The organism is Haloarcula halophila (assembly GCF_029278565.1).
Classification (GTDB): domain Archaea; phylum Halobacteriota; class Halobacteria; order Halobacteriales; family Haloarculaceae; genus Haloarcula; species Haloarcula halophila.
The window spans coordinates 2513304-2567916 of the sequence record NZ_CP119559.1 but is presented as its reverse complement, the minus strand read 5'-3'; the positions used below and the strand labels follow the sequence as shown (position 1 = coordinate 2567916).

Genomic DNA, 54613 nt, shown 5'->3' with positions numbered 1-54613 from the left:
GTCCATCACGAAAGGAAGGCAATGACTGACCCGGACGAACCGGTCGATCCGAGCGATATCGGAACGAGCGACGCCCCGTCGATCGAAGACAAGCCCTACAAGATCATCTTCGAGGCCAACAAGTGCTTCGGCGCGGGCAAGTGCGCCGAGGTCTCCGGGACGTGGTCGCTGGACCTCGACACCGGCATCGCCAAACCCGAGACGTACTACATCGACGAGGCAGACCTCGATCACAACGTCGCCGCCGCGGAAGCCTGTCCCGCCAAGAAAGACCGCGGGGTCATCCACGTCGTCGACCGCCGCACGAACGAGGAGATCGCCCCCGACCCCAACGGAGACGGGACGCTCTCCGTCGACTGGTAATCGAAACCCGTTTTCCCGAGGGACGTAGAGAGGTGAGTGCGCGAGGGTAGCCGAGCTTGGCCAAAGGCGGTGGGCTTAAGACCCGCTCCCGTAGGGGTCCATGGGTTCGAATCCCATCCCTCGCATTTTGCGGCGAACATGTCGTGAGCCGTAAATTCGACTGTTGGGATTCGAACTACGGCAGACGCAGCGCGAACGGAGTGAGCGAGCGTCTGGCATCGAGTGAGAATCCCATCCCTCGGTCTCGTTGAGACCTTCGGTAAGTGACAGTTTTCAGCGGTCGTGCTGAACAGAGGGCGCGTATACAGCAGCGTTGGCCGAGTTGACCGGCACCCCGGTAGACGTATTCAAACGAAAGAGGCGAACCCGCTACCCGGATTGCGAGTCGATACCAGTCAGTCGGCCCATCCGTCCGCTACTCAGCGAACCCTCTCTATCGACGACGACAGCGTACCCAGGTCGGGGAGTCGAATCAGTGATCACGAAACGCGACTGCGCTGCTGCCGTCAAACGACCAATCACCGTCTAAAACCGTCCTCGCGGCGTGATACTCCTCACGAACGGCCTCAGCCGCAACGGGATGAAGTTTCTCCCAGCTACGTTCTATCTTGGTGTTGACCCACCCAGCCCCGTCTTCCACGGACATTTCCCGGTTGACGTAGGCCGCTCGTAGCAACGAGGGGACCGCCTGAATGTGTGCCATCCCATCCCCACTTGCGACGCAGTGTGCCGCTGGTGACTCCGGGGACGGGCCACTACTGGCACGATGCGCTCTGATACACCGTTTCACTGTCGCGAGTCGTGGCTCCGTGATTCGGTTTTCGAGTGTCTCCTCTGCAATCCGGGCACCGTGTTCGTGGTGTTCGTCGATATATTCCGGATCGATCAGCGAGGCATAATCGTGCAAAAGAGCAGCGATAGTAACCGTCTTGTGGTCGGCGTCAAGCTCGGCGGCGAGTTGCTGTGCGTTATCCACTACCCGTAGAATGTGGTGTTTCCAGATCCCAGGCCCGAATACGTTTGTCTCACTATGTGCGGCAGTCTTCACACGCGCTCGCAACTCTTTGATGAGATCGTCGGTCGGCATGAGCGGTAACTCGTTCCGTCGGAGAAAAATATCTACGCTGACCGGACCGGAAGTGAAACTGTTAGCACTGTCCTGTTCCCCGTCTACCGGGGATGATTGCCCTACACGCAGGGTACTACCGAGAACTCGGAATGAGATCCCAAAACGGTGGGGCATCTGAGCGCGAAAACAGCTGGCAGAATTGAGCCGTTGTGATGCCTAGACGCTCTGTATCTCGCACGCCGGTTTCAGCAGGTGTTGAGGGTTCCAACAGGCCGATCACTTCCATTTTCCGACTCGAACGGACGTGAGAGGCGTGAAAATCGAATCGATGGCGGTTCGAATCACGGCAGACGCAGCGCGAACGGAGTGAGCGAGCGTCCGGCATCGAGTGAGAATTCCATCCACTCCGAGATACGACGCGTTTTTCCGGCGTAACGGCCTAGAGATGGCCAATGACCGATGTACCCAGCGACGTAGCTGATACCTTCGACCGCCGGGACGCGTTCGTCGCCGGCCAAGAGGGGTACGCCGTCGACTCGACGCGGTTCGACGGGTACGTGACCGCCAGCGAGGGAGAGAGATGGGAGACGGAGTACGAGGTGACCGTCCGAGCGCCGACGCTCCAGGCCGCGACCGCCGACGAGGTGGGCGAGGCCGTCGCCGACGGCTGGTTCGAGACCCTGCAGCGCCGGCTCGAAGACGCGCCCAAGGCAACGCGTGTCTCGGTAGAACTGGACGAGTACACCGTCGAACGCGACGGCGAGGAGGTCGTCGTCACCTTCCGGTTCAGTCTGGGCAGCGAGTCCCAGGCGGCCGACGTGGCCAAGACCTTCGTCGAGTACGTCGAGGGGACCTACGTCGAGGGGATCGTCCCCGGCTACGACTACGTCGGCGTCGTCGCCGATCTGATGGATTCGGCGAGTACCGGCGGGAGCGAGGGGACCCGCGGCGGGACGCCGCTGTAGCGGAGCGGTGGCCGTTCACGGCCTCCGTGCCGCGAAGTCGGGGACGGGCAGGGCTGTGGGCAGAGCATACCGCGAGCGAAGCGAGCGGTTTCCCCCGGACGCGAACGCAGTGAGCGTCCGGCAGTTTTTCCCCACGTTTTTGCAAGGGGGGTCGCCTCGGCGACCCCCTTAGTAAAAAAGTGGGTTACTAGTCCATCGCGATATACGTTTGCGTACTCGCGACGCCGTCGATGCCCTGGATGTGGGTCGCCGCAACGTCCTTGACGGCCGCGGGGCTGTCGACCTCGACTTTCGCGATGAGGTCGACGTCTCCAGCGACGATGTGGGCCTCCAACACCCCCTCGACGGCCTCGATCTCGTCTCGGAGTCGGTCGGCGTCTCCCGTGTTCGCTTTGATCATGACGTAGGCAGTAACCATCTGTCAGGCACCTCCAAGCGCGGTCGCGCGGTCGGCCTCCCCGACGACGAGGCTCCGGACGTCACCGAGGACGTCGAAGTCGGCCAGGACGACCAGGCTGTCGTCGAGGTCGAGCGTCTGGTCCGGGTCCGGGACGGTCAGCGGACCGTCGCCTTTCGCATGCGCGAGCAGCCGTGAGTTGGCAGGCAACTCCAGTTCCGAGAGGGAGTACCCCCGCATGGGGGAGGAGTCGGTGATCGACAGTTCCACCAACTGGAGGTTGTGAGCGATGTCGGCGACGGCCCGGATGTTCCCGCCCAAGAGGGCGTTCTTGGCGGCGATTGCGCCCAGCCGTTCGGGGTAGATCACTTCGTCGACGTCCTGGGCGTAGCGCTGGTAGATCTCCTCGCGGTAGTCCTCGTCGATCCGCATGACGGTCCGACAGCCGTGTTCCTTTGCCACCATGCAAGCGACGAAGTTGTCGTTGAGGTCACCGGTCAGCGCCGCCAGCGCGTCCGCCGCATCGAGGTCGGCTTCTTCGAGTGTGTCCTCGAGCGCGCCGTCGCCAGCGATCACCTCGAACCCGGCGTTGCGGGCCCGCTCGACCGCACTCTCGTCGTGCTCGATGAGGACGACCGCGTGGTCGCTCTCACGCAAGACGCGTGCGGTGCGCAGTCCGACGCGACCTGCACCCACGATAACGAATCGCATATGGTGTCGTATGGCACGGGGGTGGATAAAGCTAGCCCGTCGCGGTGGGCTTCGAGACTGGATGACGACGGCGGCCCGAGCCGCACCCGTTCAGTCGGTCCCGGGAAACCGGCGTCACGGCAAACGTTTTTATCATGTGTATCGTTAGCAAACGATATGGTCGACGCGTTCATCATGCTCAAGACAGACACCGGAAAGTCCAGCGACCTCCTCGCGGAGGTACAGTCGTTGGCAGGCATCTCCGAGGCCCACATCGTCGCGGGCCAGTACGATATCGTCGCGGAAGCCAGCGGCGAGGTGTACGACGTGATGCAATCGGTCGCGACGCGAGTCCGGGACATCGAGGGCGTACTGGACACGCGGACCTACGTCTGTCTGGAGTAGCGCCGGCGGTGTTCCGATACGACAAAGAGTGTCGGTCACCTACGGACGGTATGGTCGCCGTGGTCGACGTCATCGGGCTGCTCGTCATCGTCCTGGCAAACAGCGTGGTGACCGCACTGATGACTCGCTTTTTCCGGGTTCGGCTAAACACCAAGTGGGGAGGGCTCGTCTACGCGGTGTTGCTCTGCCCTGTCGTCATGTTCGTGATCGTGCTCGTTCTGAGCGGTATCTTCAGTCTCGGCGGAAACCTCGGGAGTCGGTCACTGGCACTGTTGGTGACGATCGCGATCCCGTTAGCGATCGGGATGACCTTCGACTACGTCTGGATGCCCGCACCCGACGAGGTCGAACTCCCACAGTCGATGGGTTAGAGCCGTTCCGGTAGCGCGTCACGAACGGCGGTATAGACAGCCTCGGGCGACTGTGTCGCGTCGACACGGACGAACCGGCCGGGGTCGTCCTCGACGAGGCGTTCGTAGTTGGCACGGACAGTCGCGAGATAGTCTGCTGTCTCGAACTTGTTCGTCGCGCCGCTGCGCCGGGCCGCAGTCTCCGGGTCGAGATCGAGATACACCGTCAGATCGGGTGGACGGGTCCACGGTTCGTGGACCTCCCGGACGTACTCCAGCGGGTCCGTGAGATGAGGAGAGTCTGCGAGTGTCGCACCCTGGTAGGCGTAGCGGGAGTCACTGTACCGGTCGGAGACGACGAGCCGGTCGTCCTGCAGTGCCGGCCGGACAGTGTCAGCCAAGTGGGCAGCGTGGTCGGCGGTATAGAGGAACAGTTCCGCCAGTGAGTCGGCGTCGGGGTCGTCGATCGAACGCTGGACGGCGTCACCGTACCAACTCTCGGTCGGTTCCCGGGTGAAGACGGCGTCGTCGGGGACGCCGTCGTCGGCCCGGAGCCGTTCCCAGACGGTCGTCTTGCCGCTCCCGTCCAGTCCCTCCAACGTGACGAGCATACCGTGATGGTACAGTCGGGGGTATGTAAGCACGCCGACCGGGACCGATCCAAACCAGTTGCGCGCCACACTTATACGGTATCCGAGGGTTGTCATGTGCATGGACGTACTCGTAGCCGGCGGGACCGGATTTATCGGGCAGTACCTGTGTCGGGAACTCGACAGTCGAGGGCACGACGTCACCGCACTGGCGCGGAACCCACACGGGGGGTCGCTGCCCGACGGTGTGACCCGCAAGGAAGGCGACGTGACAGACTACGATAGCATCGAAGGCGCCTTCGAAGGACAGGACGCCGTCGTCTTCCTCGTCGCGCTGTCGCCGCTGTTCAAGCCCAACGGCGGCGACGAGATGCACGAGCGAGTTCACCTGGGCGGCACGGAGAACTGTCTCCGGGCGGCCGAGGAACACGGCGTCGATCGGTTCCTCCAGATGAGTGCGCTCGGCGCGGACCCGAACGGTGACACCCACTACATCCGTGCGAAGGGGAAAGCGGAGGGTGCCGTCGAGGACTCCGACCTGGAGTGGACGATCGTTCGGCCCTCGATCGTCTTCGGCGACGGCGGCGAGTTCGTCAGTTTCACCAAGCAACTCAAGGGGATGTTCGCCCCCGGCGTTCCGCTGTATCCGCTTCCCGGCGGCGGCGACACCATGCGGTTCCAGCCGATCCTGGTCGACGAGTTCGTCCCGGTTCTCGCCGACATTCTGGAAGAAGAGGGCCACGCCGGCCAGACCTACGAGGTCGGTGGCCCCGAGACGCTCACGCTCCGGGAGGTGACGAACACGGTCTACGACGCCGAAGGCAAGTCGATCACGATCGTCCCGCTCCCGATGCCGATGGCCAAGATCGGGCTCACCGTCCTGGGGAACCTTGGTTTCAAGATGGGACAGGATCAGTACGAGTCGCTGGATTTCGACAACGTCCCCGCGGAGAACGATCTCGAAGCGTTGGGTCGTGACCCGAGTGACCTGACGACGCTCGGTGAGTATCTCCGGGGCGCATAAGATCCACGTCCCGACCGCTCACGCTCCGAGAGAGGGATTGCAGCCATTGAAAACCACGGCACACCCGATCGCACTGCAGTCGTGCGATCGGTATGCAAATCGGTTCAATTGGTTACGATAGTAACGTGTGTCGGTCACGAGACGGGGTCCGAAGATTCGAGAGGGAATCACACACAGCCGCCAGAGAACCCCGTAGACTGTCCATATACCCATTTCCACCCGGATCGTGTCTTTCGGCAAGGGTTTCGGAATTGAGGTTTGGGGAAAAAGCTTATACCCGCGATACCGCATACCATTTTTAAGCGGAGTACCAGATAATGAAACTCGCCATGATCGGCTTCGGGCAGGCCGGCGGCAAGATCGTCGACAAATTCCTCGAGTACGACCACAAGACGGGGTCGAACATCGTCCGGTCGGCGGTCGCGGTCAACACGGCGAAAGCCGACCTGCTCGGACTCGAGCGCATTCCCCAAGACAACAGGGTCCTCATCGGCCAGGCACGCGTCAAGGGCCACGGAGTCGGGGCCGACAACGAACTCGGCGCGGAGATCGCCGAGGAGGACATCGACGAGATTCAGGGCGCGATCGACAACATCCCGGTCCACGAGGTCGACGCCTTCCTCATCGTCGCCGGGCTGGGCGGCGGGACCGGCTCGGGCGGCTCGCCGGTCCTGGCGAAACACCTCAAGCGGATCTACACCGAACCGGTGTACGGACTCGGTGTCCTGCCGGGCAGTGACGAGGGCGGGATCTACACCCTCAACGCGGCCCGCTCGTTCCAGACGTTCGTCCGTGAGGTCGACAACCTGCTGGTGTTCGACAACGACGCCTGGCGCCAGACGGGCGAGTCCGTCGAGGGCGGGTACGACCACATCAACGACGAGATCGTCCGACGGTTCGGCGTCCTCTTCGGTGCCGGCGAGGTCGAAGCGGGCGACAACGTCGCCGAGAGCGTCGTCGACTCATCGGAGATCATCAACACACTCGACGGCGGGGGCGTCTCGACGGTCGGCTACGCCGCCGAGGACGTCGACCTTTCCGGCGGTGGTGGTCTCCTCTCGCGATTCAAAGGCGACGACGACGGGATGGACGACGGACTGGATACGGCCAACACGACGAACCGCATCACCTCGCTGGTCCGGAAGGCCGCCTTGGGCCGGCTGACGCTTCCCTGTGAGATCGACGGGGCCGAGCGGGCGCTGTTGGTGATCGCCGGCCCGCCCGAACATCTCAACCGGAAGGGGATCGAGCGCGGGCGCAAGTGGCTCGAGGAGCAGACCGGCTCCATGGAGGTCCGGGGCGGTGACTACCCGACCGAGACGCCCAAAGTCGCGGCGTCGATCCTGCTGTCGGGCGTCCACAACGTCCCCCGGATCAAGGAACTCCAGCAGGTCGCGATCGAGGCACAGGACAATATCGACGAGATTCGGCAGCAAAGCGAAGACAACTTGACTGACTTGGTGGAAGACGATGAGGATGAACTCGACCCGTTGTTCTAGGGGTATCGCCGCGGTGCTTGGAATCGTCTGTCTGCTCGCCATCGCGGGGCCGGTGAGTGCCTTCACCGTCTCGGCGGAGGGCGTCCCCGACGAGACCGCAGTCGGCCAGGAGATCTCGGTCACGTACACGATCGACGATCCGTTCACCGACGCGCCCGACGAGTGGACGCTCGCGGGTGAGACCGGACTCCGGAACGTCAGTTGGACGGTGACGGTCCTGCGTGCCGGTAACCCCGTCGAGGACGGCGAGACGACCGCCGGCGGGCAGAAATTCACGCGGGACCTCGCCATCGACAACAACGGCGATCAGGTCCGCGTCGAACTGGTCGGGACGGTCCCGGAGATCGAGGAGTACACCTACCAACCCGAAGAGCAGTACCTGGTCGCGTCGCTCAGCCAGACGACCGGCGACAACACCCAGGAGTTCCAGAACGACACGGCCCACCACTACACCGAGGACAGCAGGGCGGCCCGTGAGGCCATCGCCAGCGCCCAGGGGGCCGTCGAGAGCGCGCCGGGCGACAACAGCGACGCCCGGGACGACATCGACCGCGCGATCTCGGCCTACGAGGGCGAGAACTTCGAGAACGCGATCTCGCTGGCCGAGGAGGCACAGTCCCAAGCCGAACAGGCCCAGCAGAGCCAACAGACGACCCAGATGCTCCTGCTGGCCGGCGGTGCGATCGTCGTCCTCCTCCTGCTCGGGGGCGGCCTCTACTGGTGGACCCAACAGGGCGACGACTACAGCAAACTGTAGATGCGCGTCGTCGTCCCCGTCTCGGGGTCGGACCCGAAGACGCGTCTCGCGGCTGTTCTCGACACCGACGAGCGACTGTTGTTCGCCGAAGCGATGCTCGGTGACGTGGTCGAGACGCTCGCTGCGGCCGGCTACACACCCGACGTGGTCGCGACGGGACCGATCGACTGTCCGGTCCCGGTGACCGTCGACGACCGCGGGCTCGATCCGCTCGTCAACGGTCTGCTCGACGACACTGGCGGCGATCTGGCCGTCGTGATGGCGGACCTCCCGTTGCTCACCACCGAGGCCGTCCAGCGACTGTTCGCGCCCGACACCGACGTGGTGCTGGCGCCGGGACGCGGTGGCGGGACCAACGCCGTCGTCGTCCGCCACCCCGAGTTCCGAGTCGACTACCACGGCGCCTCGATCCGCGACCACCGCCGGATCGCCCGCGAGATCGGCGCCGACCTGGCCGAGATAGACTCCCGACGGCTGGCGACCGACATCGACGAACCCGGCGACCTCGCGGAGGTCCTGCTCCACGGCGACGGACGGGCGGCCGACTGGCTCGCCGACGCGGGCTTCGAGGTCGTTGCCGAGGACGGTCGCGTCGGCGTCACCCGGAACTGAACCCTTTTGCCCCCGCAGCGCCCAGCCCCGGACGTGATTCCCGGCGCCGACGCCTACGACGTCGACATCGCGTTCGATCCCGCCGAGGTCGAGCGCCTGCTGTCGGTAACCCCCGACGACGTCGACGCCGCCGCGGAGTTCTCCTACTGCCGGAACGTCTTCGTGCCGCTGACGACGGCCTGCCGGTACACCTGTACGTACTGTACCTACTACGACCCGCCGGGGCAGGCCGAACTGATGAGTCCCGAGGAGATCCGCGAGACCTGCCGGCGGGGCGCCGACGCCGGCTGTACGGAGGCGCTGTTTACGTTCGGCGACGACCCCGACGACCGGTATACGGCTGTTCACGAGCAACTCGCCGAGTGGGGCCACGAGACGATCCACGACTACCTCCGGGAGGCCTGCGAGATCGCCCTGGAGGCGGGGCTGCTCCCGCACGCCAACCCGGGAGATCAGACCCGCGAGCAGATGGCCACCGTCGCGGACTTGAACGCCTCGATGGGCGTGATGCTGGAGACCACCGCCGACGTCCAGGCCCACGGCGGGCCGCGAGCGAAGAGCCCCGGCCAGCGCCTGGCGACGATCCGGACCGCCGGGGAACTGGGCGTGCCCTTCACGACCGGTATCCTCGTCGGCATCGGCGAGGAGTGGCGCGACCGGGCCGAGAGCCTGCTGGCTATCCGTGAACTGGACCGGCGGTACGGCCACGTCCAGGAAGTGATCGTCCAGCCGGTCGCCGAGAACGAGCGCTGGCAGGACGGCTCCCCCGATCTGTCGACGATGCGCCGCGTGACCGCGATGGCCCGGGCGGCGCTGCCCGAGTCGGTCTCGGTGCAGGTGCCCCCGAACCTCGCACCGGCGCGGGAACTGGTCGACTGCGGGATCGACGACCTGGGCGGGGTGTCACCGGTGACGGTCGACCACATCAACCCCGGCTACGAGTGGCCGGCTCTGACTGAACTCGACGCCGTCGCCGACCACGCCGGCGTCCCGCTGGTCGAGCGGCTGCCGGTGTACGACCGGTACGCGACCGACGAGTGGCTCTCGGAACGAATCCGGGCAGCACTGGACCGCGACGACGCCCACGGCCGGCGGTTCCGCTCGGTGTTACACCGGGGCGAGAACCCGGCCGGCCGGGTGTGAGCGGGCCTCAAGGTTCGTCCCGACTCGCTCACTCCAACAGCGGCGTCCCGTCGGCCTTCGGCCCGAGTTCCGGGCCGACGGCGTCGGCGTCGGGGTCGACGACCCGGCGGTGTTCGTAGTCCGTCGAGCGTTCGACCGGCGTGCGACCGATCGCCGAGATCATGTCGGCGTACTCCCTGATCGAGCGGAACTCCCCGTAGTCCCCGCCGGCGCGTTTCGTGATCTCTTCCGAGAGGATCGTCCCCATGAAGTCGTCGGCCCCGCAGGTCAGCATCTTCAGCCCCTGGCTGTCGCCGTACTTGACCCACGACGATTGGATGTGGTCGACGTTGTCCAGAAACAGCCGCGAGACGGCGATCATCAGTTCGTCCTCGTCGCGGCTGGCACCGCCGTCGACCAGCCCCCGCTCGTAGAGGGGCGTCTCCTCGTGGACAAACGAGAGCGGGACGAACTCCGTGATCGCGCCGGTGCGATCCTGTAACTCGCGGACCCGCTGGAGGTGGAGTACCCGGTGTTTCGCGTTCTCGACGTGACCGTACATGATCGTCGCCGTCGTGTCCAGGCCGACGGCCGCGGCCGCCTCCATCGCTTCCAGCCACTCGGCGGAGTCGATCTTGGCCGGACAGATGACCTCCCGGACTTCGTCGACGAGGATCTCTGCGGCGGTCCCGGGGACGCTGTCCAGCCCGGCACGCGAGAGGCGGCGGAACACCTCCTCGTAGGCCCAGTCGGTCCCCCGGCGGGCGTGGTAGGCCTCCTCCGGGGTCATCGAGTGGACGTGGACGCCGCCGACGTCCATCGCCCGGATCTGCTCGCAGTAGGTCCCCGGATCGACGTCGTAGTCGGCCGGCGGGCGGTAGTTCAGCTCCTCGCGGTCGCTCGCTTCCAGCAGTTCGCGGTGCTCCTCGTCCAGTGCCAGCGCCGGGTGAAGGCCAGAGACCGAACAGACCTCGTAGATCCCGCGCTCGACGGCATCCGCGACGATCTCGCGGGATTCGGCCGGTGTCTTCGTGAACCCGCCGTGATCCTCCTGGTAGCTGCTCCGGAACTGCTCGGAGCGGTCTTTGAAGTTACAGAACAGACAGCCGGTGTTGCAGGCGGTCGTGACGTTGTTGTTGAGGTTGGCGACGAAGGTCACCTCGTCGCCGACGACCTCGGCCCGCCGGCGGTCGGCGGCCTCCAGTACCTGCTCCTTGCGACGGCGGTCGATGCCGTCCCGATCGGTCCCGGTCGTGATGAGTTCGACGCCGTCGGCGACGGTCAAGCGCTCGCCGTCCCGCGCCTTCGCCAGTGCGTTCTCGAAGGACTGGTCGGTTGTCGGCTGGTGGGTGAACTCCAGGTCACCCGTCGGGACGGCGTCAGACATCTGTCTCGGACTAGGTGGGGGCAGGCAAAAGCATGGCGGGACCGGGTGTTCTGGCCAGTACCCTACGCCGGCAGCATACCCGTGACGATCCCCAGGGACTCGGAGACGACCCAGCCGACGAAGACGAGATAGGCACCCAGCAGCGCGTACGACTCCAGGTCGCTCAAGGCGAGATCGGTCCGCAACGCGGTAAAGAGCAGTATCGTCGCTCCGGTCAGGGCGCCGAACATCGGGACGGCCATGGCGAAATCGACCGTCCAGGTGCCGGCGATGAGCACGCCGAGCGGGATCGCCACGAGCAGGTCGAACGTGTTCGATCCCAGCACGTTCGCCAGCGACGCGACTCCGCGGTCGTCCTTTGCCGCCCGGACACTGACCAGGGTATCCGGCAGCGAGGTGGCCCCAGCCAGGATCGTCACACCCAGCAGGAACTCCTGGACCCCGGCGGCTCGGCCGATGACGCCGACCGAGTGGACCAGGCTCTCGACGGCGACGAGGATGACGCCCAGCCCCGCGAGCAGGAAGAGCCACTGTCTGCCGACGGCGATGTCGCCGCCGTCGTCGTCGGCCTGGTGGTCCGCGGTGTCTTGGTACTGGATGAAGATGTAGAGTCCGTACAGTCCGAGCGGCATCAGTGCCAGCGGTCGGGTCACGTCACCCATCAAGGTCGCCTCACCGGGGTAGTAGATCACCGCCATGGCGAAGGTGATGAGCAACACCGACACCGCGAGCATGTAGAACTGTGCCTCCTTGTAGACGAGCGTCCGGTTGGACTCGATGTCGTCCTCGGTAGCGATCCCGGCGACGGCTGGGATCACCAGGATGTTGAAGATCGCCGAGCCGACGATCGCACCGACGCCGAGGGGCATCGACCCCCCCAGGGCCGCGACGACGACGGTCGCCAGTTCCGGGAAACTGGAGCCGACGGCGACGACGATCGCCCCCTGGACGACCTGTGGGAGCCCGTAGTACGTCGAAAGTTGTTCGCTCGACGACTCCAGCCAGTCGCTGCCTTTCCAGATCGCGATCGTGGCAGCGACGATGATACCACCCTCGACGAGCAGGTTCGCGGCCATCACCTGCGGTATCCCGCGCCGTGACCAAAGTGGTTCCCCTCGGGCGGTCGGCTCCAAACGTGCTAGCAGCCATCCGTACTCTCTCAGGTGTTTAAGGATCAGGCGTAAAGGTCGGTAGCGGCTGGAGTTGCATCTGTAAGAGATATCCAATGCACGAACGCACCGATCATCCCTCTGATCTGCTATCGGACGCCATCGACGACATCTCGGCAACCGAATCGGCACTCGTCTCGTTCATTCAGGACCGCGTTCAGTCGGCGGGGGCCGACGGCGTCGTCGTCGCGATGAGCGGGGGTCTCGACTCGACGGTAGCGGCGACGCTTGCCGTCGAAGCACTCGGTCCCGAACGAGTCCTCGGCCTCGGACTCCCGTGTCACAAAACCGACGCCACCGCGGCACTGGAAGCCAGTACCGTCGCCGACGCGCTCGGAATGCCGTTCGAGCGCGTCCAGCTTCGACCCTTGCTCCTCCAGTTCGACCAGACGGTCGCACCCGCCCTCGACCCTGCCGACTCCAAGCGATCGACGCCGACGGCCGGCCGTGCCCGCGAGAACGCGATCGCACGACTGCGGATGCTGTGTGCGTATTACGCCGCGACCCGGACGAACCGCCTCGTCCTCGGGACGGTCAACCGCTCGGAACTGTTGCTCGGCTACGTCACCAAACACGGCGACGGTGCCGCCGACCTGTTCCCGCTTGGCGACCTCTACAAGACCGAGGTCCGTGCGCTGGCGGAGCACCTCGGGGTGCCGGACCACATCGTCGGAAAAGAACCCACCGCCGGTTTCCGTCCGGGACAGACGGACGCCGACGATCTCGGCGCGAGCTACGACGTGATCGACTCACTGCTGTACCGGATCATCGAACAGGGCGTGTCTGTCGAGGCGGCCGCCGACGCGGTCGGCGTGGACAGTTCGACCGCGCGCCAGTTCGTCGAGATGTGTTCGCAAACGGCTCACAAACGGGCCAGACCACCGGTTCCGGGCGTCGAGGGGCGGGTCCGGCGGCCGACAGTCCCGGACAGCGGCGAGTGAGAAACGTCTTTGTGTCGGCCCCGAAACCCCCCGCTAATGACGAGCGTCAAGGATTTCCGTATCGACGAACCTGCCACGGCCGAGGAACTGGGCCGCGGGGCCTTCGTGTTCACCGACGACTACTCGGTGTTCGACTGGGGGAAGATGCCCGACCGGATTCCGGAGAAAGGGGCCTCGCTGTGTACGATGGGGGCGTTCAACTTCCAACTGCTAGAGGAGAACCACATCCCGACACACTACGAGGGCGTCCGTCTTCCCGATCACGACGAGACCGTCGACCTCGGCGAGGCGCTCTCGACCGGCACCGCACCCGAGGAGATGGTCATCTCGTTGACGCAGGTGCCCGAGCTCCCCTTCGTCGACGGGGCCTACGACTACGACGCCTACCACGCCGACGCCGGCGAGAACTACCTGATTCCCCTGGAGATCGTCTTCCGGAACCGCGTGCCGGTCGGCTCCTCGCTACGGTCCCGGACCGACCCAGCCGACCACGGCCTCGACGCCGCGGAGTGGCCAGCGGAACCGGTCGACCTGGAGACGCCGGTCGTCGAGTTCTCGACGAAATACGAGGAACAGGACCGGTACCTCGACCGCGAGGAGGCCGACCGGATCGCCGGCGTCGCCGACGTCGACCGGCTGGAGGAACTCGCTCGGGCGGTCAACCACATCGTCACCGGACAGGCCGATGACGCCGGCCTGGTCCACGAGGACGGCAAGATCGAGTGTCTCTACCACGGCGGCCAGATCCGCATCGCCGACGTGGTGGGGACCTTCGACGAGAACCGCTTTTCGGCCGACGGCCAGCAGGTCTCGAAGGAGGTCATCCGCCAGTACCACAAGCGGACCCAGCCCGAGTGGGTCGAGGCGGTGAGCGAGGCCAAACAGCGAGCCACCGAGGAAGGGGTCGCCGACTGGAAATCGCTCTGTGAACGGTCGCCCGAACCGCTCGACCGGTCGGTGATCGACGCGATGGGCGACCTCTACTGTGCCGGGACGAACGCCTACGTGGACGGGAACGTCTTCGACGCGCCATCGCTGGAGGCCGCGATCGACGCCGTCCGGGACCTCTGAGTCGGAAGTCCCCCGTCTCGTCACCGTCGTCTTCGGACCGGGGCGCGACGAGAAGGTGAAGACAGAGCGACTGAGACGATCGGTTTCGGTAGTTCTCGGAAAACCCCGGAACGTCTAGTCGTCGGCCTCGGTTTCGGGTCCGTCCTCCTCGGCGACGAACTCCCCCAATCCGTCGATCGGACGGTCGGGATTGAGTTCGTTGAGGTCCGTCGGAGCGCCCAGTTGGGCATCGACCTCGTCGTCGCGGAGTTTCGTCCGACCGCGGTGGACGGTGACCTCGTCGTTGAGGTGCAGCCGGATCGCCTCCAGCAACGCGTCGGCTTCGAGCGGCTGGCCCATCTGCTGGAGGTCCTCCTCGGTGGCCTCGTCGGGCACGTTGAACGCCCGCTGGGTGATGATCGGTCCCTGGTCGAGGTCCGTCGTCACGTAGTGTGCGGTGACCCCGGCGATGCGAACGCCTTCCTCGATGGCCTGCATGTACGCCGACCCGCCGGGGAAGGCGGGCAGCAGGCTCGGGTGGACGTTGATGATCCGGCTCTCGTAGCGGAAGACGACGTCCGGCGAGAGGATGCGCATGTAGCGGGCCAGCACGATGAGGTCGGCGTCGTAGCTCGCAAGCAGGTCCAGCAACTGGTCCTCGTCGGGCGTCCCCTTCTCGTCGCCGATGTCGTGGAAGGGAACGTCGTACTTCTCGGCCAGGGGTTGGAGGTCGCTGTGGTTCCCGATGACGACCTCGATGTCGGCACCGAGGTCCCCGTTGGCCCAGGCCTCGAAGAGGGCTTCGAGACAGTGTGACTCCTTGGTCACGAGGACGGCGATGGACTGGGTCTCGCGGTCGGCGGGGAACCGGACCTGGAGGTCGACGCCGAGTTTCTCGCCCAGTTCCGTCAGGTCCTCGCGGAGTGTCTCCTCGGTCGTCACCATCCCACTGGTGTCGACGTGCATCGTCATCCGGAAGACTCCGTCCCGGACGGCCTGGTCGAGGTCTTCGATGTTGATGCTGCGTTCGAACAGCAGGCTGGTCACCTCGGCGATGAGACCGGTATCGTCGTCGCCGACGACCGTGATCTCGGTGAGACCGCGGGTCACGGCCACCACCGTCGGGTACGTACGCTCATTGCTCCGCCGTTGGACCGGGATAGTGCAAAAGCCTTCGTTTTCCGTCGATCAGGGCGTCACATCTATGAGGGTAGAGAGTGAGTGTGACGGTGTGACTGTGGATTCGCCGGCTGTCGTCGTTGCCGACCCCGACGCGAGCGAACGGTCGGCAACAGTCGACGCACTGGAAGCCGCCGGACTGGCTGTCGGTTCGGTCGGTTCGATAGCCGATATCGAGACGACCGTCACTGCCGACACGGACTGTGTCGTGACTGCGACGACGTTCCCGGACGGCGACGCGTTCGACGCCGTCGACGCGGTGCGGACCTCGAATCCCGACTGCGTCTGTGTGCTGTTTACCGCCGACTCCCCCTCGGACCTTCCGCGAGAGCGGCCGGACCAGATCGTCGAGTACGTCCCACAGACTGTCCCGAACGCCCGCGAGCGGTTGGTCGATGTCGTCGGAAACGCCGTTCGGTCGTCCAGCCAAGCGGCGTATCCAATTCCGGCCGACGAGACCGAACGGCTCGCCGCCGTCGGCGAGTACGACATCGACGAACTCGGTGCGGAAGCGACGTTCCATCGGCTGACGACGCTGATCGCGAACCACTTCGACATCAACGTCGCCTTCATCGGCCTGGTCGACGCCCACGAGGAACGGTTCATCGCCTGTGTCGGCGCCAACTGGCCGACCCTGGCCCGCGAAGACACGATCTGTACCCACACGATCCTGACAGACGAGGTGCTGGTCGTCGAGGACGTCCACGAGGACCCGCGGTTCTCGGCCGTCGACCGACTCGACGAACTGGACATCAGGTCCTACGCCGGCGCACGGATCACCGACGAGGCGGGGAACGCGTTGGGAGCGGTCTGTTGTATCGACGACGAGCCACGCTCGTACAGCCGTGCCGAGCGCGAGGACCTCCGTCGGTTCGCCGACGAAGTGCAGGAGCAACTGCGGTTGCGGAAACGACTATCTGACGGGGTGGAATGAGATGGAACAACTCGACAGACAGTACGGCTTCGGCGACCTCCCGATAGCGCCGGTGGAGCCCGGGACGAGCCTCCTGGTCGCCGGACCGATACTGGGCGGGACACGGCGGTTCGCGCTGGAGCTGCTGACCGCGGACAGGGGCGACGGGATCGTGCTCATCGCCGCCGACGTGAGTGCACGGGAGCTGCTTGCCGGCATCGACCGGACGGGTGAGGATCTCTCGAACGGCCGGGTCCGCGTCGTCGACTGTGCGGGGGACAGCAGCGACGACCTCGGCGAGTTCGTCTCCTCCGTCGGAACGCCCGCCGACCTCACCGGGATCGGGATCGAGTACGCCGGACAGTACGAGCAGGTGTACGCCCGGGGGTTCGACGCCGTCCGGACGGGGATCTACACCCTAACGCCGCTGCTGGTCTACAGCGACGACGTCCGGCCGGTCTACCGGTTTATCAACACCGTGACGAGTCGAATCCGGACCGCCGACGGGCTCGGTGTCTGTGTCATCGACCCCAGAGCACACGACGACCGCGTTCTGGGTAGCATCGCACAGGCGTTCGACGGCCGGATCGACCTCCGGGAGTCCGGGACCGGCCAGGAGATCCGGGTCAGCGGCCTCCCCGACCAGCCGACGGAATGGACGGCCGTAGACTGAGAACACAAGCGTTTTCTCCGCCGACCGCACCGTTGCCACTAATGACCGCCTACACTGCCACCGTCACGGTCCGGCTCAAGCGGGGCGTCCTCGATCCCGAAGCCGAAACGACACAGCAGGCCCTCGAACGGCTCGGGTTCGAGCTGTCGGACCTGCGTTCGGCCGACGTCTTCGAACTCGACCTCGACGCCGACAGCGCCGCGGACGCCGGCGACCGCGCCGAGGAGATGGCCGAACGGCTCCTGGCGAACCCGACCATCCACGACTACGAGGTCGACGTGACCGAGACAGCATGATCGCAGTCATCCAATTCGGCGGTTCGAACTGCGACCGCGACTCCGTCCAGGCGCTGGAATCGCTGGGGTTCGACGCCGAACTCGTCTGGCACGAGGACGGCCTCCCTTCGGACGTCGACGGTATCATGCTGCCCGGCGGGTTCTCCTACGGCGACTACCTCCGGGCCGGCGCGATGGCCGCTCGCTCGCCGGTCATGGCGGACATCCGCGCGGCGGCCGCCGACGGAACGCCGGTGCTCGGCGTCTGTAACGGTGCCCAGATCGGCTGTGAGTCCGCCCTCACTCCCGGTGCGTTCACGACGAACGAGAGCGCCCGCTTCCAGTGTGAACACGTCTACCTCCGGGTCGAGAACGCCGAGACACCCTGGACGAGCCACTACGAGGCGGGCGACGTCGTCGAACTCCCCATCGCCCACGGCGAGGGGCGCTACGAGATCGACGACGAGCGCCTGGACGAGTTGGAGGCCGAGGACCGCGTCCTGTTCAAATACTGCGACGAGGACGGTGCCGTCACGCCCGAAGCCAACCCCAACGGCTCGAAACACAACGTCGCCGGCATCGTCGGCGAGGACGACCACATCGCGGTGATGATGCCCCACCCCGAGCGGGCCTCGCTGGAAGACCTGGGTCGGACCGACGGCGAGGGCGTCCTCGAAGGGTTCGCTCAGTAGCGGCGGACAGTCTACCGAAGTGGACCGATCGGCGTCCACGACACGGACAGCCGGCGTCTCGTAGCGATCGAAGTTCCGGTTCGACCGACGAGTCCGTCGTCGGTCCAGAACCGTCGGTACGTGGCTTCTCTCACAGGAGTATTGTAGCGATGTACCGGGACGACCGCACGCTCTCGTGCAGTCGATCCGAAACAGACCGAACAATCACTACCAGTGGACGTGTCCAAAGGGAAAGGGTGGGGTCGCTGGAGCGTGTGACAGGTTCCGGCGGCCCCTATCGACTAGTAAGCAGGCCACGATAATAAGAGCCACCCTACCGGAGTGAAAGTGAAAGTGCCAGCGGGGAGTGTCCTGGTTCGCTGTCGGAGGCCAGTGGTGCCACCGCGAGCGTTTTGCGGTGGGGGAGAGACGGTCCAGTATGGAACCCTCACCGAAGCGAAGGCGGGCGGTCGCCTGGAGCGGGGTCGGGGCCGCAGTCGGTGCCGTCTGCTGGACGGCGATGCCCTGGCTCCAGTTCGCGGCGTTCGGGACACGCCCGTACGTGGGGACCGTCTACGATATCGGGTCCCTGCTGGGACTCGGACTCCTCCTGGGTGGTGTCGCGGGCCTCTCCACGGTCTTCGATCGCCCCGAGCGGACAGGTCGAGTCGCGCTCGGCGCGACGGGGCTGGGCCTGTGCTGTCTGGGAGTGCTCGCGGCCGAGTCGGTAGCCGCCTACGTCGCTGCCGGGTTCACTCCGGTCCCCGCCACTGGCGAAGACCCCGCCGGGCTCGTCCGTACGTGGCTGGCGATCACCGGCTACGCGCTGGCACTGAGTGGGACCGGGCTGATCGGTGTCGTCCTCCATCGGCGTCCCGACCCGCCGGCCGTCACGGTAGCGGTGTGTCTCCTGGCCCCGGTCGTGCCGGTCCTGGTCGTTCTGGCCGGAGCGATACTCCCGCTACCTGTACGGATGGCCGTCGTTCGAACGTCCGCGCTGTTTCTCCCGTTCGGCGTCGCCTGGGTGGCGCTCGGACGGGTCGTCCGGCTAGCGACGACGGGACGGACGTAGCCACCGCGACCGCAAAAGCCCGTTACCGCGCCAACGGCAGCGAGTAACTGCGCTCCCGTTCCAGGACGGCCTCCCAGGTCGCCTCGCACTCACACTCGACCTGCTCGAAGACGCTGGGGTCCTGTCGCAGGTCGAAGTCCTTGATCGCGCGCTGGACCCGGTCGTCACACTCCCCGCAGTTGTGCGGGCCGCGGTCGCTGCCGTGGCCCACGGGATCGGAGACGACGATGACGTCCTCACCGTCAGACTCGCTTTGCTCGTCTGACGAGCCTCCGGTCGCTTCGCTCCCGGAGATGTCTGCGGTCTCTTTCAGCACCTCGGCGACCGACCAGAGCCACGGCGGGCGGTAGCCGCCGTCGTGGTACAGCTCCTCGACCATCGTGTACCGCTGGACGTTACAGGGGTTCATCGAGACGGTGTGACAGCCCTCGACACCGGCACACCGGCGGACCGAGGCGATCATGTCGTCGAGTGCCTCCCGCTCGGAGAGGAACGGCGGCTTCATGAGGAGGTAGGCTTTGACGCCGGCACCGGCCTCCTGTGCGGCCCGACAGGCCTCCTCGAAGTCCGCGAAGTCGAAGTACTTGTTCACGCAGTCGTGGCGTACGCGGTCGGTCGCGGTCTCCAGGCCGACCGCCACGTCGGTCTCTAGGCCCACGTCGACGAAGTCGCTCACCCGCTCGTCCTCGACGAAGTCCGGCAGCGACTCGACGACGATCCGCTCGCGGTCGCTGAACGTCTCGGCGATGGCCTGGCGGGTCTCGGCGGGCACCTCCCGCTCGTCGAGGAAGCTCCCCGACGTGTAGATCTTGATCAGGCCGCTCTCGTCGTCGGCCTCCTCGGCCTCGTGGTCGAGACAGTGGTCGATCTGTGCCATGAGGTCCTCGTGGGCGACGCTCCCGCCCTCGACGCTCTCGGCGACGTAGCCACACATCGTACAGCCGCCGGCGCGGGCCCACCGGCAGCCGCCGGTGTTCAAGATGATCGTCAGGCTCTGGTAGACGCCGTCGGGCGTGTTGTCCTCGTCGATCCACACCCGGGTCGGCTCGCGGGGGTCGTAGGTGGAGTCGTTGCGCGACCGAACCTCCCGCATCACGGCGTTGTGGGCGTCCATGCCCTTGCCCTGCTCGTAGACTTCGGGACTGGGCTTGCTCATTGGACCGGGATAGCCGACGGGCGCGTATATCGGCTTCGTTACTCCGGTGGGCCAAAGGCCAGCAGTTCGTCGCCGATGGCAGCGTAGGCGGTCTCGCCCACGCCGGCGACGTCGAAGACGGTATCCGCGGGTCGGTACACGCCCCTCAGTTCGCCTGTCGTCTCGTCGACGGCGAGCAGACTCGTGAAGTCGGCTTCCTCGGGCGTGATCGCCTCGGCGACCACCAGCCCGTCGGTCGCACCGGCCGGCCACCCGTTGTTCGACGGCGTCTCGTAGCGAAAGCGGCGCGTCCCGCGAGTCAGGTCGAACGCGTCGACCGAGTCCATCCCGATGCCGGCCCTGGCGTACAGCGTCTCCCCGTCGGGGGCCACCAGTGGCCACTGACCGTGGCCGGACGCCTCCCAGCGGACCGTTCCGTCGGTGGCGAGCGCGCCCGTCGACTCGCCCAGGGCGTACAGCACCCCGTCGTGGACCAGAAACGAGTCGGCGGTGCGAAAGCGCGTCCAGCGCTCGGTCCCGTCGGGGTCGAACGCCCGCATCGTCGACCAGTCGCCGTCGGCGACCGCCGCGACGACGGATCCGTCGAGCGCGAGCAGCGCGCGTGGTTGGGCCGTCCCGACGCGCCACTGTTCTGTTCCGTCGAGGGAAGTTCCGACGATACGGTCGCGCTCCCCGACCGCGACGCCCCCGGCGTACGTGGTCGCCGCGGAGACCGCAGTGTAGGACCGCTCCCAGCGGACCTGTCCGGTCGCGGCGTCGAGACCGTAGACGACGGTGGTCAGCGGTTCGTCGGGGGTGTCGTGCGTGCTGTCCGGGACGAAAAACTCCAGTCCGCCGGCGACGACAGTTCCGTCCCGGACGCCGGCGACCGCCAGTTCCCGCTCGCGGCGGAACGACCACAGTTCCTCGCCGGTCGTCGGGTCCACCGCGTGCAGTGCCGACCACTCGTAGTCGTCGACCGCGCCAGTGACGACGTACAGCGTCCCGTCGGCAGGGGTGACGCTCCACTTGTCCCGGGCGTTGGACTGGTCGAGGTGGCTACTCGTAACCGCGTCGCCTTCGAAGGGAGTCCGCCACTCGAACCCTCCGTCGTCGGGATCGACCGCCGCGATCGCGGAGCTGTCCCCGTGACTCAGCGTCGCGTAGAGGGATTCGCCGTCGCGGGTCAGCGCGACGAGGTGATCAGCTCCGGTCTCGATCGACCAGTCGGGTTCCCAGTCGCGATCACTCTCGTCGGTCACCGGCGTCGCTGTCTCCCTGTCGGTGTCAGTTCCTGGCTCGGTCCGGGAGCGTGTCGCCGTGGCCGACGGGACCGTCGTCTGCCGGTTGCCGTCTGTATCGTTGCCCTCGGGACATCCGGCCAGCGCGACCAGCGCCGATCCGGCTGCGGTGACGAACTGTCGTCTCGTCGGCATACACGCAGTCGAGAGGCCGACACAAAGGGCGTTCCGGAGGCTCAAGAGACGTTTGAGCGACCGAGAGACCACACGACTGCCGCCGCCGTCGCCCCGATACCGTTGACGAGTGCGTCCGCGACGCTCGGTTGTCGCGTCGGAACCAGCGACTGGAGGAGTTCGACTCCCACGCCGAACGCCACGGCGACGCCGACGACGGCGACGAGCGGGCCGACAGCCCTGACACGCCGTTCCCACGCGAGTGCGACGGTCAGGCCACCGTAGCCGGCGAGATGGCCGAGCGTGGTCAGTCCCAGGCCGAACGGAAGCCCAGTGGTACCGGCCCCACCGGAAAGTGGCACGAGCGAGCCGAGGAGGACGAGCAGCGCCACCGTAACGGGCACGAGTCGCCGGGGTCGGTTCACGAGTGGGCGTCGTCAGGCACCAGCATAAACCGTGCGGTCGGGGCAGCCAGTGGGAACGGACCGACAAAGCTTCAAGACGGCGTGACGCCTGTCGACAACCAGAGTGAGCTCCACGCACGAGATCCCAATGACGGTCATCAGCGGTCCGCTCGGTGCCGGCAAGACGACACTGGTCAACAACCTCCTGAACGACCCCGGCGAGCGGCAGGTCGCCGTCGTCGTCAACGACATGGGGGAGGTAAACGTCGACGCGGAACTGCTGGCCGAGGAGACCGACGAGGGGGTGGTCGACCTCTCGAACGGGTGTATCTGCTGCCGGCTCCAGGACGACCTCGTGACGGAGGTGACGCGGCTCGCCGAGTCGCGGACCTTCGACTACCTGGTCGTCGAGGCGTCCGGGATCAGCGAACCGATCCCCATCGCACGGACACTGACCGTCGGGACCGACGCGGGGAGCCTGCCCGACCGGTTCCGGCTCGATACGACCGTCTCGGTGGTCGACGCGTTCGGCTTCTGGAAGGCGTTCGACCCCGGCGAGTCGCTGCCCGAGGCCGCACCCGACCCACAGCGACCGCTGACAGAGGTGATGGTCGACCAGATCGAGTTCTGTGACGTGCTCCTGTTGAACAAGTGCGATATGGTCCCGGACGAGGAACTCGACGCCGTCGAGGCGGCAGTCCGCGAACTCCAGCCGCGAGCACGGCTCCACCGGACGACCTACTCCGAGGTCGACCCCGGTGCGGTGCTCGGGACCGGACTGTTCGACTTCGACGCCGCCCGGCGGAGCCAGGGGTGGAAGCGGGCGCTCGCCGGAACCGACGACGGCAGCGAGTCGGGCCACGACCACGGCGACCAACCCGCCGCGGCCGCACACGGCGTCGGGTCGTTCGTCTACCGGCGGGAGCGGCCCTTCGATCCCGAACTGTTCGACGAGTGGCTCGACGCCTGGGACGGCGACATCGTCCGCCTCAAGGGGTTCGTGTGGGTAACGAGCCGGCCCGAGACGGTTCTGGGAGTCAGCCAGGCCGGACCCGCGGTCAGGGCCGGCCCCATCGGGGAGTGGGGTGAGGACGACCCCGCGACGCGGCTCGTCGTCATCGGCCGGGACCTCGACGAAGACGCGGTGACAGCGGATTTAGACGCCTGTCTGGGCGGGGAGAGTGCCCCGCCGTCGGCCGAGGACGACCCGTTTCCCCGGGAGTAGACGGTTACGCTCCGTACCCGACTTCCTCGCGCAGTTCGTCCCACTCCTCGTGGAACCCGTAGGTCGACGCCGACTCCGCGACGACGGCTTCCTGGTAGACCTCGTCGTACTGGAGCAGGGCCGACCAGGCCTCGCGGTCCGCGAAACTACAGTACTGGCACATACGCGTGTGCTAGCGGGTTACAAATAAAGAGCTGTCGGGAAACCGGAGGTTCGAGTCCGCTACGGCTCCAGCAGCACCTTCGTGAACGCGCCGTCCTCGGCCTCGCGGTCGTCGAATCGCTCGTACATCTCCGGGGCCTGGTCGAGGTTGACGCGGTGGGAGACGACCCAACTCGGGTCGGCTCGCCCCTCGATGATCATGTCCCGGAGCTGTCGGTTGTAGGACTTGACGTTACACTGGCCGGTCCCCAGTGCCTGCCCCTTCTCGAACAGCAGTCCGAAGTCGATGCCGAGGCGACCCTGCGCGGCCATCTCGTCCGGTGCGTTGGGGTCCTCCGGGACGTAGAGCCCGGGGATGCCGAGTTCGCCCGTCGGCCGGACCACCCTGATGAGACTGTTGATGACGACCGCCGGGTTCTCCTTGGCAGGATCGTAGGCGTAGTCGTCGCCCTTGCTGGTCTGCTCGGGGTCCAGGGCCTGATAGCCGACCGCGTCGACGCCCTTGTCGACCTCGCCGCCGTGCTCCTCGATGATCTGGTCGACCGGATCGCCCTCGTCGAAGTTGATGGCGTGGGCGTCGCAGTGCTCCTCCGCGAGTTCCAGTCGGGAGGGAACCCGGTCTACGACGTAGATCTCGCTTGCGCCTTTCAGTTTCGCGCTGTAGGCCGCCATCAGCCCGACGGGACCCGCCCCGAAGACCGCGACGGAGTCGCCGGCTTTGAGGTTCGCCAGTTCTGTGCCGTGCCACCCTGTCGGGAAGATGTCCGCGAGCAGCGAGAACGACTCCTCGTGCTCGTCACCGTCCGGCAGTTTCAGCGCGTTGAAGTCCGCGTAGGGGATGCGGAGCTTCTCGGCTTGGCCACCCGTGTACGGCCCCATGGCGACGTAGCCGTAGGCACCGCCGGCGAAGCCGGGGTTGACGTTGGTACAGAACCCGGTATACCCGTTCTCACAGTTCTCGCAGAACCCGCAGGCGACGTTGAACGGCGCAACGACCCGGTCGCCGATCTCCAGGTCGCTGACGGCGTCGCCGACCGCCGAGACGATCCCCATGTTCTCGTGGCCGAACACGATACCCGGCTCGGCGGCTGTCCGCCCCTCGTACATGTGCAGGTCCGACCCACAGATGCATGTTGTCGTGATATCAATTACCACGTCGTTGGGGTGCTCTATCTCCGGTTCGTCGACCTCCTCGACGGCAACCTCCTTCTCGCCTTTGTATACGACTGCTCTCATTGACATATGTTATACCACGCCAAGAACCGGTGGGCGTAGGGAGCATAAATCCATTGTAACTCACAACCGAGTAAACGGACGGTTCGTTTCGGATTTGCGCCGAGGCCGTCGCCTCTCCGAACCACCCTCCGCTCACACCACCGGGAGAGTTCAGGCTAGCCGATAGGGCTCATTCCAGGGTGTCGACAGCCCGGTCGGCGTATCGGTGTCGGGTGAACCCACCGTCAGCGGCGGACGAAGCGTCCGTTCCCGTGTGTCGGCCGCTACTGCTCCTCGACGTGGCGCATCTGGACGGCGATACCCCGCGTCGAGGATCGCATCTCGGGGCCGCTCATCTCGGCGCGGCCGACCCCGAAGGCTGCCTCGCCCCGGACGACCACGTCGTCGCCGACGCGGATGTCGTCGCCGGCGTCGACGATCCCCGGGGCCAGCACGGAGCCGTGCGGGACGAACGGTTCGATCTCGACGGTCTTGGTCGGCACGTCGCTGTCGACCCAGCGGCGCGCGCCGGCCGTCGTCAGCGACAGCGTGCCGTACTGCTGGGCCAGCGCCGCCAGTTGCTCGCCGTCGGCGTCGTCGGCCCGGAGTTGTGGATACCGCCCCTGCGTCGAGAGGTCCTCGAACAGTTCGTCGCCGGCACCGGCCCCGAACTGGTAGTCGGCGACCGCACGGATCGTGTTGTGCTCGCGTTCGCGTTTTGGGTACTTGCCCCACCCCTCCAACTCGGCCGCGAGGTTGCCCAGCGAGTCCGCGGTCGTCGGGTGGTCCGTGACGGTGTAGGAAAACTCCAGGTCCAGAGCGTCCTCGACGCGCTCACAGATCTCCCGGTATCCCTCACCGGGGACGTGTGCGACGATCTCCGGGTAGTCGGTGTCTTCGAGGTAGTTCCGGAGGACCCGGCTGACGAACTCGATCTCGTTGGCGCTCCAGCGCCCCGTCACCACCGAGTCGTAGTGCTGGGCGGGGTAGGTCAGTTCCAGTTCCTGGGGAACGACCCCGATCGGCGAGGTCATCGAGACGACGTGGGCGCGCCACTGGATCGCGTCGTGGTACTGTTTGTGGCTCTGGGAGTCGCTGTAGGGTTTGCGCGCCGAACAGGGGACCAGGACGAGCGGTCGGTCGTCGAACCGGGGCCGGTACCGCTCGGTGACCCGCTGGGCGAACCGCTGGATCTCGACGCGACGGATGGCGTCCTCGGTGGCCGCGGCGAGTTCGGCCCGACGGACGAGCGGGGTGCGCTCCTCCATGTAGCCGTACTCCTGATCGAGCCGACGGACCGTCGCCGTCAGCCAGTTGTCCTGTCGGGCTTGGCCCTCGACGTAGTCCCGGAGTCGGCCGTCACGGACCCGTCGGCGGACCCGCCGGAGTTCGGCGGCCAGCGCGTTGACGTTGTGGGCGACACAGTCCTGGCGGTCGAACGCCTCACGGGGCGTCTGGCAAGCCGGACAGGCACAGGGGAGTTCGTCCAGATCCTCCAGGAAGTACGCCTCGTCGGTCGTGAGATAGCGACCCTCGGTCCCTCGGACGACGGCACGATGCGGGTCGACGAGGTCGACGCCGGCGTAGACCATCGTCGCGACGTTGCGGGGCGTCGCCACGCCGGGCAGATACAGCGCCGTGTCGGCCGGAACTGCCTCGCGGACGGTCGTCACGGCATCGACGAAGGCGGCGGCGTGGCCGACGGCACCGGGCGCGCCCGAGAGGACGTAGGCGTCGGTCCCGTGGTCGGCGGCGGTCGCCGGCGAGACGACGGCAGCGCTCGGGAACGCAACTTCCGTAGGGTCGGCGGCGAACGCCTCGCTGACCTCCTCGGGCGTCCCGGCCGGGAGTCCGCGGTGTGGGAGAACCGTCAGTGTCGACTCGTCGCCCTCCGGCGGATCGGGGTCGCTCGCCCAGCGGCTCCCCGCGTCAGAGAGAATCCGGTGGGGGTCCCCGGGCGTGTCAGCGTCGGCGTCGTCCACCAGCGCCGGCGTCGTCACGGACTCGGCGAGACGGAGTTCGCCCAGTCGCGCGGCGGCGTCGCGCTCGTGGACCTCGAAGTAGTCGGTCATGCCCACCCATCCGCCACGGGCGAGTAACTATCTTGCTCTTCGGGGACTGGCCGGACGACCCCTCCTCCCGTCGGCCCGCTCCAAGCCAGTGGAGTGGGCTTTTCCGGGTCGGTCGGCTATGCCCGCCATGGTCGGGTCCCGAACCGCGACGGCCGCCGTCGGGGTGGCCGCGAGCCTGCTGGTGACCGCGGTGCTGTGGTGGTACTTCGACACCGTCCTCGTGTTCCTGCTGGTCCCGTTCGTCCCGTTCCTGTTTCGCCGACTCGGTGCGGACGGGCCGACTGTCGTCCAGGAGTGTCCCCACTGTGGGTTCCAGGCCACCGTCGCGTCCTACGACTACTGCCCGCGGGACGGGAGTCGGCTAGAGATCCGGGGCGACGAGTGAGCAGCGAACGGCTCTCTGTCGGCAACTGCCGTCGGTTCGAGTCGGTCGACGATACCGTCGAAATCGTCGTCGAAACTCGGTACAGCGTCGATGTCGTGCTGTTCGACCAGCACAACAGTCGTCGCATCGGTGAAACTGAGTTCGTGGTCGGCATAGGTTTCGTGTGCAGACACCGCATCGTCGAAGAGCGCAGGTGAGGCGTATCGAAACCCGCCGTTACCGACTGCGCGGCACAAAGATCAATACCCCTGGCCGACCTTGGGTGGTCCCATGGGACACGATCGAACACTCGTCGAAGACATCATGACGACGCCGCTGGAACGGACCGGCCCGGACGCGACGGTCACCGAGGCCGCGGCCACGATGCGCGACAAGGACATCAGCGCTCTGCTCGTGACGACTGCGCCCCCGTCGATCATCACCAGCACGGACATCCTCGACGCCGTCGCACAGGAGCGTGACACCGCCGAGTTGCTGGTCTCGGATCTGATGACCGAATCCGTCGAGACGGTCCCGCCGGACCTGCCGCTCTCCGAGACGGCGGCGATGATGACGAACTTCGGGATCAACCACCTTCCGGTCGTCGACGACGACTACGTCGGGATGGTCTCCTCGTCGGATATCACCGGCGAGATGCACTGAGACAGGCAGTACAGGCCCCCTGACCGTTTCTCACTCGCGGGCGTGGAGATCACGGAGTCGGACCCGGTCGGGAACGCGCTCCAGTGCCGTCGCCGGCCAGTCGTCGTGGACCAGGGTAAACGACACGTCGGGGTGGAGGTCGACGAGCCGTGCGACCCCGTCGGCGGCCACCTCGTAGGCCCGCCGGTCGGTCCGGTCGGGCACCTCGGCCGTCAGCGGGTAGGTCTCCGACAGCCCCCGCGGATAGGGACCGAACGGCGGAACGACGCCCCAGGTCTCGTCGTAGTCGCTGTTGGAACCGCCCTCGGTCAGCAGGACCTCGTCGCCGGCGAGTTCGAACCGGTCGAGACGCTGCTGGTGGCGCAGTACCTCCGGCCGACGGGCGCTCTCCGTCGAGGTGTGGAAGAAGGCGTCTTTCGAGACCCGGTCGGTCCGTTCGAGTTGCGCGGCGTGGTCCAGCAGCGTCCGATAGCCGTCCAGCATCGTCGGGTGCCCGCGCGCCCGGGCGTCGACAAGTTCCAGGAGATTGCCGCCCCGGATCGCTTGCCGGACGGTCCGGATCTCGCCGTAGGTGACGTGGAGGTTGTGTCGAGCCAGCAGTTCCTCCCGGTCGTCGTCGGCCATCGACCTGACCGCGTCGGGCTCGTGGGCGGTACAGACCGGGCACTCGCAGGGGAAGTACGCCAGGTCGTCGAGTTGCTCGGTCCCGCGGACCGTCAGATAGCGGTCGTCCCGGGCGTACAGCGCGTAGGCCGCCGAATCGAACAGGTCACAGCCCAGCGCGGCCGCCAGTGCGAACATCATGGGGTGGCCGGCCCCGAACAGGTGGACCGGACCACGTTCGCCCAGGCCGCGTTTGCACGCGGCGACGACGTCGACCAGGTCGTCGTAGCGATACTCGTTCATCAGCGGCACCACGGCACCGAGCGGGAACACGTCCAGGCCGGTCCCGGCAGCCTCCCGAGCGGCCCGCTCCCGGAGGTCCGGATGCGTCGAACCCTGGACCGGTGCGGTGACCAGCATCTCGCCGGTGTCGACCTCGGTCGCTCGTTCCAACCGTTCCTGTGTCGTTTCCTGTTCGTCGACGGCCTGCTCGCGGGCGACGTCCGGCGGCGTCGGGATGTCGACCGGCGTCCCGATGTCGCTCCCGATGTCGTACTGGAACGTCAGGATCTCCTCGGTCGTGACGTCGATCTCGCCGTACTCCGCCAGTTGAAACGAGCCGGAGTCGGTCATGATCGCCCCGGAAAAGTCCAGCAGGTCGTGCAGTCCCCGCTCCACGGCCGGTTCGCGGAGTTCGTCCGAGCCATGCAGGATGTAGCTGTTGGTGATGAGGATCTCCGCGCCGAACTCGGATTCGAGCGTCGACGGCGCGACCGTCTGGACGTGGGGGTTGACGACCGGCATCAGCGTCGGCGTCTCGACGGTGACCCCGGCCCTGGGGACTGTGAGTTCGCCCAGCCGGCCAGCGGCGTCGTAGGTCCTGACCTCGAAGTTGCTCATTACCTGCCGTGGACGCGGCGCGTGCCTAAGGGTTGTGTTCCGCGAGGGGCCGGCTCACCGCTCGAACAGCGCGTAGTACATGATCCCGACCGCCGAACGGCCGTCCCGGATGTCGCCGGTTCGGACGCCGTCGAGCAGGTCGTCGAACGCCGTCGTCTCGACGCGGATCGACTCGTTGAAATCCAGGTCCTGCTGGCCTGTCGACTCGCAGTCGGTCGCCAGGAAGTAGTGGAACACTGAATCGGCGTAGCCGTTCGCCGGTTCGGCGGTGTAGAGGAACTCGACGCTCCCGGCCTCGTAGCCGGTCTCCTCGCGTAACTCCCGGTCGACGGCCGCCCGCGGGTCCGGATCGTCGGCTTCCATGCTTCCGGCCGGAAGACCCCGATTGACCCGACCGACGGCCTGCCGCCACTCCTCGATGACGACCACCGCACCCTCGGGCGTGAACGGGAGGACGACGACGCTGTCTCCCTCCCGGAGGTAATCGAAGTCGGTCTCGGTCCCGTCCGGGAGTCGCACGTCCTCGTGAACCACGTCGAACCCCGGACAGTCGTAGGCGGTCTCGGCAGCCAGCGTCTCCCAGGCGAGGTCGTCCGTCATGGTTCGTGGTGTGTCCGCCGGTGGCAAACCCGTAACGGTCGGCGGTGCCACAAGAGGTACACGTGCGGCGGCGGAACTGTCGGTGCATGAGAATATCGACGATAGTCGTCCTGCTCGGTATCGGTCTGTTCGTCCTCCCGCTTCCGGGAACGTTCATCACCGGCGCGCTCGTGGTGCTGGCGGGCGCGCTGGCCCGCTGGCTCGGCGCGTAGCGCCGGCACGCATTTCCGCTGTGGCCGTCTCCGTACGGGTATGTCGGTCCTCGCGAAGTTCGCCGAAGTCCTCCGGGTGTTCACGCAGCGACGCCCATCGGTCGGGGAGCTGTTGGCCAGTCGAACCGGCCGGTTCGACCGGGTACACGCGATCGTGCCCTCCGACGCCGTCGTCGACGAGTCGGTCACCGTGACGGTCCAGCTCTGGGACGAGTACGAGCGGCTGCACGCTGCAGACCGACGGTTCCGGGTGACCGCGACGGACGACCGGGCGACGGTCCCGGACCGCGTGGCGCTCCAGCGGGAGGACGACGGGTACGCCACGGTCGACGGCCTGTCGTTTGCCAGCCCGGGGACCCACTACCTGACGCTGACCGACGAAGTGACCGGACGGCAGTTTCACACCAACCCGATCCGCGTCCACGAGTCCGAACCCGACAGGCGGACGCTGTGGGGCGATATCCACCTCCACTCGCGGTTCTCCGACGGCGCGGGGTCGATGTCGAAGGGGATGCGGTTCGGCCGGGACGTGATGGCGCTCGACGTCGTCGCCTACACGGACCACGACACGATGGGGTTTTTCATCCCGCCACAGCTCCAGCGCTGGCTCATGGACCGCTCGAACTTCCAGGAGATGAAAGCCCGGACGGATCGGCTCGACGACCCGGGCGAGTTCGTCACCCTGTTCGCCTACGAGTGGACCAAACAGCCCCACGTGGGCGGTCACGTCAACGTCTACTTCCGCGATACCGACGGGGCAGTGCTGTTCGACTCCCTGGCCGCCCGGAGCAACACCTACGAGAAACTGTTCGACCGGCTCCGGGAGTACAACGCCGAGTGCGACAACGAGGCCGTCGCGATCTCACACCACCCGGCGGAATCGATGTACCCGTTCGACTTCGCCGGCGTCGACTACGACGACGAGGTTGCCCCGCTCGTGGAGGTGTACTCACAGTGGGGCTCCAGCGAGTACCCCGGCCGCGAGGGCAACCGTCGACCGGTGACGATGGGCTCCGGCGAGATCGACGAGGACGGCCACTACGTTCGGGACGCCCTCGCACTGGGCAACCGTGTGGGGATGCTCGCCGGGTCGGACTACCACGGCCCCCATCCCGGCCACTCGCTGGTCCACACGAAGCCACACCTCCCCAGCCTCGCCGAGTGGCGGGAGGACGGGATCGGGTGGGGCCACATCTGGCGGGTCTGGAACGAGCCGAGCCATCCCGGCGGTCTGACGGCGTTCCGGGCCGAGAGCCACACCCGGGACGGCGTCTTCGACGCGCTCTCGACCCGTCGGGTCTACGGGACCACACAGCCAGATCGAATCCTCGTCGACTTTTCGCTCGGCGGAATCTCTGTCGGGGAAGCGGGTTCGACCGTCGAGATCGACGATCCCACGGCACCGCGGACCCTCTCGATCGACGTGGCCGGGACCGCCCCGATCGAAGTGATCGAGGTCGTCAAGAACAACCGGGTGTGGGCGACAGTCGAGGGAACCACCGATCCGGACGCGGGCCTGGAGTCGTTTACCCTGACGGCGACGCTGACCGACGACGAACCGGTGACCGGCATGGCCTACGACGACGAACGCGGAACCGAGGACGACTGCTACTACCTCCGGGTCGTCCAGGCCGACGGTGGCATGGCGTGGGTCGGGCCGCTGTGGGTGACTGTCCGCGAGTGATCGTTCGTCTCGGCCGGGTTCGACGGTCGGCTCGCTGTCTCCGCGCTCGGTGTGGGCGCTGGCGGCGGGACTAGAGCTTCGACTGCTGCCGTGCTTGCTCGGCGCGGCGGGTCGCCGCGTCGAGCCGTCTGTCGGCGGCGTTGCCGATCTCGTCGGGGAGCGCCGAGCGTGCGACCGACAGCCGTTCGCCGACCTGTTCGAGCGCGTTGGAGACACCCCTGAGCTGGTTGTCCGCGCCCGCCCGATCGCCGGCCGCTGCCCTGTCGGCAGCTTTCCCTGCTGCCGACGCGACCGACGCGAGCGCCTGTGTCAGCCCACGGATAGCGTTGGCCTGGCCGGTCACGTCACCGTTCCCGGAGACCACCTCGTCGACGGCGTCCACCGCGTCGTCGGTGTCGAGATCGCCGCTCTCGATGTCGGCCGCAGCCGCGATATCCGCCTCCGTCTCCGAGGCGATCGCCGCCAGGAACCTGGCTAGCGAGGCCTTGCCGGTCTTCGGGTTCTCGATAGCGACCGACGTGGCGTCGACCGCGGGATTGACGCGGAACGCCCCGACCGCGTCGTCGGTGTCCCGGACTTCGGTCGTGTAGGCACCGCCGCTGTGGACGTAGACGGCGTCGGGTCCGGTCAGCGGTGCGTCGTACAGCCGGCCAGCGAAGTCGTCGAGGAGAGCCAGGCCAGTCAACTCGCTGTCGGCCTGTGATGGATCGACGGTGACCTTCGTCGCGTCGGCGTTGGCGACCAGCGGGATCTGTCCGTCGACGCCGGCGACGGTCGGTCCCCCGCTCTCCTCGACGGTGATCCGTTCGCTGTGCGGTGCGGTACCGGCGGCGTTGACCGTCAAGCGGTGTTCCCCTGCCGGGACGTCACGGACGACTGCCGTCCCTCCGAAGGTCGGAACGGCTTCGGGCTCGCTCTCCAACAGCGCGACCGCCTCGTAGGACGTCGGTTCGGTGCGGACGCCGGAGTTCTCGGGGGCGTCCGGGGAGGCGACGGTCTCCGCGACTTTCCCGAACACGACCGTTCCGGGTGCTGGAGCGCCGATCGCGTCGTACCGCTGTGCCAGTGCTTGCCGGTGGTTCGGTTCCGTGATGTCGGCCGCCGGGTTCTGGTAGCGCGGCTGTCCCCACGGCGCACCCGTCGTCGTTATGTGGCCGGCGATGGCGTCCTCGACGGCCTCCGGGACGCTGAACTCGAAACTCAGTTGCGGACCGGTGAAGTCGGTAATGTGCTCGATCTCTGTCGTGGGTACCAGATCGTAGTCGATGTCGGCGGACACGTCGCGGCCGCTGTGAGCGAAGGCCAGTCCGTTCTCCCGTCGCGGGAGGTCCCCCGGTGGCTCCGAGAGGTCCGTGAACGATCGGACGGTCAGCGCGGGCGGAACCAGTGCAGCCCGGTCGACGTTCGGGAGCCGGTCGTGCTCGTACAGCGGCTCCCCGTCGAGTTCCGGAACGACGTAGGGTAGTCGCGATCCCTCGTCGCGGGGCAGCCCGTAGGCGACCGGGATCGACGCCACGTCTTCGATCCCTTCGAGCGCGCTGTTCGTGATGTCGGCGAGGCCCCCGTCGGTCGGGAGCCGTTGGAACTGGTCGGGGACGTCGTTGACGGACAGCGCACTGGAGTGTGAGCCCAACTCCGAGAGGACACGGGGGACCTGTTCGGGTTCGGGGTCGAGAAACTCGTTGTTCGGGACCTTCCGGGAGTGCGAACTGGCGACGTACAGCTGTGGCTCGCCGGTGTCGGTGTCGACGAAGACATGTAGGACCTCCCAGTCGTGCCAGTGGAAGTTCGTCGTGAACTGATCGAACGCCGAGTAGAGCCAGTACTGGAGTCCCACCAACGGTGAGTCCTCGTATTCGACGACGTTGTAGAAGGCGGTCGGCGCAGGCGGCTCTCCGGGCTCGGATTCGGCGTGGTAGCCGTCCAAGGCGTCGAAGCCGTCGACGATCGTCTCGCCGTCGCGCTCGCTCGTGTAGGGCCGCGGGTCGGTCGGGAACCACCGTTCGTCGGTGTCGAAGTACAGCGTCGGGGCGTACGTCCGGACGAGGTCGAGATACGGGTCGGAATCGGGGGACTGTGTCCCCGTTCCGCCGCCGTCGGTCACCTGGACCGTCGGCCCGTCGGACTGTGGAGCGGTCCCGGGACAGCCGGCCAGGGCCGCGCCGCCGACACCTGCGACTGTTCGGAGTACTGTTCGACGGTCGACTCGCCCGGTAGGGTCGTCGGTCATCCGTGTGGCCTCACGCAGGCGGAGGCGATAGCACACGGAGCGGGAGACGCGAGCATACCGCCCTTCTATGGGGAGCAGGGCATATGTCTTCCGGCCCCAGGCGTGTCAGTACGTCGTGAACCCGTCCGTATCGAGATAGTTGTGCGCGACGGTGATCGCGTGGTCCGCGTGGAGCCGTTCGGGACCGAGCGAAACCCGTTCGTCGGCGTACTCGGCCAGCATCTCGGCCTCCGTCTCGCGGAAATCGTGGTGGTCCGAGAGGACGAAGACGGGAGCTGTCGGCGTCGCCACGTCGACGACTGGGTCGCCGTCACCGTGGAGTTGGACGACCGTCCCCTCGTCGGCGACGGCCTCGATCGTCCCCTCGAATCCACGTCGGACGAGCGAGACACCCGGTGAGGTCTCGACCGGAATATGGCCGATAGCCTCCTCGCGTTCTTCGAGCGCGTTGCGTACGAGTGCGGCCGTCGAACGCTCGTCGGGGTTGAGCCGACGCAGGTCGGCACCCTCAAAGGTGATCGTGTACTCGTCGGCCAGGACCAGGTGTGTCCTGACGGCCTCCCGAATGGCGTGGCTCAGGAAGAACGCGCTCGTGACACACCGGCAAAGAACGTCGAGACGGCCGGCTCCACCTGCGAGGTCGTCGAGCGAGAACTCCGGCGTTGTCGGCGCGTCGTGGCCGACGACGACGAACTGGCGCATACGCTGTGATCGCCCAGCGCCGACTTACGTGCATCGACACGGTCCGAGCGTCGGGCGTCGACCGCAATACCTGTCTGCACGCTAATCTTTAACAACCATGGTAACATATGGCTATCCGATGGCGACGAAAACCGAGTTCTGCTCACACTGCAACGGAGAACAGCCAGTCCACGAAGACAAACCCTGGCTGCCGACAGTCTGCCTCTCCTGTGGTCGCGACGTCTGACGCTGTCGTCTTCTATCGTAGCCAGTGAACCCCGCTGCACACCCGGTCGCACGACACCGGTGCGATCGGTCCCTGGCTCGGTTCAACCGTCACGATAGCGGCAGTTTTCTCAGTCTTCGACTGCGGCCTCGGCTCCTGCAGCCGTCGTCGGCCGCTCCGTGCCACCCTCCAGGGTCCGGACAGCGAGTGCGACGATATCGTCACGGGGGCCTCCCCGAGCCCCAGCGCAACGATCCGAAACGGGTCGAGCGCGCCCCGTCGCAGTACTGCTCGACGGTCCGTTCCCGTGGTTACTTCGGCGATCACGGAGCCGAAACTACCAACAATCGCATCTGTCTCTGTACACGTGGGTCTCGTCGAGGACAGCGAGCAGGGGCAGGGGTACAAAGCTGCTCCGCGCGCGGTCGAGAGACCCAGCGGGACTCGTGCCCGCTTTTGACCACGACCACCGGACCGCTCCGAGAAGTCGCGCTCAAAGGCTTCAGAGGGACATTTGGTCTCGGTACAGTTGCCCCCTCGTCCCGCTTGTCTTGGCGCCCGGCGTGGCTATAGTAACGATCGAAAGAATGTACACATCGATCGCGTTGTAGTCGTGTGATCGGGTCTGCAGTGCTTTCACAGTGCGTACTGAACCCGAGGTCCCGGTAGAAGCATCCGGATAGACTGAGGGGACTCGTCCGCCATCGTTTGCAGGGTTCAGAAAACTTATTTCGGACCCCTCACACCGTACTCTTGGGTCCCGGTTCCCGCTCCGTATCCCCTCCCGATCGCCCCCCAGCGTTACGGCCGGGGCCCGACCGCCAGCTGTCCGACCCTCGGCGCCTGGTCTACATGACGCCACGCGCCGTCCGTCACTCTCTGGGGCTCGTGGCCCACCCTCGCCAGGTGGCCCGTCCCCACCGGTTTCGAATCGACTGCCAGCCCCCGTAGCCGTTCTGAGATGCGAGCAAGCGCCCACAGCCACGAAAAGCCGTATTCGCCGCCACGAGTGGTTTTCACCGCCGTTTTCAAGTGTTTCGACCCGATAGCGATAGGGATTCAATCGGGGCTTGAACACTCACAGCAGGGGATCTCGCCAGTGAGAGCGACACCGCCAACACGTGAGGACGCCTCGTCACAGCACCGGCTCGAAATCGCGGATAGACGCCGGAATATCGGGTAAGACAGCCACCACACCGGGTTTTGAACGCACGATATCAGTTGAGATACGGGAGACCGTGGTCTCCACAGGTCTTCAAGACGGCGCTGAAACCACCCAAGAGCCGCTTGAACTGCCGATTCTGTGTGAAACGAGCTATTACTTTATAATAATCACCGTCTACGGTGGGAGTGTAATGGATCTGAAGCAACTGTTCAACGACGATGATGCCGTTTCGCCGGTTATCGGCGTCATCCTGATGGTCGCGATCACGGTCATCCTCGCTGCAGTAATCGCATCGTTCGTCCTCGGGCTCGGGGACCAGACACAGAACGCCACGCCACAGGCCAGCTTCTCGTTCGACTACGAGACTGGAAGCCCTAACTCGTTGAGTGTTACCCACGACGGCGGTGACACGATTAACGGAGACGAACTGTACATCCGTGGACGGCTTTCGGGTAGCGCTACCAACGCGAATTTGCAATGGAGTAATTTCGGTGGTGGTGGCACTGAAGTCAGTGCTGGCCAAGGAATTACTATCGACGGTACTGGTCCTGCCTCGGCCGCTCCGGACGGAACCTATGATATCCGAGTTATCTATGAGTCCGCTGAAGGCGACTCCTCGGCCACGCTCGGCCAGGACTCCGGTCCCGAAGCATAACTGACTCGCTGCTTTTCCGTTTTTTATCGAGACACCGGCAGCGGATGCTCAACACACTGTTACCGACAGATAGACCGCTCGTGTGTTGGGAAACTGAATCCTCGTCGCCGACATTGATACGCTACTACGGGCTCCTTGCGACACTCGTCGGTGCGAAGTAGGATGAAAATGGGCCGGCGCGAATTCGAATCGCGGTTACGGCCACCCGAAGGCCGAAGGATACCAGGCTACCCCACCGGCCCGTGCGATAGCAACTAGACCGACGGCGGTGATATTTTTAATCCTTCCGAAACAGCGGGAGTGACGGACGGCCGCCAGAGCGTAACAGCTAATCGGGACCGCGTTCACCTCTCGCCGTGGAGTGGACGACCCCTCGTCGTGTCGTAGCGATCGTAGTCCTCGTCGGGCTGGTGTTCGGGATGGGACTGCACGCGGGAATGGACCGACCGCAGTCGGAGCAACACTGGCCGTATCCGCGTGGTGACGACATCGCTGCCGACTACGAGCAGTTCGTCGGCGAGACGACGCTCCTGTGGGGAACTGTTCGGACAGTCGATCCGGCCAACGGGACAGCGGTGATTCGACTCGAAACGACGGAAGGGACGCTCGAACTCTCCGTGACCGAGTTCGACGCCGCTGTCGAGCCAGGCGGGACCGTACAGGTGTACGGGACGCTCGGACCCGGACAGACGATCGAAGCCACGAACGTCGTCGTCGTCAACCCCGTGGGTTCGTCGGCCACCGTCAAGTACGCCACCTCGGCGGTCGGTGCCGTGCTGGTCCTCGTGGCCTTCTTCCGGCGCTGGCGGCCGGAGTTGTCCCAGTGGGCGTTCGTCCCCAGGGAGGACAGCGATGGCTGAGTTGCTCACGCACGTCCTCGTTCCGTACGTGCTCCTCACGATCGCGGGCTGGCGCGTCGAGTTCGACCGGCGCTGGGTTCCCGTCGCGATGGGCGGGGCCGCGATTCCCGATCTGAGTAAGATAGCCATCGTCCTCGATTCGAAGACGGTCGAGCAGGCGATCGGCCACGGTTTCACCTGGTCGCCGATCAGTTCGCTGGCCGGCGTGCTCGTCATCGGAGCGGCGATCAGCCTGCTGTTCGGCGATAGATTACGTCGTCGTGCGTACGCCGCGTTGCTGTTCGGTGGCACCAGCGCGCTCGTCGTCGACGGGCTTCGGGTGTTCGCCGACGGACGGAGCAACTTCTGGCTGTATCCGATCTACTGGCGACCGCCGACGCCGAGCCTCTACGTCACGTCCGATAGCCGTGTCACGGTCGTCGCGGTGAGCGTCGCAGTCGCGGTCTTCCTGCTCGACCGGTACGTCTCGGCGAGCCGTGAGCACGCCTCGACGGCGTGAATCCCTCAGCTACCAGGTCAGCCCTTCGTAGGTGATGCCGTCACGGGGTTCGACGATCCGTCGGCCGTCGACGACGACGGGATCGGCCATCGCGTCGAACTCGTCGTCCAGCGCCGCGAACTCGTCCCAGTCGGTGACGACGACCGCGCCCGAAGCCCCCTCCAGTGCCGCTGCCGCCGAGTCGGCGTACTCGATGTCCGGATACCGTTCGCGCATGTTCTCGGTGGCGACGGGATCGTAGGCGACCACGTCGGCACCCCGCTCCAGAAGGCCCTCGATGATCGGGACCGCCCGCGTGTTCCGGATATCGTCGGTTCCAGGTTTGAACGCCAGTCCCAGAACGGCCACGCGCTTGCCCGAGACGTCGACGTGGTCGTCGAGCAAGGAGAGGAGTCGGCCGGGCTGGGCGTCGTTCAGCTCGACTGCCGCCGAGAGGACGACCGGGTCGTAGCCGCGTTCGCGGGCCGCAGCGATAATCGCATCCGTGTCTTTCGGGAAGCAGCTACCCCCCCACCCCACGCCGCTGCGGAGGAACTGTTCGCCGATGCGGTCGTCCAGCCCGATCGCCTCGGCGACCTCGTAGGCGTCGACGCCGAACACCTTGCAGATGTTCCCGATGTCGTTGATGAGGCTGACCTTGCTCGCGAGGAACGTGTTGTTGGCGTACTTGATCATCTCGGCCTCGGCGATGCCGGTCTCGACGACGGGGACCTCGTCGTCGGCAGCCGCGACCAGCGGCGCGTACAGATCCCGTAAGGTTGCGAACGCGCGGTCGTCGTCGGCGCCGAAGACGAGTTTGTCGGGGTTGCGAAAGTCCTCGACGGCAGTTCCCTCCCGCTGGAACTCGGGGTTCGAGGCGACCAGGAAGTCGGTACCGCGTTCGAGGCCCGCGTCGGCGATCGCCGGCGCGAGCCGCCGTTCGGTCGTCGTCGGGATCACCGTCGACTTGGTGACGACGAGGTGGGGGTCGTCGCCGGTCTCGGCGGCGGCCAGAGCCTTGCCGACGGATTCCGCGCCGGCCTCCATGTAGGCGAGGTCGATGCTCCCGTCCTCGTTCGAGGGGGTCGGGAGCGCGAGCATCGTCAGGTCCGTCTCCGGGACGACGCCGTAGTCGGTCGTCGCTTGCAGGCGGTCGCCGCCGTGTTCGGCTACGAGTTCGTCCAGCCCCGGTTCGTGGATCGGCGACTCGCCGTCGTTGATGGCGGCGACGATCCCCTCGTCGATGTCGACGTTCGTGACCTCGTGGCCGAAGTCCGCGAGACAGGCCGCGACCGTCGTCCCGACGTAGCCGCTGCCGACGATGCTTACGTGCATTGAGGGAGCGTTGGCAGCGGGGTTTCTTCAGAATTCGGGTTCCCTACTCGCGGGCGGCCTCGACGGCCTCGACGAACGCGGCGGCGCTCTCGCGGACGCCGTCCATGTCGTCGTTCTCGATGGCCTCGTAGTCGACCAGCGCCGAGCCGGCCCCGACCGCGACCGCGCCGGCGTCGAAGTAGTCCGCGACGTTGTCCGTCGAGACGCCGCCGGTGGGCATGATCGGCACGTCGCCGAGCGGTCCCTGGAGCGCGCCGATGTGACCCGGCCCCACCGTCGAGGCGGGGAACATCTTCAGGATGTCCGCACCGGCCTCCATCGCCTGGGCGGCCTCGGTCGGCGTCATCACGCCGGGGATACAGACGACCCCCTCGCGGTTGCAGACGTCGATGACGTCCTCGTTGAGGTTCGGGGCCAGGACGAACTCCGCGCCGGCCTCGATGACGTTGCGGGCCGCGGCAGCGTCCATGACGGTGCCGGCACCGATGACGGCGTCCGTGTCGTCCAGTTCCTTGTCGACGGCGGCGATCATGTCCGAACACCGCTTGGCGTCGGCGGTGAGTTCGAGCGCGGTGACCCCGCCCTCGTGGATCGCCGTCGCTACGTCGACCATCTGGTCCTCGGGGATGCCACGGAGGACGGCTGTGACGCCGCTGTCGATGAGTCGCTGCTGGGTCTCCTGTTTGCTCGTCATAGCTGCGGGTGCGCAGGGAGGGGGCAAAAACCTACTCTCATCGAGTCACAGGCGCGTCACTCGTCGGGGTCGTAGGGGAATGCGATGTCGGTCTTGGGGGCGCCGACGCCCAGCACCCGGACTGGACCGTCGGCGTCCGCGGGGTTGTACGCCCGGTGGGCGCTCTCCGGCTCGGCGACGAATACCTGGTCGGCGGGGACGACGAACTCCCCGTCGGGTGTCTCGACGTGAAGCGTCCCGTCGAGGACGTAGAACAGCTCTTCGCGTTGCTCGTGGTAGTGATACGTCCGGGGCAACTGCTCGCCTGGGTCCATGGCGTAGGTTGCGGCGTGCAAGGCGTGTAACTCGGCGGCGTCGGAGAGCCCCCGCCGGTCACAGGGGTAGTCGTCGGTCTCGGGCAAGGCATCGGGATCGAGCGTGTGGTAGGCCATAGCTGGGTTTGCGTCGCCCGGGAGAAACCAGTTCCCCCACGATCACCCCAGCAGGAGGATGAGGACGAACGAGGTTCCGACCGAGGCAAGCGTCGTCGCGAAGACGTTCAGCGAGGCGAACTCGGCGTCCCCGCCCAGTTCCGTCGCGTAGACGAACGTCGAGACGGCCGTGGGCATCCCCAGCATGAAGACGCTCGCAGTGAAGACGGCCGAATCGACCCCCAGCGTCGAGAAGGTGAGCCAGGCCGCAAGGGGCATCCAACAGAGTTTGAGCGCGACGACGCTCGCCGTCGCCGTTGGGTCGACGATGGACTGGTCGAGTTCCAGTGCCGAGCCGACGAGGATCAGCGCGACCGGCAGCGCTAGCTCGCCCACGAGCGAGAGGGGCGTCACGACGGCGGCGGGAACGCCGAGACCGAACCACGCGACGACGATACCGAGCGCCAGGGCGATCAGCACGGGGTTGGTGACCAGTTCGCGCACCTGATCGAGTACCGACACCTCCGCGTCGGCGACGGTGACCAGCACCCAGACCGTGACGGGCACCTGTGTGAGCGTGACGAGGCCGAGCAGGAGGCCGGCGGTCGCGGTGGCGTCGGGGCCGAAGGTCGCGGCGACGAGGGGCAGCCCCAGATACCCCAGGTTCGAGTGGTACGACTGGACGACCGCGACCCCGCGGCGATCGGTCCGGCTCCGCCGGCGGTGGATCAGCCAGGCCAGACCGACGGTGGCAAAGAGGACGACGAAGACGCCGAAGACGAGTTCCGGCGACAACAGCGTCGCCAGCGCCCGGTCGTACGTCGAGACGAAGATCAGCGACGGGAGGACGACGTAGAAGGCGAGAGCGTTGAGCCGGTCGCGCCGGTGCTCGTCGAGGAGCCCGAGGGAGCGGGCGCCGACGCCCACCGCGAGCATCCCCAGCAGATACACGAACCGACCGGCGGCCGCGTCCATGTCCCCCGCTGGTCGGTTCGGGGGCTTGAGCCTTCGGAAACCGAGTTCGGTTCGTCACGGTGTGACAACAAGCCTTTACCGGTGCGGTTGCGTACCTCGGGATAACAATGGTACTCGATAATCTCGGCAGTTCACTCAGGGGGACGTTAGACGACCTCCGGGGGAAGTCACGGCTCTCCGAGGAGGACATCGAGGACATCGTCAAGGAGATCCAGCGGTCGCTGCTCCAGGCCGACGTCGACGTGAGCCTCGTCCAAGAACTCTCGGACAACATCGAGACCCGTGCGTTAGACGAGGAGCCGCCGGCCGGCACGACACCACGGGACTGGGTCCTGCGGATCGTCTACGAGGAACTGGTCGAGATGGTCGGGGAGTCGACGGACCTCCCACTCGAAGAGCAGACGATCATGCTCGCCGGCCTCTACGGGTCGGGGAAGACGACCACCGCCGCCAAGATGGCGTGGTGGTTCTCGACGAAGGGGTTGCGCCCGGCGATCATCCAGACCGACACCGACCGCCCCGGTGCCTACGACCAATCGAAGGAGATGGCCGACCGCGCCGAGGTCGACTTCTACGGCGACCCCGACGAGGACGACCCCGTGACGATCGCCCGGGAGGGTCTGGAAGCGACGAAAGACGCCGACGTCCGCATCGTCGACACGGCCGGTCGTGACGGGCTCAACCAGGAGCTGATCGACCAGATCGAGCGTATCGAGCAGGCGGTGAACCCGGACCGGAACCTGCTCGTCCTGGACGCGGCGATGGGGCAAAGCGCCAAGAGCCAGGCGGCCGATTTCGAGGCCTCGATCGGCATCGACGGCGTCGTCATCACCAAACTCGACGGGACGGCCAAAGGTGGGGGCGCGCTCGCCGCGGTCAACGAGACCGACTCGACCATCGCCTTCCTCGGCTCGGGGGAGACGGTCAAGGACATCGAGCGCTTCGAGCCCTCCGGATTCATCTCCCGGCTGCTGGGGATGGGCGACCTGAAGCAACTCACCGAGCGCGTCGAGCGGGCGATGGAGGAGACGGGCGAGGAGGAAGAGGACTGGGACCCCGAGGACATGATGGAGGGTGCGTTCACCCTCAAGGACATGCGCAAGCAGATGCAGACGATGAACAACATGGGGCCGCTGGACCAGGTGATGGACATGATCCCGGGCCTGGGCGGGGGGCTCATGGACCAGCTCCCGGACGACGCGATGGACGTGACCCAGGAGCGGATGCAGGACTTCGACGTCATCATGGACTCGATGACCGAAGCGGAGATGGAGAACCCCCGCGTCGTCGGCCAGTCCCGGACCGAACGCATCGCTCGGGGATCGGGCAAGCCCGAAGAGCGGGTGCGCGAACTGCTCGACCAACACCGCCAGATGGAACAGATGCTCAAGCAGTTCCAGGGGATGGGCGACGGCGACATGGAACGGATGATGAAACAGATGCAACAGGGCGGCGGTGGCGGCGGTGGCGGTATGGGCGGCATGGGCGGTCCCGGCGGTCCGTTCGGGGACTGAACAACGGTTCGATACCGGGCGGATTCGGGGCGTGTTGACGGCAGGCTATTCTCTGCGAGCCAGGACAATCGCGTACAGTATCATCGCCATCCCGGCGAGGTCGAACAGACTGCTGACAGTTGGGATGACAGCGGGGGCGACGTACCGTGCGCTGAAGACCGTCCCAGCCCAACTCAAGACGGTCAGCGTCACGATACCACTCCCGAGAAACAGCATCGAGCGGCTGTCGTTGCGGCGGTAGCCGTAGAACGCGAGTCCGAAGATACCGAGCCCGACCACCAGCGACAGCGCCATCAGCCCACGGCCGAAGAGCCACCAGACGTCGGTCGGGATACCAGCCACCTGCATCACAGCCCCTCCCAGAGGTCGGTGAAGGCGTCGGCGAACTCCGCGGTCGTCGAAGCCGTCGAGAGGCTGACCGCGAACTCCCCGTCCTCCAAGCTGACGAGGAGTTCGTCGAGGTGGGCCTCGTAGGTCTTGGTGTGGTCGCCGTCCGGGTCGGGGATCGTCTCGGCGACGACGAGGCCACAGGTTTCGAGCTGGTCGAGCCGTCGGTACACCGTCGAGAGGGACATCTCACACTGGTCGCTGAGTTGGGGTGCTGTCATGGGTTCGTGACTCGTGGCGGCGAGCAGCGAGCGCGCGTACTCGTCGTCGAGGAGGGCGAACACGTCGGCGGGGTCACAGTCACCGGCCACGCTCGCCCGTACTGCCGCCCGTCAGTAAAAAGGGGAGGCGCGTTCGCTGGTTCGGCGAACGCGGCTCACTCTGTGCCGTCGGTGTCGGGCCACCACCGCAGCGTCAGGCCCACCGAGCTATCCAGCCCGAAGACGGCGCTGGTGCGGTCGACGTGTGCTGCCTGTGGCCGTTCGAGCACGACGGTCCGGCCGTCGACCTCGATCCGGACGGGCTCGCCGGGTTGGCGGAGCCGTTCGGAGAGGGTGTCTAGCTCCGCCAGCAGCGTCCCCCGGTCGACCGCCGCCTCCGTCGAGCCCTTTCGCCGCGGAACCCCGCCGATGACCGGTTCGATGTCGACGTCCTTCGAGCGGTTCGAGAGGACGGCGTTGATCACGACCCCCAGCAGGATCACCAGTCCGACGACGTAGAGCCAGGTGAGCAACACGAGGATGCTCGCGACGAGGTTCCCGCCGGCGCTGCCGGACTTGAACGCGGTGAACACGACCTGTGCGACGGCGATCCCGACGGCGGCGAAGGCCGTCCCCGGGACCACCTCGGCGAACGAGCAGTCCGCGTCCGGGAAGATGTAGTACATCGGATAGAAGACCAGAAAGAGTCCGGCGGCCGTGACGGCACGTCGGAGCACCCCCGCGAGCAGCCCGTCGCCGCTGACCGCGAAGAGACCCCCCAGCACGCTGGCGCCGACGATCGCGAGCGCGACGGTCACGAGCAACAGCAGGCCGTCGCCCAGTTGGTCGACGAACGTGTTCGCGCTCTCCGTCTCGTAGATGTCCGAGAACGCGGTGTCGAGCCCGCGGAAGATCCGCAGGGCACCCCAGACGAGGATCGCGACGCCGAGCAGCGACACCGACGTATCAGCCTGTGCCAACCCCTGCTGGATCACGTCGCTGGCCTGGCTCGTCAATACGAGTTGCATGATCTGGACGATCGAGTCCCGTAGGGCGATCGACCGCGTCTGCTGGATGATCGCCAGCAACAGCAACAACAGCGGGAGGATCGAGAGGAAGGCGTGATAGGCGATCGATCCCGCGAGAAACGTGATCTTCTCGGTTCTGACCTCGTGGACGATGGCCAGCAACACCCGCTTGACCCGGTCCCGACTGACGTGCATGCGGAGTGGTTCGACGGCGACCGTCAAATAGGAGGGGTGGTCACTCCCCGTCGCTCGTCGTGTCGATCCCGAGCGCGGCGTTGAGTCCGCAGAAACAGGTCGTCGCGTTGAACCCGGCACCGACGGCACCCAGACCGGCCAGCAGGCCAGTGGTTCGGCGCCCGCTCGTCAGGGCACGCAGCGCGACAACGGTGAGGACGACTGCGAGCAGTGCGCGGCCGAGGCGGTCGATCCCGCCGACGTTCCGATCGAATGCCATACCGGGCGTTGGGGCGCGACCCTATAATCAGTTTCCACCGGCACGGCGGGCGGCCTCGTTCTCGTTGAACCCGGCGACCAGTTCGTCGAGCGTCGGGTCCGAGACCTCCGAGACGGGGACCGACAGCGGCGAGACGCTGATCTCGCCGTCGACGAGCGCCCGGCGGTCGCTCCCGACGGGGTAGCGCTCGTCGAGAGCGGCGTCGGTTCCGAAGGGGTTCTCCCAGCCCACGGTCTCGGGCCAGACCACGTCCCGCAGCGCGATGTCGCCCGTATCGCCGTCGGCTCCGACGGCCGCCGACGCATCGCCGTCTTCGGCGTCCGCGGCCGGTTCGTGATCGACGACCAGATCGTAGTCGTGGTGGGGATCGGTCAGGCGCATCGGCGGGTCGGCCACGTCGACGGGGACGTTGACGTTGAGGATGTCCGCGCTGTCGAAGGCGGCCGCCGAGAGCGCGCGCACGACGACCTCGCGGGTGACCCGGGCCGGCCGGTCGAAGTCGTAGGACGCCGGCGGAGAGACGAAGAAGTCCTCGCCGTGGTACGCCGAGACGGCGACCCCCGGCGTTCCGAGGAATGCCGCCTCGATGCAAGCGCCGACGGTCCCCGAGCGCCCGACGAGGTAGTTGCCGGCGTTCGGGCCGTGGTTACAGCCCGAGACGACCAGATCGAACTCGGTCTCTAGCCCGCGGAGCCCGTAGGCGACACAGTCTGCGGGCGTCCCGGCCAGGGCGTACCCCCAGGGGTGTGACTCCCGGACAGTCCGGTGGCTGCGGGTCCGTCCGACGCCGCTCTGGTTCTCGCTCGGCGCGACGACCGTGACCTCGGCGACCGCAGACAGTTCCTCGTAGACGCTCGCCAGTCCGGGCGCGTCGATGCCGTCGTCGTTGGTCAGTAGGACCTGTGGCTCGGCCATTGGGTTCCGCTGGGGGAGCCTGGCGGGTCAACGCTTCGGTCCGGGCGTCGGGACGACCAGTAGTATCAGGAGGGAGCGGCCCCTCGATTCACGTATGTACGAGATCGTCATGGGTATCGACGACAACGAGGACCGGGCTCGCATCCAAGCCGAGGAGATCTTGGACATGCCGTTCGCGGACGAGACAGTCCACGTGACGCTGCAACACACGTTCGACGACCCCGAGGAGAGCGGGGCCGTCGACGAGGTTCCCGCGGTCCAGCGGGCACGCGAGACGCTGGAGGCGGACGGACTGGACGTCTCGCTGGCGTCCGCGACGGGCACCCCCGCGGACGGCATCCTCGATACGGCCGACGACCGGGACGCCGACCTGATCGTCGTCGCCGGCCGCAAGCGCACGCCCACGGGGAAGGTGCTGTTCGGGAGTGTTACCCAGCGTGTCGTCCTCGATACCGACCGACCGGTACTGGTCTGTAGCGGACGAGATACCTGAGCCCCCCTGAACGAGCGTCCGACCGGTCGGCGACCGTTTTCAACCCCTGGGAACGCCGGCTCCGCTTTTTGTATTCACTGACGAATAGATCCGTATGGAATCTCGGTCGGGCGAGACGTTCATCGAGTGGATCGACGACCGGTACAGTACAGATATCGACCGCTTCGACGAGCAGCACAAACACCTCTTTGGTCTGTTGAACGACCTCTACGTCGCGATGGACGAGGGACACTCCGAGGAGGCGATCGGGGACATCCTGCGGGAACTGGAGCGCTACACGGAGTACCACTTCGGCGACGAGGAGGAGTTCATGCAGGACTGTGGGTACGCGATGGACTGTGCGGACTGTTTCTACAACCACCGGGAGATGCACGAGGAGTTCGCACAGACGGTCAGCGAGTTCCGTGAGCGCCACGAGAACGGGGAGCCGATCACGATGGACGTCCTGGAGTTCGCCCGTGACTGGCTGGACGCCCACATCGCCGCCAGCGACGAGGACCAGAAATACGCGGGCTACTACCGGGAGTCCGTCCCCGATGACTACGAGTACAGCCCCGGGAAACTAAACACGACACGAGAGGGTGATCGGACCTACGAGGCGCCCGCCGACGAGACGGCAGTCGTCCTCCGTAGCAACGTCCACGTCGGCGGTGCCGTCTCGATCCCCCACGGGACGATGGCCGACTGGCTCGCCGACCGGGCAGCCGACTACGCCGACCGACCGGTCGCCTACGTCCGGACAGACGCCGGGTACGAGACGCGGACCTTCGAGGCGTTCTACGAGCGCGCCCGTCGGGTCGCCGGGGGGTTCCTCGATGCGGGCGTCGAACCGGGGACGACCGTCGGCATCCGGGCAGCCCCGTCCTACGAGTGGTCGGTCGTCGACGCTGCCTGCCATCTCGCGGGGTTGATCTCGGTGCCGATCTATCCGGCGTTCAGCGACGAGCGGGCGGTCGCAACCGAAACGACCGACGGCGTGAGCGTCCTCGTGACCGACGACACTGCCAGCGAGGCGGTCACGGAGGTCGCCGACACCGTCTTCGGATTGGATGCGCTCCCGACGGCCGAGATCGAGGACCTCCCCGGCTTCGACGCCGATCCGGACGACATCGCGACCGTCGTCCACCAGATCGGCCGGGACGCCGATCCGCTGGGCTGTTCGATCACCCACCGGAACCTGCTGGCGGCGGTGGCGACGCTGGGCCACCAGTTCCCCGTCTCCCCGGGCGCGACAGGGACCTGTCTGTTGCCCCTCTCGCACGTCTTCCAACGGGTGGCGACGTACTACCTCTGGGACAACGGTGCGGGCACCGCCTATCTCCCGGCCGACGACTTCGTCGACGGACTGCAGGCCGTGGAACCGGAGATCCTCGTCGGCGTCCCTCGCGTGTACGAACACCTCCACGACACGTTCCAGGACCGTATCGACGATCTCGGGAGGATGAAACGCCGGCTAGCGGATGGAGCAGCGATCGAGCGCGGCGAGGCACGCAGCGGTGTGGGCGGAAGTTCGCTCACGGACTCGGCAGCCGCCCGGCTCGTCCTCCGGCCGGTCCGCGAGCAGTTGGGCCTGGGCAACGTCGAGCACGCGCTGTCGGGGCTGGGGACCCTGCCGGCGGACCTACTGTACTTCTTCTGGGGCTGTGACATCCCAGTGAGTCAGGTGTACGGCGCGACCGAACTCACCGGCGTCGGCTGTCTGGTCGAACACGACTCGGCCACTCCCGAGGCGCTGGGGAGCCCGATGCCGGGCACCGAAGTCGCCATCGCCGAGGACGGCGAGATCCTCTTCCGGGGCGACCACGTCGTCGACAGCTACTGGGAGACCAGCGACGTCGCCGTCAGCGCGACACAGGATGGGTGGTACCACACCGGCGACTACGGCGAGTTCGACGACGCCGGGCGCCTCCACCGGGTCGACCGCGACTGAGGGAGCCGGCACCGCGGGCCTTTTGCCGATGGCCACAGTGTCCACCCACAATGACCGTCCGCGAGGTCGCGACAGAGGCCTATCGGGAGGCGCTGCCCGTCCTCGGGCTCAGTGCCGTCGGCGGCCTCTTCGCTGGCGTCGTCCTGGGCGGGATGGACGCCGAACTGGAGCAGGTCGCTGGCCTGCTCGTGCTGGTGCCCGCGCTGCTGGCGACCCGGGGGAACGTCTACGGCTCGCTGGGGGCACGGCTCGGCTCGGCGCTCCACCAGGGGCTGATCGATCCACAGTTCTCGACGGGGGACCGTCGGGTCAACGCGGCCGTCTCGGCGGCCCTGGCAAACGGCGTCCTGGTCAGCGGACTGGCGGCCGTGATGACCGTCGCTCTGCTCGCTGTGCTGGGTCGGCCATCCGCTTCGCTGGGGACGCTGGTCGGCATCGCGCTGATCGCCGGTCTCGTCTCCGGACTGGTACTCACGGTCGCGGTCGTCTCGGTCGTCTTCGTCGGCTATCGGCGGGGACTGAACCCCGACACGCTGGCCGGACCCGTCGTGACCACGACCGGTGACGTGGTCGGCATCGCGACGCTGCTACTGGCGACGCGGCTGGTGTTGGCGCTGGGAGGGGGGTGACGTGTCCGGCCACGAGACACAGTGGTCGGTCGCGGGCATCCTCAGGACGATGCTCCCCGTCCTGGCGGTCCTGACCGCCATCGAGTTGGGGAGCGGGCTGGTACTCGATACCTTCGAAGGGACGCTGTTGCAGTACCCCTCGCTGCTCGTGTTGGTCCCGGTGACCATCGGGATGGCCGGGAACCTCGGGAGCGTCCTCGCCTCCCGGCTCTCCACGGCAGTCCATCTTGGACTGGTCTCGTTCTCGCCGGCCGACGACCGGCTCGGGGGGAACGCCGTCGCCACCGTCGCCCTGGCGCTGACCGTGTTCCCGCTGGTCGGTGCGGGCGCGTGGCTGTTACAGACGCTCCTCGGCGGTGCCCGCCTTCCCCCCGGTACCGTCGTCGCCGTCGCGACCGTAAGCGGCGTCACGCTCGCCGTGCTCGCGGTGCTGGTCACGACGGTGACGACCTACGCGGCCTACCGGTTCGAACTCGACCCCGACGACGTTGTGATCCCGGTGGTCACGAACGTCTGTGACGTGCTGGGCGTGCTGGTGCTGTTCGGGGTCGTCCGGCTGCTCGTGTAGTCACTCGACCGTCGGGAAGGAGAGTTCGACGGTAGTCCCCGGGCGGTCCTCGCGGACGGTGACGCGACCGCCCGAGGCCGTGACGATCCAGTTGACGAGCCACAGGCCGAGGCCGGTCCCGTGTTCCAGGGGTGTCTCCCCCTCCCCGACCAGCGCGGCGCGCTCGTGGTCCGGGAGTCCCGGCCCGTCGTCCGCGATGACGACCCGCGTGGTCTCCCCGTCGACGACGACCCGTACCTCTACTGTGGGATCGGAGACGTGTGTGAGCGCGTTCTCCAGCAGTTCGGCGACGGCCCTCTCGACGATCGGCGTGGCGACGACGGGGGCGGTCTCGGGGACCGCCAGGTCGACGCGGTCGGGAGCGGCCTCGGCGCGCTCGCGTCCGGCCCGGACCTGTTCGACGAGATCGACCCGCTGTTTCGTCGGGCGATCCCGAAGCAGCGTCTCGGCGCGGTGGGCCTGTTCAGCGGCGCTCAGGAGCTTCGAACCGGCCCGCAGTATCCGCTCGGCTCCCTCGCGGGACGGCTCGCTGTCGGCCGTCTCGACGATGTGTTCCGCCTGTGCGAGCACGACCGTGAGTCGGTTGCGGACGTTGTGTCGGAGCACGCGGGAGAGCACCGAGAGGCGCTGTTCGCGCAGCGTCTCCATCGAGATGTCCCGGCCGATGCCCGTCAGTCCGATGACCTCGCCGTCGGCGTCGGTGAGTTGGCTCCCGGTGAACTCGTAGGGGATGCGGTCACCCTGTTTGGTCAGCAGTGCCGACCGGGGCGTCCGGTCGGCGTCCTCGGTGATGACAGCGTGGATGTTCTCGGCGATGTACTCGTGGTCTTCGGGCGGGATGACGTTCACTGCCGGCATCCCGTCCAGTTCCTCGTCGGTGTAGCCGGTCACCTCGGCCATCCGGTCGTTCCACTCGGTGAAACAGCCGTCCGTATCGAGCACGTAGAAGACGTCCTGGAGCGTATCGATGACCGCCCGGACGAACTGGCGCTCCGATTCGAGTTCCTGGCGGCGGTCGATCCGGTCGGTGATGTCACGGACGATACAGACCAGTCCGCCGTCGTCGAGCCGGGTCAGCGATAGCTCCTGCGGGAACGTCGACCCGTCGGCCCGCCGACCCCGTGCCTCCCCGCGCCACTCGCCGTCCCGCTGGACCGTAGGCATGACCTCCTCGCGGAACTGTTCGGTCTGGTCCTCGTCGTACAGCATTTGCCAGTGTTCGCCGACGAGATCGTCGGTGTCGTAGCCGTAGATGTCAGCGTGGGCCTCGTTGGCCAGGACGTACCGGCCCTCTTCGTCCAGCAGTGCGACCCCGTCCATCGACTCTTCGAGTGCCGTCGCCAGTCGGTCGAGCCGTTCGACCCGCTCGTTCTGCTCGGAGATGTCCCGAACCACGGCGGTAAAGCGGTATCCGTCGTCGGCCTCGCGCTCGCCGAAGGAGACACCCAGTGGGATCTCGGTGCCGTCGCGGTGCCGGCCGGGCAACTCGATCCAGTCCCAGTCCAGCGCCCGCTCGCCAGTGGTGAGGTAGTCGGCGACCGCCGCGTGGTGAGCGTCGTGGAACCGCTCGGGCATGATCGTCGTGAGCGGTTCGCCGACGAGTTCCGCGGGCGTGTACCCGAAGAGGTCGGCGACAGCCTCGCTGGCGTACTGGACGATACTGTCCTCGTCGATCGTCAGGACGGCGAAACTCGTGTTCTGTGTCAGCGACTCGAACCGGGCGGCGGCAGCACGGGTCTCGCGTGTGACCTGGGCGTTCTCGACGGCCGTCCGGATGCGATGGGGTAACAGTACCCGTCGGTCCTCGTCGTCGGCCACCACGCAGTCGGTCGCACCCGCGCCGAGGGCGGCCTCGGCGATTCCGGCGGTGCCGCCCGTGACGACCAGCCGCGGGACCTCGGGTGCCGTCGCCGCCGCCCTCTCGACCAGCGCGAGCGAACCGTCGTCCTCGTCCCGGCAGACGACCACCAGGCAGTCGACTGCGCCGTCCCCGAGGGCTGTCAGCGCCCGGTCGGCGTCGGTAGCCGTCGAGACCGCGATTCGGTCGCTCTCGAACCCGGATTCGACGGCCGACGCCACCGACGGTCGGAGATCGACGTAGTGTACGTCGATCACCGCGGACGCCCCCTCGTCCATGGCAGAACGGGACGGTGCCGAGTAGGGAAAACATTCCGGTCGAACCGACGACCCTTTGCGCGCGCCGGGCGTACGGCCGACCGTGCCTGTGCTGGTCGATCTGCTGGCAGACGTCGCCGTCCGCGTCCTGCGGATCACGGTCTTCCTCTCGCTGGGCGTGTTCCTGGCGAACCTGGCGGTGGCGTTCGGTCTCGTCGAGAAGATCGCCGTCGTCTCCCAGTATCTCACCGCGCCGGCGAACCTCCCCGACGAGGTCGGGACCGCCATCCTGACGACGACGGCCTCGCCGACCGCCGGCTACGGGATGCTCGCCGACTTCCGGGAGTCCGGGACACTGGACGACCGAGCGACGCTGGTGGCCGTGACCATCAACACGTTCTTCGGGTTCGCCCAGCACATCGTCACCTTCTACGCGCCGATCCTGATCCCGATCCTCGGGCTGCGGGTCGGTCTGTTGTACGTCACGATGCGCGGACTGGTGGCGCTGGCGATCACGCTGACGGGGATCGCTGCCGGCCGCCTCCTGCTGGACGGCTCGAACATCGGGACCGCGGCGAGCACGGCCGCCCCCGACGGGGGTCACGGTGACGCACTCGACGAGGGACCGGCGACCCGTGAGGCAGCCGTCCGGGAGGCCGTCGGCGAGACCCGGGAGAAGGTCCGGGAGATCCTGCCGCGCCTGGCGGCCATCTACGTCGTCGTCTCGCTGGTGGTCGCCTACGCCGACACGATCATGGCAGCACTGGGACAGGGCGGGACGACGGTGACGACCGCTGCCGACGGGGCCGCGAGCGTGCTGGGACTCCCGGGGGCGGCGATCCCCGTGGTAGCGGCGTTCGCACTCGACACCACCAGCGGGGCGACGGTGCTCTCGCCGCTGGTCCGCGACGGGACCTTTACCGCCCGGACCGCCGTCGCGACGATGCTCGTCGGCGGGATCATCTCCTTTGCCGTCTCGACGTTCAAGCGGTCGATCCCGTTCCAGTACGGCATCTGGGGCCGGGAGTTCGGCTCGAAGGTCATCGTCGTCAACACCGGACTGAAGATCGTCTGGATCGCGCTGGCGCTGGCGGTGTTGCTCGTGCCCGACTACTCGATGGTGTAGGCCATCATCACCTCGTCGACGAGATCGCCGTCGATGGTGTAGTGGTCCTTCCGGATGCCCTCGGTGTGCCAGCCGTGGTCGTCCAAGAACGCCAGCGCCCGCTCGGAGCGCAGCGGGACGGAGTTGTACAGTTTCCGGTAGCCGTTGGCCCGCGCCCAGTCGGTCCCCCGTTCGAGCAGTTGGCTGCCGATCCCCTGGCCGCGGGCGTCGTGGGCGACCCCGACGGTCAGTTGGGCGGTCCCCCGCTGTGTCTCGACCTGCGGGAGGTCCAGGTGACACCACCCGACGATCTCCTCGTCCTTCGTCGCCACGAAGAAGACGCGTGACTCGACGGTGTTGTGCCGCGTGATCGCGTCCTCGTAGAGCAGTTGCTCGGCGATGCTCTCGGCGATGACGTAGGTCCCGCCGGCCGAGACGTCCCGGATCAGATCGACCAGTCCGTCGAAATCCGCCGGCCGGGACGGGCGGATGACGTACGTCTCCGTGCCGGTCGTGTGAGACTCGACGGCACCGATATCCAGCGCGAGCGACAGTTTCCCGCCTTGCTCCTGGAGATACCCCTTCGACAGCAACTGGTCCAGCGTCTCGTCGAACTCCGCCGGTGGCAGCCGGATCGCCTCCCGAACCCGCTCGCGCGTCGCCGTCCCGTGGCGCTCGACGTACTGGTACAGTTCGCTGGCCGTGTCCGACTCGAACGTCGGTCGTTCGATGGCATCCATACCCATGGTATTTGTTCGCACCCGCATAATCGTTATCGTCCGCTAACAAGAACCGTCGTCTCGGCCCGAGAGTCACCCGGAGTCGGGGATAGGGTCGGAGATGACCACCGCGACGCCCTCGACGACGCTGTTGCCCTCGGCGTCGTCGACTGCAGTCGTCAATCGGAAGCGGTCGTCGGTGATCCGTTCGACGACCTCACAGTGGGCGGTGACGCGCTCGCCGATGTCGACCGGGCCGCGGTAGCTGACTTCCTGCGAGAGGTAGATGGTCAGTCCCGGGAGCCGCGCCAGGGCGGCACTGATGAGCCCCGAGACGAGCGTCCCGTGGACGATCCGCCGGCCGAAGCGGGTTCCGGCTGCGAACTCTTCGTCGAGGTGGAGGCTGTTGGTGTCGCCGCTGGCCTCGGCGAACGCTTCGACATCCGCCTGATCGATGGTCTTGCTGAACCGAACGTGGTCGCCGACGTCGATACCGTCGGCGACGCCGTAGCTCTCGAACTCCCAGTCGTCGCGCTCGTAGCTGGTGTCCGGTCGCTCGAACCGGCTCCGCTGGGACTGCGTCTCGGTCGTCGGCTGTGGATGCTCCATGTGCGGGAGGTAGTTCGAGATGTCCGTCGTCGTCACGATACCGAGCAACGTTCCGTCCTCGACCACGGGGAGTTTCTTGATGCCGTGGGTCCGGAGCCGTTCGACTGCCTCCTCGACGGTCGCGTCGGGACCGATGGTCACCAGCGCCGTCGACATCACGTCGCCGACGGTCAGCGCCCGGGTGTCCCCCTCCGCGGCGGTGACCGCGACGATATCGCTCTCGGTGATGATGCCGACGCTCTCGCCGTCGGACTGGACGACGAGCGAACCGATCCCCTCGTACCGGAGCCGCGCGGCGGCGTCGACGATCGCAGTTTCGGCCGTAACGGTCCGAACAGGTGTGTTCATCAGATCCCGGACGGGCAGGTCGACGAGCATGCGTACCGTTTCCACACACGGTCGCGGGGAATA

60 protein-coding genes and 2 tRNA genes are annotated in these 54613 nt (G+C 66.7%); 31 read left to right on the top strand and 31 right to left on the bottom strand.

From position 1 onward, the window contains the following. Window positions 1–21: 21 nt before the first annotated feature. Together P0204_RS13515 and P0204_RS13510 are read left to right on the top strand one after the other, a co-directional pair. Window positions 22–363 carry a ferredoxin gene (locus P0204_RS13515; RefSeq protein ID WP_276180072.1) on the top strand — a complete coding sequence of 114 codons (342 nt, stop codon included), beginning with the start codon at window positions 22–24 and terminating at the stop codon, window positions 361–363. Window positions 364–403: 40 nt separating this feature from the next. Then, window positions 404–488: transfer RNA gene (locus tag P0204_RS13510), tRNA-Leu, on the top strand. A 347-nt stretch (window positions 489–835) separates the two neighbouring features. Here the strand turns inward: P0204_RS13510 and P0204_RS13505 are convergent. Then, window positions 836–1450: an HD domain-containing protein gene (locus tag P0204_RS13505; RefSeq protein ID WP_276180070.1), complete on the bottom strand. Its 615-nt coding sequence runs from the start codon at window positions 1448–1450 to the stop codon at window positions 836–838. 434 nt (window positions 1451–1884) lie between these two features. Here P0204_RS13505 and P0204_RS13500 point away from each other — a divergent pair, with 434 nt between their 5' ends. After that, window positions 1885–2397 (top strand): DUF5813 family protein, encoded by a 513-nt coding sequence (locus P0204_RS13500; RefSeq protein ID WP_276180068.1) that lies wholly within the window; start codon window positions 1885–1887, stop codon window positions 2395–2397. 187 nt (window positions 2398–2584) lie between these two features. Here P0204_RS13500 and P0204_RS13495 read toward each other — a convergent pair whose 3' ends face one another. Both P0204_RS13495 and P0204_RS13490 read right to left on the bottom strand, forming a co-directional pair. After that, complete coding sequence (locus tag P0204_RS13495) at window positions 2585–2815, bottom strand: Lrp/AsnC family transcriptional regulator (RefSeq protein ID WP_276180066.1); 231 nt, start codon at window positions 2813–2815, stop codon at window positions 2585–2587. A gap of 3 nt (window positions 2816–2818) precedes the next feature. Beyond that, the gene (locus P0204_RS13490) at window positions 2819–3505 is read right to left on the bottom strand and encodes a potassium channel family protein (RefSeq protein WP_276180064.1); all 687 of its coding nucleotides are present in this window, start codon (window positions 3503–3505) and stop codon (window positions 2819–2821) included. A 156-nt stretch (window positions 3506–3661) separates the two neighbouring features. On the opposite strand from P0204_RS13490, the gene P0204_RS13485 reads away from it, so the two are divergent. Both P0204_RS13485 and P0204_RS13480 read left to right on the top strand, forming a co-directional pair. After that, the gene (locus P0204_RS13485; RefSeq protein ID WP_276180062.1) at window positions 3662–3889 is read left to right on the top strand and encodes an Lrp/AsnC ligand binding domain-containing protein; all 228 of its coding nucleotides are present in this window, start codon (window positions 3662–3664) and stop codon (window positions 3887–3889) included. Between the two features lie 50 nt (window positions 3890–3939). Then, window positions 3940–4260, top strand: a complete 321-nt coding sequence (locus P0204_RS13480) for a DUF7991 family protein (protein WP_276180060.1) — start codon at window positions 3940–3942, stop codon at window positions 4258–4260. Here the strand turns inward: P0204_RS13480 and tmk are convergent. Further along, on the bottom strand, window positions 4257–4850 hold the full coding sequence (gene tmk, locus P0204_RS13475; protein WP_276180058.1) for a dTMP kinase: 594 nt from the start codon (window positions 4848–4850) through the stop codon (window positions 4257–4259). The two genes, P0204_RS13480 and tmk, sit on opposite strands and share 4 nt — an antisense overlap. 100 nt (window positions 4851–4950) lie before the next feature. Here tmk and P0204_RS13470 point away from each other — a divergent pair, with 100 nt between their 5' ends. The 5 genes from P0204_RS13470 to cofG all read left to right on the top strand — a co-directional run bounded on the left by P0204_RS13470 (window position 4951) and on the right by cofG (window position 9864). After that, a complete protein-coding gene (locus P0204_RS13470) occupies window positions 4951–5853 on the top strand; it encodes a complex I NDUFA9 subunit family protein (protein ID WP_276180056.1) in 903 nt (300 codons plus the stop codon). Window positions 5854–6170: 317 nt separating this feature from the next. Further along, a complete protein-coding gene (locus P0204_RS13465) occupies window positions 6171–7352 on the top strand; it encodes a tubulin/FtsZ family protein (protein WP_276180054.1) in 1182 nt (393 codons plus the stop codon). Continuing rightward, the gene (locus P0204_RS13460; RefSeq protein WP_276180052.1) at window positions 7330–8109 is read left to right on the top strand and encodes a hypothetical protein; all 780 of its coding nucleotides are present in this window, start codon (window positions 7330–7332) and stop codon (window positions 8107–8109) included. Before P0204_RS13465 ends, P0204_RS13460 begins: the two co-directional genes overlap by 23 nt. Continuing rightward, window positions 8110–8721 (top strand): 2-phospho-L-lactate guanylyltransferase, encoded by a 612-nt coding sequence (gene cofC, locus P0204_RS13455; RefSeq protein WP_276180050.1) that lies wholly within the window; start codon window positions 8110–8112, stop codon window positions 8719–8721. Between the two features lie 33 nt (window positions 8722–8754). Further along, window positions 8755–9864 carry a 7,8-didemethyl-8-hydroxy-5-deazariboflavin synthase subunit CofG gene (gene cofG, locus P0204_RS13450; RefSeq protein WP_276180048.1) on the top strand — a complete coding sequence of 370 codons (1110 nt, stop codon included), beginning with the start codon at window positions 8755–8757 and terminating at the stop codon, window positions 9862–9864. Window positions 9865–9892: 28 nt separating this feature from the next. On the opposite strand, the gene cofH is transcribed toward cofG, so the two are convergent. Then, the gene (gene cofH, locus P0204_RS13445; protein ID WP_276180046.1) at window positions 9893–11230 is read right to left on the bottom strand and encodes a 7,8-didemethyl-8-hydroxy-5-deazariboflavin synthase subunit CofH; all 1338 of its coding nucleotides are present in this window, start codon (window positions 11228–11230) and stop codon (window positions 9893–9895) included. 62 nt (window positions 11231–11292) lie between these two features. After that, the gene (locus tag P0204_RS13440; protein ID WP_276180044.1) at window positions 11293–12306 is read right to left on the bottom strand and encodes a sodium:calcium antiporter; all 1014 of its coding nucleotides are present in this window, start codon (window positions 12304–12306) and stop codon (window positions 11293–11295) included. Window positions 12307–12455: 149 nt separating this feature from the next. Here P0204_RS13440 and P0204_RS13435 point away from each other — a divergent pair, with 149 nt between their 5' ends. Together P0204_RS13435 and P0204_RS13430 are read left to right on the top strand one after the other, a co-directional pair. Next, window positions 12456–13340 (top strand): NAD+ synthase, encoded by an 885-nt coding sequence (locus tag P0204_RS13435; RefSeq protein ID WP_276180042.1) that lies wholly within the window; start codon window positions 12456–12458, stop codon window positions 13338–13340. Window positions 13341–13376: 36 nt separating this feature from the next. Then, window positions 13377–14411, top strand: coding sequence for a phosphoribosylaminoimidazolesuccinocarboxamide synthase (locus tag P0204_RS13430; protein WP_276180040.1), 1035 nt, complete (start codon window positions 13377–13379; stop codon window positions 14409–14411). A gap of 114 nt (window positions 14412–14525) precedes the next feature. On the opposite strand, the gene P0204_RS13425 is transcribed toward P0204_RS13430, so the two are convergent. Continuing rightward, window positions 14526–15509 (bottom strand): formyltetrahydrofolate deformylase, encoded by a 984-nt coding sequence (locus P0204_RS13425; RefSeq protein WP_276180038.1) that lies wholly within the window; start codon window positions 15507–15509, stop codon window positions 14526–14528. 112 nt (window positions 15510–15621) lie between these two features. On the opposite strand from P0204_RS13425, the gene P0204_RS13420 reads away from it, so the two are divergent. The 5 genes from P0204_RS13420 (at window position 15622) to P0204_RS13400 (ending at window position 19173) form a co-directional block, all read left to right on the top strand. Next, window positions 15622–16503: a GAF domain-containing protein gene (locus tag P0204_RS13420; protein ID WP_276180036.1), complete on the top strand. Its 882-nt coding sequence runs from the start codon at window positions 15622–15624 to the stop codon at window positions 16501–16503. 1 nt (window position 16504) lies between these two features. Beyond that, the gene (locus P0204_RS13415; protein ID WP_276180034.1) at window positions 16505–17155 is read left to right on the top strand and encodes a DUF7504 family protein; all 651 of its coding nucleotides are present in this window, start codon (window positions 16505–16507) and stop codon (window positions 17153–17155) included. 41 nt (window positions 17156–17196) lie between these two features. Next, window positions 17197–17451, top strand: a complete 255-nt coding sequence (purS, locus tag P0204_RS13410; RefSeq protein WP_276180032.1) for a phosphoribosylformylglycinamidine synthase subunit PurS — start codon at window positions 17197–17199, stop codon at window positions 17449–17451. Next, on the top strand, window positions 17448–18122 hold the full coding sequence (gene purQ / locus P0204_RS13405; RefSeq protein ID WP_276180030.1) for a phosphoribosylformylglycinamidine synthase I: 675 nt from the start codon (window positions 17448–17450) through the stop codon (window positions 18120–18122). Before purS ends, purQ begins: the two co-directional genes overlap by 4 nt. Window positions 18123–18540: 418 nt before the next feature. Next, window positions 18541–19173 (top strand): hypothetical protein, encoded by a 633-nt coding sequence (locus tag P0204_RS13400; protein ID WP_276180028.1) that lies wholly within the window; start codon window positions 18541–18543, stop codon window positions 19171–19173. Between the two features lie 22 nt (window positions 19174–19195). Here the strand turns inward: P0204_RS13400 and P0204_RS13395 are convergent, their stop codons facing one another. Genes P0204_RS13395 through P0204_RS13385 form a run of 3 tightly spaced genes read right to left on the bottom strand, consistent with a single transcriptional unit; the run spans window position 19196 to window position 22148 of the window. Then, window positions 19196–20329, bottom strand: coding sequence for an archaeosine biosynthesis radical SAM protein RaSEA (locus P0204_RS13395; RefSeq protein ID WP_276180026.1), 1134 nt, complete (start codon window positions 20327–20329; stop codon window positions 19196–19198). Between the two features lie 38 nt (window positions 20330–20367). Continuing rightward, on the bottom strand, window positions 20368–21744 hold the full coding sequence (locus tag P0204_RS13390) for an outer membrane protein assembly factor BamB family protein (RefSeq protein ID WP_276180024.1): 1377 nt from the start codon (window positions 21742–21744) through the stop codon (window positions 20368–20370). A 41-nt stretch (window positions 21745–21785) separates the two neighbouring features. After that, window positions 21786–22148, bottom strand: a complete 363-nt coding sequence (locus P0204_RS13385) for a VanZ family protein (RefSeq protein WP_276180022.1) — start codon at window positions 22146–22148, stop codon at window positions 21786–21788. Between the two features lie 127 nt (window positions 22149–22275). Here P0204_RS13385 and P0204_RS13380 point away from each other — a divergent pair, with 127 nt between their 5' ends. After that, window positions 22276–23352, top strand: coding sequence for a CobW family GTP-binding protein (locus P0204_RS13380; RefSeq protein ID WP_276180020.1), 1077 nt, complete (start codon window positions 22276–22278; stop codon window positions 23350–23352). 4 nt (window positions 23353–23356) lie between these two features. Here P0204_RS13380 and P0204_RS13375 read toward each other — a convergent pair whose 3' ends face one another. The 3 genes from P0204_RS13375 to arcS form a co-directional block, all read right to left on the bottom strand. Further along, window positions 23357–23515 (bottom strand): hypothetical protein, encoded by a 159-nt coding sequence (locus P0204_RS13375; RefSeq protein WP_276180018.1) that lies wholly within the window; start codon window positions 23513–23515, stop codon window positions 23357–23359. Window positions 23516–23574: 59 nt separating this feature from the next. Then, window positions 23575–24750, bottom strand: coding sequence for a glutathione-independent formaldehyde dehydrogenase (locus P0204_RS13370; protein ID WP_276180016.1), 1176 nt, complete (start codon window positions 24748–24750; stop codon window positions 23575–23577). Window positions 24751–25013: 263 nt separating this feature from the next. Further along, complete coding sequence (gene arcS, locus P0204_RS13365) at window positions 25014–26801, bottom strand: archaeosine synthase subunit alpha (protein WP_276180014.1); 1788 nt, start codon at window positions 26799–26801, stop codon at window positions 25014–25016. A gap of 127 nt (window positions 26802–26928) precedes the next feature. Here arcS and P0204_RS13360 point away from each other — a divergent pair, with 127 nt between their 5' ends. After that, a complete protein-coding gene (locus P0204_RS13360) occupies window positions 26929–27186 on the top strand; it encodes a hypothetical protein (RefSeq protein ID WP_276180012.1) in 258 nt (85 codons plus the stop codon). On the opposite strand, the gene P0204_RS13355 is transcribed toward P0204_RS13360, so the two are convergent. Then, complete coding sequence (locus P0204_RS13355; protein ID WP_276180010.1) at window positions 27138–27359, bottom strand: hypothetical protein; 222 nt, start codon at window positions 27357–27359, stop codon at window positions 27138–27140. The two genes, P0204_RS13360 and P0204_RS13355, sit on opposite strands and share 49 nt — an antisense overlap. A gap of 97 nt (window positions 27360–27456) precedes the next feature. Between P0204_RS13355 and P0204_RS13350 the strand changes: the two genes are divergently transcribed. After that, window positions 27457–27828, top strand: coding sequence for a CBS domain-containing protein (locus P0204_RS13350; RefSeq protein ID WP_276180008.1), 372 nt, complete (start codon window positions 27457–27459; stop codon window positions 27826–27828). Between the two features lie 30 nt (window positions 27829–27858). On the opposite strand, the gene tgtA is transcribed toward P0204_RS13350, so the two are convergent. Beyond that, complete coding sequence (tgtA, locus tag P0204_RS13345; RefSeq protein ID WP_276180006.1) at window positions 27859–29331, bottom strand: tRNA guanosine(15) transglycosylase TgtA; 1473 nt, start codon at window positions 29329–29331, stop codon at window positions 27859–27861. A gap of 54 nt (window positions 29332–29385) precedes the next feature. Further along, the gene (locus P0204_RS13340) at window positions 29386–29931 is read right to left on the bottom strand and encodes an NUDIX hydrolase (RefSeq protein WP_276180004.1); all 546 of its coding nucleotides are present in this window, start codon (window positions 29929–29931) and stop codon (window positions 29386–29388) included. 86 nt (window positions 29932–30017) lie between these two features. On the opposite strand from P0204_RS13340, the gene P0204_RS13335 reads away from it, so the two are divergent. Both P0204_RS13335 and P0204_RS13330 read left to right on the top strand, forming a co-directional pair. Then, window positions 30018–30143 carry a hypothetical protein gene (locus P0204_RS13335; RefSeq protein ID WP_276180002.1) on the top strand — a complete coding sequence of 42 codons (126 nt, stop codon included), beginning with the start codon at window positions 30018–30020 and terminating at the stop codon, window positions 30141–30143. Window positions 30144–30183: 40 nt separating this feature from the next. Continuing rightward, window positions 30184–31827 (top strand): DUF3604 domain-containing protein, encoded by a 1644-nt coding sequence (locus P0204_RS13330; protein WP_276180000.1) that lies wholly within the window; start codon window positions 30184–30186, stop codon window positions 31825–31827. A gap of 70 nt (window positions 31828–31897) precedes the next feature. Here the strand turns inward: P0204_RS13330 and P0204_RS13325 are convergent, their stop codons facing one another. Together P0204_RS13325 and trmY are read right to left on the bottom strand one after the other, a co-directional pair. Continuing rightward, window positions 31898–34057 carry a hypothetical protein gene (locus P0204_RS13325; RefSeq protein WP_276179998.1) on the bottom strand — a complete coding sequence of 720 codons (2160 nt, stop codon included), beginning with the start codon at window positions 34055–34057 and terminating at the stop codon, window positions 31898–31900. Between the two features lie 105 nt (window positions 34058–34162). Beyond that, window positions 34163–34759, bottom strand: a complete 597-nt coding sequence (gene trmY / locus P0204_RS13320) for a tRNA (pseudouridine(54)-N(1))-methyltransferase TrmY (protein ID WP_276179996.1) — start codon at window positions 34757–34759, stop codon at window positions 34163–34165. A gap of 1560 nt (window positions 34760–36319) precedes the next feature. Between trmY and P0204_RS13315 the strand changes: the two genes are divergently transcribed. After that, window positions 36320–36784 (top strand): type IV pilin N-terminal domain-containing protein, encoded by a 465-nt coding sequence (locus P0204_RS13315; protein WP_276179994.1) that lies wholly within the window; start codon window positions 36320–36322, stop codon window positions 36782–36784. A 169-nt stretch (window positions 36785–36953) separates the two neighbouring features. Here the strand turns inward: P0204_RS13315 and P0204_RS13310 are convergent. Next, window positions 36954–37026: transfer RNA gene (locus P0204_RS13310), tRNA-Pro, on the bottom strand. A 114-nt stretch (window positions 37027–37140) separates the two neighbouring features. Here P0204_RS13310 and P0204_RS13305 point away from each other — a divergent pair. Together P0204_RS13305 and P0204_RS13300 are read left to right on the top strand one after the other, a co-directional pair. Then, on the top strand, window positions 37141–37644 hold the full coding sequence (locus P0204_RS13305; RefSeq protein ID WP_276179992.1) for an OB-like fold-containing membrane protein: 504 nt from the start codon (window positions 37141–37143) through the stop codon (window positions 37642–37644). Continuing rightward, window positions 37637–38143: a metal-dependent hydrolase gene (locus tag P0204_RS13300; RefSeq protein ID WP_276179990.1), complete on the top strand. Its 507-nt coding sequence runs from the start codon at window positions 37637–37639 to the stop codon at window positions 38141–38143. The genes P0204_RS13305 and P0204_RS13300 overlap by 8 nt, the downstream gene beginning before the upstream one ends. A 9-nt stretch (window positions 38144–38152) precedes the next feature. Here P0204_RS13300 and aglM read toward each other — a convergent pair whose 3' ends face one another. From aglM to P0204_RS13280, 4 genes are read right to left on the bottom strand one after another with little or no spacing between them, the layout of a single operon-like run. Next, window positions 38153–39457: a UDP-glucose 6-dehydrogenase AglM gene (gene aglM, locus P0204_RS13295; protein WP_276179988.1), complete on the bottom strand. Its 1305-nt coding sequence runs from the start codon at window positions 39455–39457 to the stop codon at window positions 38153–38155. A 43-nt stretch (window positions 39458–39500) separates the two neighbouring features. Then, the gene (locus tag P0204_RS13290; RefSeq protein ID WP_276179985.1) at window positions 39501–40151 is read right to left on the bottom strand and encodes a bifunctional 4-hydroxy-2-oxoglutarate aldolase/2-dehydro-3-deoxy-phosphogluconate aldolase; all 651 of its coding nucleotides are present in this window, start codon (window positions 40149–40151) and stop codon (window positions 39501–39503) included. A gap of 56 nt (window positions 40152–40207) precedes the next feature. Then, a complete protein-coding gene (locus P0204_RS13285) occupies window positions 40208–40582 on the bottom strand; it encodes a cupin domain-containing protein (RefSeq protein WP_276179983.1) in 375 nt (124 codons plus the stop codon). Window positions 40583–40624: 42 nt separating this feature from the next. After that, entirely contained in the window at window positions 40625–41536 is a 912-nt protein-coding gene (locus P0204_RS13280; protein ID WP_276179981.1) for an AEC family transporter, read from the bottom strand. Window positions 41537–41643: 107 nt separating this feature from the next. Between P0204_RS13280 and P0204_RS13275 the strand changes: the two genes are divergently transcribed. Beyond that, window positions 41644–43050, top strand: a complete 1407-nt coding sequence (locus tag P0204_RS13275; protein ID WP_276179979.1) for a signal recognition particle protein Srp54 — start codon at window positions 41644–41646, stop codon at window positions 43048–43050. Window positions 43051–43095: 45 nt separating this feature from the next. On the opposite strand, the gene P0204_RS13270 is transcribed toward P0204_RS13275, so the two are convergent. From P0204_RS13270 to surE, 5 genes are all read right to left on the bottom strand, one after another. Continuing rightward, entirely contained in the window at window positions 43096–43398 is a 303-nt protein-coding gene (locus tag P0204_RS13270; RefSeq protein WP_276179977.1) for a DUF7521 family protein, read from the bottom strand. Next, entirely contained in the window at window positions 43398–43748 is a 351-nt protein-coding gene (locus tag P0204_RS13265; RefSeq protein WP_276179975.1) for a winged helix-turn-helix domain-containing protein, read from the bottom strand. The genes P0204_RS13270 and P0204_RS13265 overlap by 1 nt, the downstream gene beginning before the upstream one ends. Window positions 43749–43813: 65 nt before the next feature. Then, window positions 43814–44860, bottom strand: a complete 1047-nt coding sequence (locus tag P0204_RS13260; protein ID WP_276179973.1) for a YihY/virulence factor BrkB family protein — start codon at window positions 44858–44860, stop codon at window positions 43814–43816. A gap of 40 nt (window positions 44861–44900) precedes the next feature. Beyond that, on the bottom strand, window positions 44901–45119 hold the full coding sequence (locus tag P0204_RS13255) for a YgaP family membrane protein (RefSeq protein ID WP_276179971.1): 219 nt from the start codon (window positions 45117–45119) through the stop codon (window positions 44901–44903). Between the two features lie 27 nt (window positions 45120–45146). Then, window positions 45147–46034 carry a 5'/3'-nucleotidase SurE gene (gene surE, locus P0204_RS13250; protein WP_276179969.1) on the bottom strand — a complete coding sequence of 296 codons (888 nt, stop codon included), beginning with the start codon at window positions 46032–46034 and terminating at the stop codon, window positions 45147–45149. A gap of 94 nt (window positions 46035–46128) precedes the next feature. On the opposite strand from surE, the gene P0204_RS13245 reads away from it, so the two are divergent. From P0204_RS13245 to P0204_RS13230, 4 genes are all read left to right on the top strand, one after another. Further along, window positions 46129–46527, top strand: a complete 399-nt coding sequence (locus P0204_RS13245; protein WP_276179967.1) for a universal stress protein — start codon at window positions 46129–46131, stop codon at window positions 46525–46527. A 94-nt stretch (window positions 46528–46621) separates the two neighbouring features. Next, a complete protein-coding gene (locus tag P0204_RS13240; RefSeq protein WP_276179965.1) occupies window positions 46622–48457 on the top strand; it encodes a bacteriohemerythrin in 1836 nt (611 codons plus the stop codon). A 50-nt stretch (window positions 48458–48507) separates the two neighbouring features. Beyond that, on the top strand, window positions 48508–49086 hold the full coding sequence (locus tag P0204_RS13235; RefSeq protein WP_276179963.1) for a magnesium transporter: 579 nt from the start codon (window positions 48508–48510) through the stop codon (window positions 49084–49086). Between the two features lie 49 nt (window positions 49087–49135). Continuing rightward, window positions 49136–49654 carry a magnesium transporter gene (locus P0204_RS13230; protein WP_379801890.1) on the top strand — a complete coding sequence of 173 codons (519 nt, stop codon included), beginning with the start codon at window positions 49136–49138 and terminating at the stop codon, window positions 49652–49654. Here the strand turns inward: P0204_RS13230 and P0204_RS13225 are convergent, their stop codons facing one another. Next, on the bottom strand, window positions 49655–51790 hold the full coding sequence (locus tag P0204_RS13225; protein ID WP_276179959.1) for a PAS domain S-box protein: 2136 nt from the start codon (window positions 51788–51790) through the stop codon (window positions 49655–49657). Between the two features lie 82 nt (window positions 51791–51872). Here P0204_RS13225 and P0204_RS13220 point away from each other — a divergent pair, with 82 nt between their 5' ends. Then, the gene (locus P0204_RS13220; RefSeq protein ID WP_276179957.1) at window positions 51873–52895 is read left to right on the top strand and encodes a nucleoside recognition protein; all 1023 of its coding nucleotides are present in this window, start codon (window positions 51873–51875) and stop codon (window positions 52893–52895) included. Here P0204_RS13220 and P0204_RS13215 read toward each other — a convergent pair. Further along, entirely contained in the window at window positions 52880–53614 is a 735-nt protein-coding gene (locus tag P0204_RS13215) for a GNAT family N-acetyltransferase (protein ID WP_276179955.1), read from the bottom strand. The two genes, P0204_RS13220 and P0204_RS13215, sit on opposite strands and share 16 nt — an antisense overlap. Window positions 53615–53686: 72 nt before the next feature. Next, a complete protein-coding gene (locus tag P0204_RS13210) occupies window positions 53687–54580 on the bottom strand; it encodes a CBS domain-containing protein (RefSeq protein WP_276179953.1) in 894 nt (297 codons plus the stop codon). Window positions 54581–54613: the final 33 nt, after the last annotated feature.

Coding starts and splice junctions, on each gene's coding strand:
- P0204_RS13370 (WP_276180016.1), bottom strand. CDS start 24,750: ATGAGAGCAGTCGTATACAAAGGCGAGAAGGAGGTTGCCGTCGAGGAG.
- P0204_RS13375 (WP_276180018.1), bottom strand. CDS start 23,515: ATGTGCCAGTACTGTAGTTTCGCGGACCGCGAGGCCTGGTCGGCCCTG.
- cofC (WP_276180050.1), top strand. CDS start 8,110: ATGCGCGTCGTCGTCCCCGTCTCGGGGTCGGACCCGAAGACGCGTCTC.
- P0204_RS13395 (WP_276180026.1), bottom strand. CDS start 20,329: ATGAGCAAGCCCAGTCCCGAAGTCTACGAGCAGGGCAAGGGCATGGAC.
- P0204_RS13435 (WP_276180042.1), top strand. CDS start 12,456: ATGCACGAACGCACCGATCATCCCTCTGATCTGCTATCGGACGCCATC.
- P0204_RS13235 (WP_276179963.1), top strand. CDS start 48,508: ATGACCGTCCGCGAGGTCGCGACAGAGGCCTATCGGGAGGCGCTGCCC.
- P0204_RS13245 (WP_276179967.1), top strand. CDS start 46,129: ATGTACGAGATCGTCATGGGTATCGACGACAACGAGGACCGGGCTCGC.
- P0204_RS13260 (WP_276179973.1), bottom strand. CDS start 44,860: ATGCACGTCAGTCGGGACCGGGTCAAGCGGGTGTTGCTGGCCATCGTC.
- P0204_RS13330 (WP_276180000.1), top strand. CDS start 30,184: ATGTCGGTCCTCGCGAAGTTCGCCGAAGTCCTCCGGGTGTTCACGCAG.
- P0204_RS13275 (WP_276179979.1), top strand. CDS start 41,644: ATGGTACTCGATAATCTCGGCAGTTCACTCAGGGGGACGTTAGACGAC.
- P0204_RS13285 (WP_276179983.1), bottom strand. CDS start 40,582: ATGGCCTACCACACGCTCGATCCCGATGCCTTGCCCGAGACCGACGAC.
- P0204_RS13480 (WP_276180060.1), top strand. CDS start 3,940: ATGGTCGCCGTGGTCGACGTCATCGGGCTGCTCGTCATCGTCCTGGCA.
- arcS (WP_276180014.1), bottom strand. CDS start 26,801: ATGACCGACTACTTCGAGGTCCACGAGCGCGACGCCGCCGCGCGACTG.
- trmY (WP_276179996.1), bottom strand. CDS start 34,759: ATGCGCCAGTTCGTCGTCGTCGGCCACGACGCGCCGACAACGCCGGAG.
- tmk (WP_276180058.1), bottom strand. CDS start 4,850: ATGCTCGTCACGTTGGAGGGACTGGACGGGAGCGGCAAGACGACCGTC.
- P0204_RS13335 (WP_276180002.1), top strand. CDS start 30,018: ATGAGAATATCGACGATAGTCGTCCTGCTCGGTATCGGTCTGTTCGTC.
- P0204_RS13380 (WP_276180020.1), top strand. CDS start 22,276: ATGACGGTCATCAGCGGTCCGCTCGGTGCCGGCAAGACGACACTGGTC.
- P0204_RS13500 (WP_276180068.1), top strand. CDS start 1,885: ATGACCGATGTACCCAGCGACGTAGCTGATACCTTCGACCGCCGGGAC.
- P0204_RS13390 (WP_276180024.1), bottom strand. CDS start 21,744: ATGCCGACGAGACGACAGTTCGTCACCGCAGCCGGATCGGCGCTGGTC.
- P0204_RS13440 (WP_276180044.1), bottom strand. CDS start 12,306: ATGGCCGCGAACCTGCTCGTCGAGGGTGGTATCATCGTCGCTGCCACG.
- P0204_RS13240 (WP_276179965.1), top strand. CDS start 46,622: ATGGAATCTCGGTCGGGCGAGACGTTCATCGAGTGGATCGACGACCGG.
- P0204_RS13465 (WP_276180054.1), top strand. CDS start 6,171: ATGAAACTCGCCATGATCGGCTTCGGGCAGGCCGGCGGCAAGATCGTC.
- P0204_RS13415 (WP_276180034.1), top strand. CDS start 16,505: ATGGAACAACTCGACAGACAGTACGGCTTCGGCGACCTCCCGATAGCG.
- cofH (WP_276180046.1), bottom strand. CDS start 11,230: ATGTCTGACGCCGTCCCGACGGGTGACCTGGAGTTCACCCACCAGCCG.
- P0204_RS13230 (WP_379801890.1), top strand. CDS start 49,136: ATGCTCCCCGTCCTGGCGGTCCTGACCGCCATCGAGTTGGGGAGCGGG.
- P0204_RS13360 (WP_276180012.1), top strand. CDS start 26,929: ATGGTCGGGTCCCGAACCGCGACGGCCGCCGTCGGGGTGGCCGCGAGC.
- P0204_RS13325 (WP_276179998.1), bottom strand. CDS start 34,057: ATGACCGACGACCCTACCGGGCGAGTCGACCGTCGAACAGTACTCCGA.
- P0204_RS13215 (WP_276179955.1), bottom strand. CDS start 53,614: ATGGATGCCATCGAACGACCGACGTTCGAGTCGGACACGGCCAGCGAA.
- P0204_RS13505 (WP_276180070.1), bottom strand. CDS start 1,450: ATGCCGACCGACGATCTCATCAAAGAGTTGCGAGCGCGTGTGAAGACT.
- purQ (WP_276180030.1), top strand. CDS start 17,448: ATGATCGCAGTCATCCAATTCGGCGGTTCGAACTGCGACCGCGACTCC.
- P0204_RS13490 (WP_276180064.1), bottom strand. CDS start 3,505: ATGCGATTCGTTATCGTGGGTGCAGGTCGCGTCGGACTGCGCACCGCA.
- aglM (WP_276179988.1), bottom strand. CDS start 39,457: ATGCACGTAAGCATCGTCGGCAGCGGCTACGTCGGGACGACGGTCGCG.
- P0204_RS13485 (WP_276180062.1), top strand. CDS start 3,662: ATGGTCGACGCGTTCATCATGCTCAAGACAGACACCGGAAAGTCCAGC.
- P0204_RS13495 (WP_276180066.1), bottom strand. CDS start 2,815: ATGGTTACTGCCTACGTCATGATCAAAGCGAACACGGGAGACGCCGAC.
- P0204_RS13225 (WP_276179959.1), bottom strand. CDS start 51,790: ATGGACGAGGGGGCGTCCGCGGTGATCGACGTACACTACGTCGATCTC.
- tgtA (WP_276180006.1), bottom strand. CDS start 29,331: ATGAGCAACTTCGAGGTCAGGACCTACGACGCCGCTGGCCGGCTGGGC.
- P0204_RS13400 (WP_276180028.1), top strand. CDS start 18,541: ATGGAACCCTCACCGAAGCGAAGGCGGGCGGTCGCCTGGAGCGGGGTC.
- surE (WP_276179969.1), bottom strand. CDS start 46,034: ATGGCCGAGCCACAGGTCCTACTGACCAACGACGACGGCATCGACGCG.
- P0204_RS13280 (WP_276179981.1), bottom strand. CDS start 41,536: ATGGACGCGGCCGCCGGTCGGTTCGTGTATCTGCTGGGGATGCTCGCG.
- P0204_RS13350 (WP_276180008.1), top strand. CDS start 27,457: ATGGGACACGATCGAACACTCGTCGAAGACATCATGACGACGCCGCTG.
- P0204_RS13300 (WP_276179990.1), top strand. CDS start 37,637: ATGGCTGAGTTGCTCACGCACGTCCTCGTTCCGTACGTGCTCCTCACG.
- P0204_RS13470 (WP_276180056.1), top strand. CDS start 4,951: ATGGACGTACTCGTAGCCGGCGGGACCGGATTTATCGGGCAGTACCTG.
- P0204_RS13255 (WP_276179971.1), bottom strand. CDS start 45,119: ATGGCATTCGATCGGAACGTCGGCGGGATCGACCGCCTCGGCCGCGCA.
- P0204_RS13460 (WP_276180052.1), top strand. CDS start 7,330: ATGAACTCGACCCGTTGTTCTAGGGGTATCGCCGCGGTGCTTGGAATC.
- P0204_RS13515 (WP_276180072.1), top strand. CDS start 22: ATGACTGACCCGGACGAACCGGTCGATCCGAGCGATATCGGAACGAGC.
- P0204_RS13290 (WP_276179985.1), bottom strand. CDS start 40,151: ATGACGAGCAAACAGGAGACCCAGCAGCGACTCATCGACAGCGGCGTC.
- P0204_RS13210 (WP_276179953.1), bottom strand. CDS start 54,580: ATGCTCGTCGACCTGCCCGTCCGGGATCTGATGAACACACCTGTTCGG.
- P0204_RS13315 (WP_276179994.1), top strand. CDS start 36,320: ATGGATCTGAAGCAACTGTTCAACGACGATGATGCCGTTTCGCCGGTT.
- P0204_RS13340 (WP_276180004.1), bottom strand. CDS start 29,931: ATGACGGACGACCTCGCCTGGGAGACGCTGGCTGCCGAGACCGCCTAC.
- P0204_RS13270 (WP_276179977.1), bottom strand. CDS start 43,398: ATGCAGGTGGCTGGTATCCCGACCGACGTCTGGTGGCTCTTCGGCCGT.
- purS (WP_276180032.1), top strand. CDS start 17,197: ATGACCGCCTACACTGCCACCGTCACGGTCCGGCTCAAGCGGGGCGTC.
- P0204_RS13430 (WP_276180040.1), top strand. CDS start 13,377: ATGACGAGCGTCAAGGATTTCCGTATCGACGAACCTGCCACGGCCGAG.